Source organism: Collinsella sp. OM06-18AC, assembly GCF_003438785.1.
Classification (GTDB): domain Bacteria; phylum Actinomycetota; class Coriobacteriia; order Coriobacteriales; family Coriobacteriaceae; genus Collinsella.
This window is the reverse complement of sequence record NZ_QSTX01000003.1, coordinates 170,870-217,427: the sequence shown is the minus strand read 5'-3', so window position 1 is coordinate 217,427 and position 46,558 is coordinate 170,870. Positions and strand designations below refer to the sequence as shown.

Here is a 46,558-nt window from a genome sequence, read left to right as displayed (position 1 = left end):
GCGGCCTAGTCGCTATTTAGGGCGTCCAAGATTTGGGACGCAGTTCACTTTCGCGGCTATCGACCGGGCTTTTTGATACCAACGCAAAGAAAGGCCGGCGCACTGCGTTTAACAGCGCGCCGGCCTTATCGGTTTAGCTATCGAAGCGTTCCTGCTATGAACCGAAGTTCGTTTGCAGAATCTACGCTCGAAACGCTACATCTGCTTGCGACGACGATCGCCCAGCGTCACGCCCGCAGCCACGAGCGTAATACCGCCGATAACGAAGACCTCGCCCGCAAGCGCAGAGTCATCACCGGTCTGGGCGAGCGCGGCAGGCGCGGCCTGTTTCTTGGCAACGGGGGCCTTTGCAGCAGCCTGCGCAACCTGAGGCTTGGCCTGCGGCTCAGCCTTGGGATGATACTTGTCGTACTCGGCCTGCGCGGCAGCCAGGGCATCCTTGGCATCGCCGAGCTCGGCAAGCGCGGCGGCATAGGCGTCGTTGGCATCGGACAGCTTGGCATCGGCATCGCTCAGAGCGGCCTTGAGGCCAGCGGCGGCATCGACGGCGGCCTTATAGCGAGCGTAGGCAGCGTTAAGCTTGACCAGCTTATCGTTGCCCGTCGTGCCCGCGGCAAGAGAGGCCTTGTGGTCGACAGCCTCAAGATCGGCCTTGAGTGCCTCGTCGTTGGCAAGCTCAGCCTTGGCCTTGAAGATCTCGAGGTTCGCATCGACGACGGCTTCGTTGGCGGCATCGAGCTGCTTCTGGGCATCGGCGACACCGGCGACGGCAGCGTCATAGGCGGCCTTGGCGTCGTCGACCGCCTTCTGAGCGCCGGCGAAGCGCTCGAAGGCCTTGTTCGCGGTAGCCAGCTCGCCCTCGGCGGCCTTGGCCTTGGCCTGCGCGTCGGACAGGGCCTGCGTCTTGGCGGCAACTGCCTGCTTGGCGTCCGAAAGAGCGGTCGCGGCATGCGCGTCTGCGGCCTGAGCCTTGTCAACGCCAGCTTGGGCAGCACCGTCGGCCTTCTTGGCCTCGCCTAGCGTGCCCTGCTTGTTCGCAAGGTCCGTATTGGCGGCATCGCGCTTGGCGGTAAGGTCCTTGACCGAAGCAGTGGCGTTGTCATACGCCTCATTGGCCTGATCGGACTTTGCCTTGGCGGCATCGCGGGCGCTGCGAGCCTTCGCCTTGTGAGCAGCGGCATCGGCTGCCTTCGTCTTGCTGTCAGCAAGCGCGGCGTTTGCCTTATCGAGAGCTACCTGGGCAGTAGCGGCCTCGCCCTTGGCGGCATCGAGCTTGGCCTGGGGCGTCTTGACGTCAATACCCTTGAGTTTGGCTTCAGCGGCGGTGTAGGCGGACTTGGCGGTAGCGGTGTCGGACTTAGCTTTCTCGTACTCACCCTTGGCGGTGTTCATGTTCACATCTGCTGCAGTGAAAGCGTCCTGGGCAGCATCCTGCCCGTTTACAGCTGCGAAGTAAGCTTCCCTAGTAGTTCCAAAGTTCTTCTGCGCCTCGGCGAGCTTGCCCTGAAGCTCCTTGAGCTGCGCCTTCTGCGCCTGCGTGCCGCCAGCGTTATAGGCAGAGTCGATGTAGTCGTTCACGAGCTTCTTGAACTCGGAGACAGTGAAATCAGCCTGAGTGTCATCAGCGCTGTAATCGAATATGGTTACCTCGGAATCGGTGTTCTTGCCGCTACCGGTCGCGATGCCGATAGCCTTCGTGCCGGCATCGATGATGTTGAGATAGTGCCCACACTCATCGTAGATTTTGACGTCCTTGTTGTAGTGCTGGTAGATATAGTAGGAATCATATCGATGGCTTCCAAGTGCGTCACCATACTGTTCGACGTACTTATCGAATTTCGCTTTCTCCTGGGTGTAGAGACCGGTATAGGGCCAACCGAGTGTATCCTCGGTCTCGCCGCCGGTATATGCGCCGCCTCCGCCGGCAAGATTTTCACCGTTATCCCAGTAGCAGCCTGAGTGTCTCCAGATGTTCGATGAATATGATGCATTAAGGGCGGCTGCCACAGTCATGCGGAGGCTGACGCTGAGCGCCGACTGACCGTTCGCCTTGCGGAGGTTGTTCTGGGTGTCGAGATATGTCAGGGCGTTGCGCATCTGCTCCAGGGAAAGCGGGTTGGTGTCGCGAGACATGTCCTGATCGACGTACTGGTCATACCATTCGGCCTTGTCATCGGCACCGGTCAGCATCGATACGGCGTCCTGGGCGTTCTTCTTCTGCGTGGCTGTGAACTGGCTGCCGTCGCTAATATAGTTCATGAAGCCGAGTATACCTTGGCTGATGACTTCCTGGTCAACGGTCATGTTGGACTTGAGCTCAGCAATCTGCTGCTCAAGAGCCTCAACCTGGACATTAGCAGCGTCATAAGCCTTTTCCGCGGCGTTCGAAGCAGCGCAGGCTGCCTCCCACTCGCTGCGCTTCTGCTTGCGAACTTCGACAAGCTTATCGTACTCCGCCTTCTTGTCGGCCTCGGTCTGCTGGGCCTGCTCGTATGCCGTCTTCGCGGCGTCACGCTTGCTGGCCGCGTCCTTGTACTCCTTGTTTGCCGCATCGTATGCAGACTGGGCAGATGCCACAGCAGCGTTGGCGGCGTTGGCCTTCTCCTGCGCGGCAGCGACGGCAGCCTGGGCGGCCTGCAGATTTGTCTGTGCGGTGGCGTCGGCATCCGTCGCGGCATTGAGCTCCGCCTGCGCGGTCTTGAGCTCACCAGCAGCAGCTTTCTTGGCGGCCTCAAGCGCACTCAGGTCAACACCCGTACCCGAGACGGCAGCATCGAGCGCGGCCTGCGCCTGGTTGAACTTCTGCTGGGCGTTATCGCGCGCGGTGGTTGCGGCTGCGAGAGCAGCGGCAGTCTCCTGCTTCTTGGCCTGGGCAGTCGTCAAAGCCGCCTCGGTATTCTGCTTTTCCTGCTGGGCGCTGGCCTCGGCAGCCTTGGCCTGGTCCAGATTGGCCTGTGCAGTAGTAACGGCCTTATTGGCGTCATCGAGCTTTGCCTGCGCGTCCTCGACGGCCTTCTTGGCGGCCTCGTACTCGTCCATACCCATGGCCTCGAGCTTGGCCTGGGCATCATCGAGGGCCTTCTTGGCCTCATCCTGCTTTGCCTTGGCGTCCTTGAGCGCCTGGATCTTATCCTCGACACTCTTGTTGGCCTGTTCGAGCCGATCGTTCAGGTCGCCCAGCTTCTTCTGCTGCTGCTCGGTCTTTTCGACGGCGGCTTTGAGCTCGTCAATCTTCTCCTGGAGCGCGGCGACTTCTGCTGCGTTCTGCTCGATTTCGTTGTCGCTCACAGCCTGCGAGGCCTGATTCTTTTGCTGCTGTGCCTGCTTTTGAGACTGGCCCGCCGCGTCGGCCTTCTTCTGAGCCGCATCGTAGGCGGCCTGAGCGTCCTTGAGCTGCTTTGCCGACTCCTCTGCCAGCTGAGCAGCCGTCTTTACGACCGCTTGGTTACCGGCGGCAACGGTGTTCTCTACAGAACTACCCCCCCCCTGAACAGAATCGCCGTTATCTGCCGTCGGTGCGGCGATTGCCGCCAGCGGCGACATGAGCGGCTGAGCGATGAGGCCCGCCGTCAAAACGGTTGCGACGGCGCGGTTGGCAACGCCCTTGACGTTGACAGTCTTGGCCCGAGGCTCAAAGTGTTGTGGACTGTAGCTTGCCATGGCTTTCTCCCTTTGACACGGATTTATCCATACGCTTCAAACTGTAGGTGCCGATTTTTGAATTCTGTTGCGCAACATTGGTCACCAGCGGATTTTTGAAACTCGCACTCTCGTGCTTCACAATTTCGTCACATATGTAGGAGCTGGTGCATCATATTCTTGCGGGATCGAATTGAGCCTGTGGTTTGTATTTGCTCCCGCGTCATCCGCCCTATCGGATTCCGCATCAAGCAGGCACCCCGCCCGCCGCGGTGTAGAGTTAAGACAACGGGCGCGTTGCGCGGACCGCGCTGGAACGAGGTGGACATGGAACTCGACAAACAACAGATCAAGCGGCTGCGCGAGCGTCATCATCGTCGTCACGGTATACGCCCTGCACACAGCGAGGCCATGGAGAATGCCACCCGTTTCCTTAAGCAGGCGTTCAACATACGCGAGGGACGCGCGCCCTATCACGTGATTCGCAAGCGCTTTGTAAACGGGGCGCGCCTGACTGGCTCGCACTTATGCATCCTGATCATTGCCATGTTGATCGCGAGCATCGGCCTCGATATCGACTCGGACATTGCCATCGTGGGCGCCATGCTCATCTGTCCGCTCATGGGCTCGGTCCTTGCCATGGCATACGGCATCGCCACGCTCGACCGCGAGATTGCCGTCGAGGCAATTGCCGGCCTCGCGCTGCAGATGGTCTTTTGTCTAATCACGTCCACGCTGTACTTTAAGCTCTCGCCCCTTGGCACCACCACGGCCGCCATAATCGACAACTCAACGCCCACCGTGTGGGACCTCGCTGTCGCGCTCGCCGGCGGCTTTGCGGGCGGGCTGGGCAACTCACGCGACCAGGAGCCCGCAACGCTCATCGCCGGCGTAGCCGTGGCGACCGCGCTCATGCCGCCCCTGTGCGCGGCGGGCTATGGCATCGCCATCGCGAGCGGGTCGCTGTTCCTCTCGGCCCTCTACGAGTTTGGCATCAACGTCGTCTTTATCGCGCTGGCGGCCGAAGCCGTATTGCTTCTTTTGCGTGTACCGCTCAAGCGTGACCTCAACGGCGACGGCATTGTGACCGCCGAGGAAAATGCCGAGGTCGACGAGCTGTCACGCAAAGTGCGCCGCCGCATCATCGTGGGCACGGTGATCTTTGCCATCCCCTGCATTATTATGACGGCGGGGTCTATTGGCTCGGCGCAGGCCGGCGTGCAAGACGGCTACGGCGTCACCGAAACCACGCGCGAACTTGCCGCGGTGCTGCCGAGTTTTAAAGATTACACCGTCGCTGTCGAGACCTCGGCTACCGAGGGCGACGAGGAGGGCGTCGTCGAGCGCGAGATTGTCGCCCATGTGACGACAAGCGAGGCGCTCGGGGAGCACGACCGTCGCGCTGCCCGCAAGCTCATCGACCTCAACGTACCCGAACTCGATCGCGTTGAGTTCGATGTGAAGTGATGCCGGCGCGGGATGAATGCTCGCACGGACGCAAGCTACGACAAGGCACAGACGCGATACGGACACGAGCAAATAGCGGGGTGCAGTTCACACCCGCACCCCGCTCGCTGTTTTATTGCCGTGAATCAACTGGCCGGATCGACATCGCCAGACTCCACCGTAAACGCCGGATCGGTGCTCACAAGATAAAATCGAGTCACCTTAGTATTTCTAATTAGGTAAATCTGCCCCTGATTGCGCCGGCGCGATATATACGCCACGTGGACCGTACCGAATTCTTCACCGTTTTCCTTCTTTAATATCAGGATGTTGGGGTCATCCGTACGCTTAAACTGCCCGTCTGTGCAGATTCCGTCTTGGTCGACCAGCTGCCATCGACAGTTGTCCTCCTCAAGAAAAGCCAGGGTTACCCGACTCGTTTTGTCATCCCGATAGAAACCATCAATGGCAAACCCTTCGGAAGCGCATTCCTGCATATAGGACGTTTCTCGGCTTATAGCAAACAGCCCTGTAGCGCCCAGGAGCACAGCCAGGCAGACCACTGCAAGGGTTATTGAGATAGTGCGGCGGCCCATGCTAGCCCAGCCGATAGTTGCTTAACGGAGCGTGAAACATACCTGGAACCTCCGATATCAGGGGGAACGTCGCCTATGGCCTGCCGGCAATCATATGTTTCCAACATCAAACCATATGGTTACAACTCGTTGGAGATAGGTTCCATGAACGGACGATAATTTGCGGCGAACGGCTACATATGTTCATTATCTCAGGGTTCTGGAGGCAATTTTTGGTGCCACCGAGACGTTGTTTTCGGAAGTATGCGGCAAATTCCGGAGCCCTCGAGCACACCCCGGTTTTTCACCAATAAAACCGCAGGTACAAAGCTTGGGCATATCCAGTGTGCTCGGCCTATTCAAATTTTGCCGCATACTTCCGAAATCCGAGTCCGCTGAAGGCGCCTGCAACGCTATTTACGCAACATATGTGCAATAAAAACGGGTGGCAGCCGGTACGGCTACCACCCGTTTGTCTCATATCCAGCACAAAGCAGGCCAGTTACTTCTTAATGCCGCGTCCCAGGCGCTCGGCGACCGATGCCACGGCCTCCTCGCTGGCCGGCCCGCAGCTCACACAGCCGTCATGAGCACGCATCTGGCCGGTGACCTCGTCCATCGCGAGCGGCGCCACCTTCTCGAGCTTAAAGCCCTTACCGGCGCGCATGTTCTCCTTGGCCACACTGATCATGAGCTTAATGCGGTTGAGCTGGTTGACCTCGGACGCGCCGGGGTCGTAGTCCACCGCGACGATGTTGCTCTCGGGATGCTGGCGGCGCAGCTCCTTGATCACGGCCTTGCCCACCACGTGGTTGGGCAGGCAGGCGAAGGGCTGCGTGCAGATGATGTTAGGCGCGCCATGATCGATCAGGTCGAGCATCTCGGCCGTGAGCAGCCAGCCCTCGCCCATGTTGTTGCACACCGAAAGCACCGTGCGGGCCTTGTCGGCCATGGTGCCGATGCGCTCGGGTGCCTCGAAGCGGCGGGACTTCTCGAGCATCTCCTCCACCGGCGTGCGCATCCAGTCCACAAGCTTGATGAGCGCCTGCATGCCCGCACGCGTCGTTGCAGAGCTACCCAGCTCGTCCTTTTGCAGCTCGGCGTTGCTCATGGAGTAGAGGAAGAAGTCGAGCAGGCCCGGCACCACGGCCTCGCAGCCCTCGCGCTCGATCACGTCGACCACGTGGTTGTTGGCCGTGGGGTGGAACTTGACCAGGATCTCACCGACCACGCCCACGCGCGGCTTGGTGCCCTCGCCCACAAGCGGCATGGTGTCGAACGCGCGGATGGCCTCGCGGCACAGCTTGGTGTAGTTATGCCTGTTGAACTTGGGTGCCAGCTTGCGGGCGCGCGCCATGTACTCCTCGTAGAGTGCGTTCGCCGCACCGGGCGTGGCCTCGTACGGACGGCAGCGGTAGAGCATCTGCATCATCACGTCGCCAAAGAGCACCGCGTAGACTGCCTGCTTAAGCAGCGCCGGCGTAATCTTAAAGCCGGGGTTATCCTCGCCGAGTGCCACGGCCGAAAGCGAGATCACCGGGATCTCGGGGTGGCCGCTCTCGCGCAGGGCCTTGCGGATGAGTGCGATGTAGTTGGTGGCACGGCAGCCGCCGCCGGTCTGGCTGATAACCACGGCCGTCTTGGACAGGTCGTACCGACCGCTCTCGATGGCCTCCATAATCTGGCCCGTCACCAGAATCGACGGGTAGCAGATGTCGTTGTTCACGTAGCGCAGGCCGGCCTCGACGGCATCGTGATCGGTCGAGGGCAGCAGCTCCAAGTTGTAGCCGGCACCGCGGAACACCTCTTTGACCAGGTCAAAGTGGATCGGTGCCATCTGCGGGCACAGAATGGTGTAGCCCTCCTCGCGCATCTGCTCGGTAAAGGGCACCTTGGGCCATGCGGTCGAGGCGCTCTCTCGCTGCGCCTCGAACGTGTACTTGCGGCTCGCGAACGCAGGGGCATCCGTGGAGGGCGCCACCGGCGCGGCATCGCCCTGCTCGTAGGCCTCGCCCGCTGCCGTAGCCTCGGCCAAGCGCTCGGCCTCCTGGTCCTTAAGCGCGGCCATGAGCGAGCGGATGCGGATGCGCGCGGCGCCCAGGTTGGACACCTCGTCGATCTTGAGCACGGTATAGATCTTGCCGCTGGCCTCCAGAATCTCCTGCACCTGGTCGGTGGTCAGAGCATCCAGACCGCAGCCGAAGGAGTTGAGCTGGATCAGGTCCAAGTCGTTGCGCATCGTCACAAAACGGGCGACGGCGTACAGGCGGCTGTGGTACATCCACTGGTCGACGACGCGGATGGGACGCTCGGGCTTCACGAGATGCGCGAGCGAATCCTCGGTAAAGACCGCAAAGCCAAAGCTCGAGATAAGCTCGGGCAGGGCGTGGTTGATCTCGGGGTCGTTGTGGTAGGGGCGGCCGGCGAGCACAATGCCATGGCCACCGTGGTCCTCGACCCACTTAAGGGCCTCCTCGCCCATGGTCTGGATGTCCTCGTGGAAGCGCGCATCGGCCTCAAAGGCAGCGTTGACGGCGGCATCGACCTCGGAGCGCGTGATCTTGGGACCGCGCACACGACCGCGACCGGCTTGCGCATCGGCCACGCGGTCGACGGCGAGCACCTGATACAGGCGGCGCTTGAGCTCGGTCTTGTCGTGATACGGCACAAACGGATACAGGAACTCGATGTTCTGCTCGCGGATCTCGTCGATGTTGAGCGCCAGCGCCGTGGGGTAACTCATGACGATGGGGCAGTTATAGCAGTTGCCGGCGGTCGGATCCTCCTTGCGCTCCCAGCGCACGCACGGCATCCAGATGAAGTCGACATCGCGGTCGATAAGGTTCATCACATGGCCGTGGCTCATCTTGGCCGGATAGCACACGCTCTCTGACGGCATGGACTCGATGCCCGCCTGGTAGGTCTTCTTGCTCGACTGGTCGGACAGCTGCACGCTAAAGCCTAGGCGCGTAAAGAACGCGTGCCAGAAGGGGTAGTTCTCGTACATGTTGAGTGCGCGCGGGATACCCACGGTGCCGCGCGGGGCCTCGTCAGGACTCAGAACCTCGCGGTTAAAGAGCAGCTCGTTTTTCTTTTTGAAGAGGTTGGGGGCCTCGGTCTTTTGCTTTTTGTGGCCGGCACCCTTCTCGCAGCGGTTACCGGTAATGAAGCGCCTGCCGCCGCCAAAGTCGTTGACGGTGAGCTGGCAGTTGTTGGAGCAGCGGCCGCAGCGGACATGCTTTTGCGTCACGGTGAGGTGCGCGATGTCCTCGGCCGAAAGGATGGTCGAGGTGCCGTCGGCGCCGGCGCGATCGCGGGCGAGCAGGGCCGCACCATAGGCGCCCATGCAGCCGGCGATGTCGGGACGCACGGCATGAACGCCGGTGAGCTGCTCAAACGCGCGCAGCGTGGCATCGGACATAAAGGTGCCGCCCTGAACGATCACCTGGCTGCCGATCTCCTTGGGGTCGCGCAGCTTAATGACCTTGAACAGGGCATTCTTGATGACGGAATAGGACAGGCCGGCCGCGATGTCGCCCACCGTGGCACCTTCCTTTTGCGCCTGCTTGACGCGCGAGTTCATAAAGACCGTGCAGCGGCTGCCCAAATCGACCGGGGCCTTGGCATGGATGGCGGCGTTGGCGAACGCGCGCACGTCCATGTTCATAGAGACGGCGAAGCTCTCGATAAAGCTACCGCAACCCGACGAACAGGCCTCGTTGAGCATGATGTGCTCGATCACGCCGTCCTTGACGCGCAGGCACTTCATGTCCTGGCCGCCGATGTCCAGGATAAACTCGACACCGGGCAGGAATGCCTTGGCGCCGCGCAGGTGCGCGACGGTTTCGATCTCGCCGGAGTCGGCCTTGAGGGCCTCGATGAGCAGTGCCTCGCCGTAGCCCGTGGTGGTCACGTGGCCGATGGTGCAGCCCGCGGGAATGTGGTTGTAGAAATCGGCCATGATGACCTTGGCCGTGCCCAGGATGTCGCCGTTGTTGTTGCCGTACCAGGTGTGCAGCAACTGACCGTCCTCGCCCACAAGTGCGGCCTTCATGGTGGTGGAGCCGGCGTCGATGCCGATGAACACGCGGCCGGTGTAGCCGTCGAGCTTGCCCTTGGGGACGACTTCCTTGTCGTGGCGGTTCTTGAACTCAGCAAAGTCCTCGTCGGTGGCAAAGAGCGGATCCAGGCGCTCGACCTCGGCACCCTGTGTGTCACCTAGACTATCGATGGCATCGATGAGCTGCGGGAACGTGCTGAGCTTGTTGGACTCGTGCGCCATGGCGGCGCCGCTCGCCACAAACAGGTGAGCGTTTTGGGGCACGATACGGTGCTCCTCGTCCAGGTTGAGCGTGAGGTAGAAGCGGTGGCGCAGCTCGGAGAGATACTGCAGCGGGCCGCCCAGGAAGGCGACGTTGCCGCGGATGGGGCGGCCGCACGCCAGGCCCGAGATGGTCTGGGTCACGACGGCCTGGAAGATGGAGGCAGCCACGTCCTCGGGGCGGGCACCTTCGTTGAGCAGCGGCTGCACGTCGGTCTTGGCAAAAACGCCGCAGCGGCTGGCGATGGGATAGATGGTGGTGGCGTTGGCCGCGAGCTTGTTGAGGCCGCTCGCGTCGGTGTGCAGCAGGGTTGCCATCTGATCGATGAACGCGCCCGTGCCGCCGGCGCAGGTGCCGTTCATGCGCTGCTCAATGCCGTCGTCGAAGTAGATGATCTTGGCGTCCTCGCCGCCCAGCTCGATGGCGACATCGGTGGCCGGGATAAGGGTCTCGACGGCGCGTTTGCTGGCGATGACCTCCTGGACAAACTCCAGGTCGAGCCACTGGGACAGCAGCAGGCCGCCCGAGCCGGTAATGGCGCAGGTCATCTGGGCCGTCGGTAGCACGGTCGCGGCCCCCTCGAACAGGTCGCGGGCGCAGGCGCGGACGTCGGTGTGATGGCGCTGGTACTTGGCATAGACGATTTGGTTGTCGTCGTTGAGCACGGCGAGCTTGACGGTGGTGGAACCCACGTCTATGCCCAGATGCAGGTTGCCGCGGGCGACCTCGGGGTTGAAGATCGCGCCTTCGGGGGCGTGGGCGGCGGCTACGGGCTCGGCGGCGGCGGGCTCGCTAGCAACGGACGTCTCCCCTGCCGCGTTCTTGGCCTCGGCAACAGCCTCGACAACTTTCTCGGCAGCAGCGGTCGCGGCCTTCTGCGCGGCGTCCGCCACGGCGGGCGCGGCCTCGCGCGCGGCAGCAACTATACGGTCCTTAATGCCTTCGGCGAGTTTGCTCATTGTCTCTCCTCTTAGTTGTTGGACTCGACGGTTGCGGCGGTGTCGGCCGCGTCCTCGAGCTGCAAGTTCAATAGCTTCATGCCGTATTCCGGCACGTTGATATCGATGGGTTGGCCATACAGGTCACCGGGGCGCACAAAGGCGATAACCGTCATGATGCGCGCCATGGCCTCGGGCGATTCGGAAAGGTCACGCTCAAACCAGCGCTGAATCATGCCGACCTCGGCACTCACGACGTAGGTGACGTAGTAGTCAAAGAACGTGCCCAGCGCCAGGCCCAAAATGCCCGTCTGCGCACGCGGCACCACAGCCTCACGCGCGGTGTCGATAATCCTTTTAATGAAGGCCTGGTCGCCGCCCGGACCCAGCAGCGCACCGATCAAGTCGCGGTTGGCCGCAAGATAGCGCAGCAGCTCAACCGAACCGGGCGCCGGCTCGAGCTCATCGATGTTGTGATAGAGATCGGGCAGCTGAGCTGCGGTGATGAGCTCAATGCGCTCACGGATCTCGGCCAGCAAGCCGTCCTCGATTTGATTGATAAAGTCGGGGATATCGCGGTAATGCGAATAGAACGTGCGACGCGTAAGGCCAGCACGCTCGGTGAGCGACGCGACATTAATGCGCGAAAGGTCGCCGCTTTCGGCAAGCTCGCTGGCAAGTGCCTGGCGAAGGGCACGCTGCGAGCGAAGGGACCGGCGATCGCATTTCTCGAGCTGGGACAAGCGTCCTCCTTGTTACTCAGCCTGTGCGCTATTGCACAGTGCGAGTATTATTGCACACCGTGTGCATCAACACGTAAAGGCAATATTTGGAATGTGACGAGGGGGCAGTCCCTTTGTCACATTATTCGATGACGGTGCGGGAGTTTTGCTTGCGCATGGTGGCGAGCATGTGTTTGGGGACGGCATGGACCATGCAGCTGCCGATGGTCACGCTCGCGGCGGCCTTAGCTGCATCGCTTGCGTTTTTGGTCGCGTAGCTGTGGTGGAAACGCTTGAGCATGGCGATGTCGTTGCCGCCGTCTCCATAGACCGCGACCTCGTCCTCGGCAATGCCGTAGTAACCCGCCAGCCAGGCCACGCTCTCGCCCTTGTTGCATGCCGCGTCCGTGATCTCGAACATCACCGGATCGAACGGCGCGTTGACCACACGGTCCGAGCGCTCGGCAAGATACGCCTTAAGGTCGCGCTCCAGCTCGGGAGAGGTCACGCGACAATTGATCTTGCATACATCGTGACGCAAGATATCGCCGATCGACTGGTCGAAATACTGTTCCTCGTGATACCCGCCGCGCGCACGCATGCCGCGCATCACAATACGCTTGATGGGGCTGTCCTTTTTAAAGCCCGCCTGGTGCATCTCGAACGATCCGCTCGAAAACATGCCGTCGGGCGTGGAGCAGTCAAAACAGATATCCGGAAACTCCTTGAGCAGCTCCTCGGTGATCTGCGGATCGATGGTCCAGGTCTTGAGCACCTCGCCATGACTGTCGCGCACGATGGAGCCGTTAGAGCAGCAGGCATCGAGCGCCAGCCCCGTAAAGCCATGCTCGCCGATCGGCAGCGTCGAGCGTCCGGTCGCGGGAACCACATGCAGGCCGGCCTCGGTCAGCTCACGAATGGCACGGCGGATGGTCCCATCTGCCTCGTGCAGGGCGTTCAGCAGCGTTCCGTCTAAGTCACTCGCGAACATCTTGATCATGGGCGTGCCTCTCCTTCGTCTGCACGATATTGTAGACGAAGGAGAGGCATGCCCAAACAATGCCGTCCCGACGCGGCGGGCCACTGTCTCCGCAAATTCACGGTGCCCCAGCGCGTCAAGACAATCGCCGCAAGCGATTTTTCAGACGATAAAACAGCGCCGTCGTCAACGTCAGCACCGCCAACATGGCTGCGAATACAATCGCTGGTGTCCATCGATCATATGCAACCCCGTACGTCAATTGGCCGATAGGTGTTGCGCAGGAAAGGACCATGTAAACGACCGAAAGCACTTTTCCGCAGAGCTCAGTCGGCGCTACCCGCTGAACAAACGCGATGATTTCAACCGACGTAATGCTCGCCCACACCATGACCCATGCCGATCCGACCGCAAACACGGTGAACACGCATACATCTACGCCGAACAGAAGCGTAACAATAATCGGCGCGACTCCAAAACAGATCATCGCAACATATCGACATATGCCATTGAAAGAAAAACGATGCGGCCAAATGCCGACCAAGCCACTGCCAGTAAGACCACCCAAGCCCAGAGCAACCTCAACTATCCCAACGCAGGACGATTGCATGCCGAGATGCTTTGTAACAATAATGGGAGCGCCAATCGTTAGTCCAACCAACGCAAGGTTCAAAACGGCCGCAAGCAAAATCACAGCGACCAATGATGCATTTTGCAACAGATACCGAATCGACTCCCGAAAATCGTTTCGGCATGTCGTGCGAGTCGCGCCGTCTCCCATCGTTTCAGATGAGGCGTTTTGCTTGAGTGCGACCCCAAACAAGAGAGCTGAAATCGCAAACGCCACCGACGCGGTTGTGCAAAGAGCATCGATGCCAAAGCACCCATAGACTGCCGTCCCGACCACAGGACCCAAGATATTGCTCACCATGGTCATCTGCGAAACCAATGCAGTGGCCCGCTCAACCTTCTCTTCACCCGCCATACGCACCGTCTCAATTTGGAGCATTGGCTTTAGCAGCGATTGAACACCATATTGAACACAAAGTATCGCTACTACGACGACCGCAAGAGGCAACGAGCGCTTCATGGGGATAGACAGCAGTGATGCAGTCATCAGAGCAATGCCGAGGGACACGAGGACCTCGCGGTGTCTTCCCCGATCCGCTAAGATCCCACCAGCCGGAGTTGCGAGTACGCCGGGTATGAACGCCGTCGCCACGACGGCGCCATATAACGTTGACGATCCACTGCAATCGAACAAGTAAAGTGGATACGCAAAGCACAGCGCCGACAGCATCGAATACGTGCACAGCTGCGCAACCAGAAGTTCCGCGAGCCTGATTGACCGCACTGTTTTTGATTTCAACGAGACGCCGACGTCTCTCAGCCCAGCCATAAGCCCACCCCCTATACATACCACTAGTATGTATTTAATGACTTGAAAAGGGCAGCCGTGGCTACCCTCACAAATCAATTACATACCGTTGGTATCTATATTACCACCCGGCGCGGTCCCATACGTCCCAAATCTGCGCCGTTGTCTGAAGCACTTCATTACCCAAATCGAGCCCCACCGCGGCAGCCATCTGCGCCAAACATTGTGCGCGAGCGAGCATTCGATCCTTGGGCTCAAGCGGACGGAACAGCGGCAGCAGCCAAAGATTCGCCAACAACGATACGGCCTCCGCCGCTTCGCGCGGGCATTCGCACGCAATGGAGCCGTCGGCGATGCCCTCCTCGATCACTGGCAAGAGACAGCCATCGGCCGACTCGTCAAATGAGCCCTGGTACTGCATCGCCAGTAGGCGCGAGCTTTTTACCGGATCTGCTGCAGGACGCATACGTGCCCATAGCTCAATTTGTGGAACAACGGACTCGGGAGCGTACAGTCGCTTGAGCTTTTGGGCTCCGGTCATATTACCGACGCCAAGCATCGAGCGGCGGTGCTCAACAATCGGAGTCATCGCCCGATCAAACGCGGCGTTGAAAATCTCTTCTTTGCTCTTGAAGTGATGATAGACAGCGCCCTTGGTCATGCCGTCGAGACGGTCAACGATATCTTGAATACTCGTCCCCTCATAACCCTGTGCGCAGAATAGCTCCAGTGCCGCGTCGAGAATCTTCGCGACCGTCTCCTCGGGATATTTATTGCGACCCATAATCCGCCCATCCGCAACGCAAGTCTTGTGCCTCATTGCAGCATTTTAACGTTGCGGATGGCAGACGGTCGATTCTACACCGCGGCCGGGCCGTGTTCGCCGGTGCGAATGCGGATGACTTCTTCGACCGGCTCGACCCAAATCTTGCCGTCGCCGACGGCACCGGTGCGAGCGGCGTTGCAGATAATGTCAACGATACCGTCGACATGCTCGTCGGCGCAGATGAGGGTGAACTGCACCTTGGGGATCGTGTTGACGAGCAGCTCGTTGCCGCGCACGTATTCCTTCCAGCCATGCTGCGCGCCGCAGCCCTGCACCTGGTTGATGGTCATGCCGCGAACATCAGCCGCAAACAGCGCATCTTTGAGAACCTCAAGCTTCTCGGCACGAACAATCGCTGTAATCTTCTTCATAGTGAATTCCTCTCTTCAATAAAAGAAATTGATTTACCTTCACATGGCACGGGTTTTCCAGGTGCCCGAGATTGCCCCGAAAGAGGAGCGCCGCGTACTTCGGTACGCAAGCGACGGTTTGAGGGGCAAGGTCGGGTGCCTGGGAAACCCGTGCCGCTAATCGAGTCCCGAGAAGGAAGGGTATGCGCTCTCGCCGTGCTGACTCGCATCCAGGCCCAGCGCCTCGTCGGCCTCGTCCACACGCAGGCTGCCGTGGAACAGTGCCTTGACCACCGCGGCGATCACCAAGTCGAGCACCAGCACAATAACGACCGTCACCACAATGCCCAGAACCTGCGAGACAAGCAGCGACACGTCGCCCGTGTAGAACAGGCCGCCCTTACCGGTCCACGAGAGCTCCGGCACGCAGAACAGGCCCGTGAGCACACCGCCCAAGATGCCGCCGATACCGTGGCAACCGAACGCGTCGAGCGCATCGTCGTAGCCAAACTTGGTCTTAAGATGGCTGATGGCCAGGTAACAGACGGGCGAGACGATCAGGCCCATGACCAGCGCTGCCCACGGCTCGACAAAGCCCGCACCCGGCGTGACCACCACAAGGCCCGCAACCAGACCGGTGCTGGCACCCACCAGCGTGGGGCGACCGGTGTGCACGCGCTCGACGACAAGCCACGAGACCATGCCCGCCGCGCTGGCCGTCACGGTGTTGAGGATGGCGAGTGCCGCCACGGCGTCGGCCTTAAACTCGCTGCCGCCGTTAAAGCCAAACCAACCAAACCAAAGTAGACCGGCGCCCAGCGCCACAAACGGCACGTTATGCGGACGGTAGCTCACCATGCCAAAGCCGCGACGACGGCCGAGCATTAAGCAGAGAATCAGGCCCGTGAGACCGGACGAAATGTGTACCACGTCGCCGCCGGCAAAGTCGAGCGCGCCGATGATGTCGCCGATAAAGGAACCATCGCCGCCCCAAACCATGTGGGCGAGCGGCGCATAGACCACGAGCAGCCAAATGCCCAGGAAGGCCGTCATGGCACCAAACTTAACGCGGCCTGCCAGACTGCCCGTAACGATAGCGGCGGTGATCATGGCAAACGCCATCTGGAAGGCGATGTTGATGATCTGAGGGTAGACGGCACCATCCGCAGCATTGCCCTCGGCCGCCTGCAGCACCTGGTTGAGCACCGGCAGGCACAGCAACTGGTCAAAGCCGCCAATAAACGGGCTAGAACCGTCGCCACCGTAGGCCAGCGACCAGCCGGCAACAATCCACAGCACACCAACCAGGCCAATGGCGCCAAGGCACATAAGCATGGTGTTGATGACATTTTTGCGCCTGGACAGGCCGCCATAGAAAAACGCCAGACCCGGTGTCATTAAAAACACGAGCATGGTGCAGATGAGCATAAACGTTGTCGATCCCGTATCGTACATTCGCTCCCCCTTGGTCGCATGAACGTTGTCGGCGCTCATGATGCGGCCGAGGGGCAACTGGTGTAGACCAGATACGGCGTTGTTAAACGCTGCGTTGTCGAATGGAAACGGCACCGCAATCTTGGAAACGGCGCGGCAACGGACGCGAAACGAACGGGAAACGTGCGAACGAGAAGGGCTCGCTTGGCTCCGCTCTGGCTAGCGCCGGAACAGCTCGCGGGCTCGGTCGCGGAGGTCGGTAGCTCGAATGACACCCTCGTAACGATTGATGCGCAGACGCGGGAAGGCGTTAAAGAAGCGTAGGTCGCGGCGGCTGAGTGACACGCTCGGTACCGGGCGGCTCATGCGCTTGCCGGCAAGGCGACGACCGAGCGACGGACGCGGCATACTCGGCGCGGCATCGGCCACGCGGCGGGCAGCGAGCGCCAGGCCGCGAGCACCATCCGAGATAAACGTCGGCATCGAAGTCTTCTCGCGCAGGGCATCGAGCGCCGCGTCGCCCAGCTCGGCCAGCCAAGCGTTAACGGCGCGACCGCGGATATGCGTCTGCGCCACCGAGTCAATCGCCGAATCGGGAATACGTTCGAGCATAGAGTCGGAGGCGTCGGCAAGCGACTCATTGATGCGGTCGGCAAGGTCGGCACGCACACGCTCAAGCTGATCGGACAGACGCCGCCAGCTCGCCAACGAGCACACCGCATCGACCATCATCGCGACCGCGACGATAAAGGCGGCCAAGCGCACGATTAGCACCGGCAGATGGCCAAGCAGCCCCAGCAATGCCGGCTCCACTAAACGGCAAATACACAACGCACCCAAGCCAAACGCGCAGGCCCAGTACAGGCAGATGCGTCCGTGCAGGTTAAACGGCAGATGCGAGTAATCCCAAAACCGGGCACCCGTCGTTTTTTCCAACAGCACGCCCACGCTATATTCGATCACGCTGCATACGAGCGCGGCAGCGACAAACTGGCTCGAGGCGTCTGGGATTCCACGCAGCAGCAACCAGCACGCAATGCCGCCCGCACCGTAGATGGGACAGCACGGCCCTAGCAAAAAGCCGCTGTTGGCAAAGCGTCCGTGGTTGAGCATGGCGCAGACTGTCGACTCCCATACCCAGCCGCAAAAACCGTAGAAGGCAAACGAGAGTACCAGCGCCGAGAGCGGACAGGCGGCAAGCGTCGCGCCGTCAAATGCCATGTCGATCGCGGTTCCCACCGTCTACCCACTCCTCTTTTCGTTCGATTCTTTGCCCGAGCCGTCACTCGGGCCCTCGTTCAAATCGTTCGCGCCGCCTTTGCGCGGCAGACGGCCGGCAATCGTCTCGCGCAGTGCGCACCATTTATCCGCCAGGCACACAATCCATGCCTCACGACACGTCGGCGGCACCGGTACCAGCGGAAACATATGCCGTACGATAATATTCCGCTCGCGCGGCGTCAGCTCAAAATCTTCCTCCGCACGCGCCAAGGCAAAAAACGGGTGACGAAAGCCATGCAGTCGATGGCTTGGGTCGGGATCGTGCCAGTCATAGAGAAAGTAATCGTGCAGCAGGGCCCCGCGCAGCAGCGATAAGCGGTCGACGGAGATACCGACGCGGCCCAGGCGCTCGGCAAAGGACAGACTTGCCCGCGCTACCGAGGTCACATGCGTATAGACCGTCACATCGCCATGTTGGATAAACTCATGCATCAGGTCCAAGCGGCCCGCCTGGGCAAGCTGACGGGCGGCATCGTCGACCTCGCGCGCGATTTTCTCGGCACGAACGGTATCGGACATGCGGCCTCCTTCCGGCGGCGCTCGGCGGCAAGCCGCGGCCTGCGCGCAATGAATAAAATCATCATCGAATTTACCAGTATGGCATCGGACAAAACGTTTTGCCCCACCAGTTGGCGAATTACCGCGCCGCCGTCACATATCAAACGCCAAAATGTGCGAGACTGTCTTGTGCAATTGTGCCGGCCGAGGGAGTGCCGGCGCACGATTCGCATGGAGTAACCCACAACGATGCTGCTTACGCAAACGACAACGCCCGAGGACGTCAAGGCTCTCGATCGCGCCGAGCTTCCGCTGCTCTGCGGCGAGATCCGCCACGCCATCCTCGAAAGCTCCGCCGCCGTCGGCGGGCACGTTGCCCCCAACCTGGGCGTCGTTGAGCTTACGGTTGCGCTCCATCGCGTGTTTAACTCCCCCATCGACAAGATTGTCTTTGATGTTTCGCACCAGACCTACGCCCACAAGGCGCTGACTGGGCGCGCGTACACTTATATCGACCCGGCACGCTACGGCGAGGCCTCTGGTTTTGCCAATCCTGACGAGTCCGAGCACGACCTGTTCGCCATGGGCCACACCTCCACGTCGGTGAGTCTGGGCTGCGGCTTGGCGCACGCTCGTGACCTGGCGGGCGATGCGTACAACGTCATCACCATCATTGGCGACGGTTCGCTTTCGGGCGGTCTGGCGTTTGAGGGCTTTAACAATGCCGCCGAGCTCGACAGCAACCTGATCATCATCGTCAACGATAACGACCAGTCCATCGCCGAAAACCACGGTGGCCTGTATCGCAATCTGGCCGAGCTACGCGCCAGCAACGGCACCTGTGAGCGCAACGTTTTCCGCGCGATGGGGCTCGACTACTGCTATCTGGACACCGGCAACGATGTGTTGGCCCTGGTCGACACGCTGCAGGAGCTGCGCGATATCGATCATCCCATCGTGCTGCACGTCTCCACCACAAAGGGCAAGGGCTTTGAGCCAGCCCAGAGCGACCCCGAGCGCTGGCATCATGTGGGTCCGTTTGACATGGCGACTGGGCGCAAGCTCTGCCCGGGCCATCCGAGCGAGCCTGCGCCGCGCACCTATGCCGACATTACGGGCGAGGCGCTCAGCGCCGCCATCGAGCACGATCCGCAGGTCGTGGGCATCACGGCCGCCACGCCCTACATCATGGGCTTTACACCCGAGCTTCGCGCCGCCGCCGGCAAACAGTTCGTCGATGTGGGCATTGCCGAGGAGCACGCCGTGACCTTTGCCACCGCGCTTGCGCGCTCGGGTGCCAAGCCAGTCTTTGGTGTGTACGGCACGTTTTTGCAGCGCGCCTACGACGAGCTGTGGCACGACCTGTGCCTCAACGATGTCCCCGCAACCATCCTGGTGTTTGGCGCATCGATCTTTGGCACCACATCCGAGACGCATCTTTCGTTCTTTGATATTTCTATGCTGGGCGCTCTCCCCAATATGCGTTACCTGGCGCCTTCCTGCATGGAGGAATACCTATCCATGCTGAGCTGGTCGCTCGACCACCGCGAGCATCCCGTGGCGATTCGCGTGCCGGGCATTGGCTTGGTAAGCCGCCCCGATCTTGCGCCTGCCGAGGACGCCGATTACGGCGCCGTTCGTTACAACGTGGTGTGCCAGGGTCGCGACGTGGCCGTGCTCGCGCTTGGCGATTTCTTTGAGCTGGGCGAGCGCGTGGCAAACCGTCTGACTGCCGAGTACGGCATCGAGGCCACGCTCGTCAACCCGCGCTATGCAACCGAGCTCGACCGCGAGTTCCTCGACAGCCTTGCCGCCAAGCATCGCGTTGTCGTCACCCTCGAAGACGGCATCTTGGACGGCGGCTGGGGCGAGCGCGTCGCGTGCTACTTGGCCTGCACGCCCGTGCGCACGCGCACCTTTGGCATCGCCAAGGGCTTCCCCGACCGCTACGACCCCAACGAGTTGCTCGCTCAGAACGGCATGACGGCCGAGAACATGGCCGCCGAAGCCGTTAGGCTACTTAACGAGTAAAAAACCTCCGCAAGGGAAGCACCCCTGCGGAGGTTTTTATTTTCGCGCGCGATTATCTCAATCTGTAACATCTAGGGCCCGAATTCCCGTCTAACTGTTACAGATCTAGACAAACCGTCTTTGCCCCTGACCTTTGTCTCAATCTGTAACAGATAGAGACCTTTTGGCCGTCTAACTGTTACAGATCGAGACATTCGAATTCCCCTGAAGAGAAAATCTCAATCTGTAACAGTTAGAACCCATTTCCTCGTCTACCTGTTACAGATTGAGACAAAGCAGCGAGACAGGCCACCACATCTGCAAGAACCACCACAAAGGTGCCTGTCCCTTTATGGTAGGTAGAATAACCCATAAGGTAAGTATGTTTCTGAGTTATTTCGTGTTGACCCATTTGAGCGGGATAGGGTATAACTCTACTCAACCGCTAGGGATTTTATTGAGAAAGGTGTTCTACCATGAGCAAGAACCTCTCCCAGCAGGTCGTTCTCGACCGCCGCGGCTTCGTTGCCGCCACCTTCGCAACCGTTGCCGGCCTTGGTCTTGCCGGCTGCTCCGACACCAGCGCCGAGGCCGACAAGGGTTCCGCCGTCGGCTCCTCCAAGAGCTCCGAAGATACCGAGGCTTCCACCATACTCGATGCCAAGGCATTCGACAAACTCGTCGACAACGGCCCCAAGGCCGATGACGACGCCATCGCCGCCAGCACCTGGGCCACGGCCGTCAAGGACGCCGGTGTCTTTAAGATCGGTGGCGTTCAGACCTCCACACTTTTCTCCCTCCTCAACGAGAAAGACGGTCAGACCCGCGGCTTCGACGCCGGTATCGCACAGCTCCTGTCCAACTACATTCTGGGCGAGAACAAGGTCGAGATCACCCAGGTGACCTCGGACACGCGCGAGTCCGTCCTGCAGAACGGCCAGGTCGACGCTGTCTTTGCCACCTACACCATCACTGACGAGCGCAAGAAGCTCGTCTCCTTCGCCGGTCCCTACTACTACACCCAGCAGGCTATCCTGGTGCTCGCCGACAACGACGACATCAAGAGCGTCGACGACCTGGCCGACAAGAACGTCGCCGTCCAGTCCGGCTCCAACGGCCCCGCCATCCTGGAGGAGTTCTCCCCCAAGGCCAGCCAACAGGAGTTCAAGACCGACGAGGAGGCCCGCCAGGCACTTCAGCAGGGCCGCGTTGACGCCTACGTCATCGACAACAACATGCAGCAGAGCGCCCTGGTCCGCGAGCCCGGCAAGTACAAGATTGCCGGCAAGCCCTTCGGCAGCAAGGAGCCCTACGGCATCGGCCTGCCGCTCGATTCCGACGGTGTCGCCTTTGTCAACGACTTCCTTAAGAAGATCGAGGACGATGGCACCTGGACCGAGCTGTGGCAGATCTGCATTGGCGACCGTACGGGCGACACCAATTTTCCCGAGCTGCCCGAGATCGGCGCCTAGGCAGCGAGCCTAGTAACGGCCGCTACGAAACCATACGGAAACGCACGATGCGCTTTATTGCGCTAAACTGTTTCCTCACTGAGTTGTCGGGGCTTCCGTACACACGGGAGCCCCTTTCCTTACCGGCGGGAGGTCCGCATGAGTCTCTCCGAGCTCTGGTCGCTCTATGGCCAGAACTATATCGACGCGCTGCTAGCAACCTGGGGCATGACGCTTGAGTCGTTTGCCATCGCCATGGTGCTGGCCGTCGCCGTCACCGTGATGCGCGTGTCGCCGCTCAAGCCGCTGCGCGTCTTTGGCGACCTGTATGTCCAGGTCTTCCGTAACATCCCCGGCATCGCGCTGCTCATTATCGTCGTCTATGCGCTGCCCCCGCTCAAGGTCGTCCTGCCCTACCGCACCTGCGTCATCGTCGCCACAGTGCTCTTGGGTTCTGCCTTTGGCTCCGAGAACTTTATGAGCGGCATCAACACCGTCGGTGTCGGCCAGGTGGAAGCCGCCCGCTCGCTGGGCATGAGCTTCAGCCGTATCCTCGCCAAGATCGTGATTCCGCAGGCGCTGCGCTCGAGCGTGCTGCCCATGACCAACCTCTTTATCGCCGTCATGCTCACCACCGCGCTCGGCAGTCAGGTGCCGCTTAAACCGCAGGAGCTCACCGGCGTGGTGAGCTACATCAACACGCGCTCGCTCGGCGGCGTCGCCGCGTTCTTTATCTCGGCGCTCGGCTACCTGGGCACGGCCTTTGTGGTGAGCCACATTGGCAACTATATCGATAAGAAGGTGAGGATCCTCCGATGAGCAAGCGCTCCACCTCCGCGCTCACCATGCGCGATGCGCTCTACGAGGCTCCCGGCCCCAAGATGCGCGCCAAGATTCGCGTCGGCACCGCCATCTCACTTGTTGCCGTGGCCGCGCTCATCGCTCTGGTACTGCAGCGCTTTTATGTGACCGGCCAGCTTTCGGTCCATTACTGGTACTTCTTTACGCACCTCACCACCTGGAAGTTCCTGCTTGCCGGTTTTGAGGGCACAGTAAAGGTCGCGCTCACCGCCGGCGCCATCGCGCTGGTACTGGGCTTAGCCCTCATGCTCGGCCGTACCAGCGACATCAAGCCGCTGCAGCTGGTCTGCCGCGTGCTCACCGATTTCTTCCGTGGCGTGCCGAGCCTGCTGTTCATCTACTTCTTCTTTTTGGTGCTGCCTCAGTACAAGATTTCACTGCCGTCGTTTTGGATGCTCACGCTTCCCGTCGCGCTCGCTGCAGCCGGCGTACTTGCCGAGATCTTCCGCGCCGGCGTCAACGCCGTGCCGCGTGGTCAGGTCGAGGCAGCCCAGGCGCTCGGTCTCTCCAAGGCCAAAATCACCTTTAAAATCGTATTGCCCCAGGCGATTCGGTTTATCATTCCGTCGTTGATTTCGCAGCTCGTGGTCGTAGTCAAAGACACCACCGTCGCCTATGTGGTGAGCTACCCCGACCTCATGCAAAATGCCCGCGTGCTCATCACCAACTACGACGCGCTCGTATCGGTCTATCTGGTGATCGCGGTCATCTACATCCTCATCAACGTCGCGATCAACAAGGCCGCTGTCTACGTTTCGCACAAGACCGGCGCGACCATCATCCGCTAACGCTTTACCATTTCCAGTCATAAGGAGCCGAGCACCATGGCACAGAGCACTTCTACTTCTGGCAACCAGCCGCTTATCGAGCTCAAGCACGTCGATAAGCACTATGGCGATCTGCACGTCCTCAACGACATCAATCTCTCGGTCGACCGCGGCGAAGTCGTCGTCGTGATCGGCCCCTCGGGCTCGGGCAAGTCGACCATGTGCCGAACCATCAACCGCCTGGAAACCATCGACTCGGGCGAGATCCTCATCGAGGGCGAGCCTCTGCCGCAGGAAGGCAAGGATCTTGCCCGCATGCGCGCCGAGCTGGGCATGGTGTTTCAGCAGTTCAACCTGTTCGCGCATATGACGGTGCTGCAGAACGTCATGCTGGGGCCGGTCGACGTGCTGGGCGTGTCCAAGGAGGAAGCTCGTGAGCGCGCCATGGACCTGCTGAGCCGCGTGGGCGTTGCCGAACAGGCCGACAAGGTGCCCGCTCAGCTCTCGGGCGGCCAGCAGCAGCGCGTGGCCATTGCCCGCTCGCTCGCCATGCAGCCCAAGGCCATGCTCTTCGACGAGCCCACGAGTGCCCTTGACCCCGAGATGATCAACGAGGTGCTCGAGGTCATGGTCCGCCTGGCCCAGCAGGGCATGACGATGATCGTCATTACGCACGAGATGAACTTCGCCCGCCGCGTTGCCGACCGCGTCGTGTTCATGGCCGACGGCCAGATCGTGGAAACCGGCGCGCCCGACGAGTTCTTCGACCATCCCCAGACCAAGCGCGCCCAAGACTTCCTCAACTCCATCAAGGGCCACTAGCCCAATTGCCATATCCGCTCGCCATGACCATCCAAACTCGAAAGCAACACCTATGATCGGAACTCGCACTTCATCGTCATACACCCCGCACGTCAACGTCGACCCCGCCGACCGTCCGCTCATCCTGGTGGCGCCGCGCTGGGAAGAGGCAAAGCCGTTTTTAAGCGAGACACTCTCCCCCAACGAGGAAATCGCAAGTGTCTTTGTCGATGCCATTCTTGCTGCCGGCGGCCTGCCGCTGCAGATGTCCATCACCGAGGACATTGAGGTCATCCGTCATTACGTCGACATCGCCGACGGCATCGCCATCCCCGGCGGCCCCGATGTCAATCCCAAACGTTGGGGCGATGATCGACCCTACGACCCCACCCTCTGCTGCGAAATCCGCGATAGTTTTGAGTTTAAGCTGGTCGACGAGGTACTCCGCGCCAAAAAGCCGCTCTTTACCACCTGCCGCGGCACGCAGCTGCTCAACGTCGCCACCGGCGGCACCCTGTGCATGGACGTGCCGAGCCTGGGCGCGCGCGAGGGCCGCACGCAGTGGCGCCATACCCACGTGCTCAACGACCCTGTGCATCCTGTCGAGGTCGTGCCGGGCTCGCTGCTGGAGCGCGCGGTTGGCGGGCACAGGCTGATCCAGACCAACTCCGCACACCACTGCTGCGTCGATCGTCTGGGTAAAAGCACGCGCTTGGTCGCCAAGGCAACCGACGGCGTGCCCGAGTGCATCGAAGTCGAAGGCCAGCCGTTCTGCCTGGGCGTGCAATGGCACCCTGAGTACACGTGGAAGACGCTCGAGACCGACTTTGACCTGTGGAAGTCGTTTGTCGAGGCAGCGGCCAAGGTTAAGCGGGCTCGCTAGCTCGCGAATCACACAGGCTTAAACCTTCCATGCCAGGGGGGGCGGACACCAGCTACGGTGCCCGCCCCCCCTGTATTTGATATGCTCGGTATGATTATCCCTCACAAACAATCAGAGAAATCTCGACCGCAATCGGTCGACAGTAAAGCAAATGGCAACAACGCTTGCTACGTTTATGAGACAGTCAATTAAAATCGAAATGCATTGACCATTCCCCAACGGGGTCACGCCGCAAATCCACATGAGCATCGAGGCTGGAAGCGGAAGCATGGAATTGGCCCCGATCTGTATGTAGATCGCTACGACGTTGACAAGCAGCAGCATGCCAATCGGACCGAAGCCGGCCCCAAAATAGGAAACAGCGATCACGCAAGAGACCACATATGCAAGACAGACGGCACTCGCCAGAAGAAGTCGATAGCAAAATACATGCAGGTTGAAATACTGCTGAGCATCCGAAACGATTGCGCAGTTAAGACAGTACAAAACGACACTCGACAGGACAAACGCGCCCAAAAGGGCAAAAGAAGATAGCACCACTCGCGCAACGATAGCGCACACACGCTTCCCTCCCCGAGCCTCCGACAACCCCCACGGTTCCTCGACAAAGCCCGAACTGACAAAGCGCGGCACAATGCAAGCCGCGATGAACGGAAAGAACAATGCATGGGCCAACGGGGCTACGTTGAACAGCAGACCGCGAAAAACCTCTGCATTGCCAAATAGAAGGACATCCTCCGCCGATAGCCGAAGCGTCGGGTCTGGGAAAAAACCCAAGAAACTGTTCTCACGGAGGCTACAGAACCACATCGGGAAAGAATTAAGCTGCAATATCACCATGTACGCATAAATTACCAGGATTAAGGCGTACGCCCATTTGCTCACATGCTTCAATTCTGACTGGAGAAGTCTTTTAATCTGACGAGCCATTGAGCACACCCCCAGCGCGAAAGCTCAAGAGAGCGTAAATCAATACCGATAGACAGCTGGCTGCCACGCCATATCCCAGAAGCGTCAGCTGCCCCATATCGCTATACCCAAGGGCACATCCGACTCCAAGGTACGGCCCCGGAAGGAAGAAGATCCATCGCAAGGATGGTATAGGTGCCTGAAGGAAGGCTCCGTAGAGCGTCAAGCTCATGACAAATCCGACTATCACCACGGCCCCACTCAATACAGCGCTGCCCGTTATCCGATAGATGGTCACCGTCTCCAGCGCAACCGATATCACCAATACGGCGTTGACTATCATTGCAGGCAAAAATACAGTTAGTATGTTGTGCGAGTAGTTATGCCCTCCACGTATTATGGCTATTGCAAAAAGAAGAAGGCAAAGCGCGCTATACGCTGCGCCAATTATTAAAGCAGACGAAAATGCATGGGCTAGAGCCCCATAAAAGCGGTTGAGACCTCTTGCCGAAGAAATTCGGTGCCCCTCTTTATAGCCATGCTCCTGTAAAAGCACCAAACAAACGATGAGTGGAACGAACAGGGATGTACCGGCAAAAGCGCTGCGCGCAAGGGACTCATCAGGCGCAGAAGGATCGATTGCATTCCAGAGGAAACCAATATCCTCCCCACAAACGCCATAGCCAAAGGCGAGCAACGTTGTTCCGTTTTTTAGAAAGATGCCGAAGAGAAGGCCGAACGCCAGCATAAGCGCAAGACCAAACTTCGCCGGAAATATCCTGTGCAAACGCATCATATCTGCCTTTATGGGATGGATCGCCCGCTTCATAGCGAGACCGCCTTCATCAAGCGCCTGTAATACTCTTTTAGGGATGGCGCCTCATCCCTTATGACGTCCATCGATTCCTTTTTTAGCAGTTCACCGTCATGAAGAAACAGGCAGCTTGTTGCAACCGATGCCAGCTCATCCAAGTCGTGGCTAGAGATAAGCATGGTTTTGCCCTGCTCCCGATTCAATCGACCGATAAGGGCCCATATACTCTCGATGCCCAACGGATCCAATCCATTTGCCGGCTCATCGAAAATTAGTACGTCGGTGTCGCCCAATAAAGCCGTAGCTATATCCAGTCGCCGTTTCATTCCCAGAGAAAAACTGCTCACGCTCTTTTTCTCATCGACGTCCAGCCCGACTAGGCCCAAGACGCGAGGAACCTCACGTTTCTCATCGAGTCCCCATTCCGCACATCGGATCCGAAGATTCTCAGCCGCACTGAGGGATTGGTATGCTCCGCAGGAATCTGGCACATAGCCGACACGCGTCCGCATCAAGCTCAGCTCTTTTTTCGACTTGCCTCCAAAGAGCTCCACGCTCCCCGACGATGGCTCACAGAGGCCCAGCACTATTTTAATAAGCGTGCTTTTGCCCGCCCCGTTTGCACCAACAAGGGCGCAAAGCTCAGACTGATCCACCTCGAAGGAAACGTCATGCAAAACGCGGCGCCTCCCATAGCGCTTTGACACCCTTGATAGCCTTATCGTCGATGCGTTCATTGGCCTCCCGTTCCGCTTGATAGCAAAACCGCTCATATCGTTCCTTCTTTACTTTATCGTTTTCCATAGTTGTTATTGTTTTTCGATAACTCATATTTGCCAAGATAATCTAAAAGAAAGAACCCGTGTTAGACACGGGTCCCTTCACGCTGATATTTCGTTTTAGTTGTTCGCCTTAAGCTACTCGTCGCTCAAATCGACAGCAAAGACTGATGTCGGAAGCGACGCCTCATTGCCTCCGCCGTCCCGCATCTGCCTCACAACGTTTTTTGCACGCTCAACAATAAGCTCCTCAAGCTCTTTCTCACTCACGCGCTGAATAATATCTCCCGGTTGACAATCAAGCTCATCACAGATATCGAGGAGCGTCTTTAGGCGAATAGCTTTTATCTTTCCGTTTCTAAGCTTTGAAATATTAGCCGGAGTATGCCCCGTCGCCCGAATCAGATCAGCACTGGTCTTTCCGGTCTTAAGCAGCTGCGTCTCAAGCTCGATGATGAGATAGCTCATGTTTCCTCCTACACAAGCTCGTCAGACTGCTCTTGGAGCAGCGAGGCATAACTCCAGATCGCCGAGATAAATAAACAGACAACTGCGCCGATAAACGACCCCGCATCAAAGGTAGCGCCTTGGCAAATCTCAATAACGAAGGAATGAGGCACGATGTAAAGCTCCAGTCCGCCAATGGTGAGATTGACCGATCCATAGGCACCAACAAGCGAAACCGCGGCGTTAACAGCAAAGGCAAGCGCGAGAACACGGATAAGCCGCACATGCGTCTTGGTAAAGGGCGAGACGCCTCGCGAGATGTTACGGCTGATCCCGCACAGAACGACAAGCGAAATACCCATAACAAGCGCCATGCACAGTCCGCTTGGGATAACGATGCACCCGCCATCGAGAAGCGTCACGACACCGAAAGAATCGACAGAAGCAACGTTTGCAACCGCATACCAGATCACGTAAACAACCAACGCGGCAAAAGCGACGAGCATCCCTGCAAAAACGGCTGCCATGCAAAAACCGAGCTTCCTGATATTTTCGCCCGCCTTGGCCATACGCTGAACGCTGTTGGACATACACTCACCCTCATCGACTCTATCGTTATTCGAACGGTTTATCGAACAACGATATGGATTGCATGCGGAAAGCCCCGACAGTGTGCATAGGCAATTCACTAATCAGAAGAGGTGAGCGTGGATTTTTGGACACGTATCGAACGAGCGTGGATAATCTCCCACTTTGAGGCCGCCACCGGGCCTAAAACGGGAGATTATCCACGCTCATAGTCATCAAGGCTCACAGCCTCTTACTCGGCCGCCTCGCGCAGAGCCGACATCGTAGCCGCATATTGCTGCTGCAACGCATGCATCCCCTCGCGGGCGCCGTCAACGGCATCAGCGCCGCGCAGCGCTTCGGTTACCACGACCGCCGGCTCGTACAGATTATCGAATCCCAGGTTCTGGCTCACGCCCTTGAGCGTGTGCGCTGCCATAAACGCACTCTCGGCGTCTCCTGCCGCCATGGCAGCCTCCAGCTTGTCCATGCTCTCGTCATCCAAAAACTTGAGGGCAAAGCGGGCAAGCATTTCCCCGCCCATCAGCCGAGCGCACGCGTCGTCATAATTAGCGCCGATCTTCTCATACGCCTCACGCATGGAAATCATGGATTAAAAACTCCTTTGGTCAAACTAAATCGTGGGAAACGCGACGACGTCGGCGGGGCGTGCCAACGTCTCGGCAATTTGGTCTTGCACCTCGAGCAGGCAATCGAGCAGCAGCGGGTTAAAGGTGCCGCACTTACCGTCCAGGATCATCTGGATCGCCTCCTCGTGCGGGATAGCGTCCTTGTACACGCGCACGCTCGTCAGTGCATCGTACACGTCAGCCACCGAAACCACCTGCGCGGCGATGGGAATTTCGTCGCCCTTAAGGCCATCGGGATAACCCTTGCCGTCCCAGCGCTCGTGATGCCAACGCGCAATCTGGTACGCATATTCCATAAGCGCATTGCCGGCGTGATGGCTGCCCAGCTCGAGCAGCATGTTGGCGCCAATCGTGGTATGCGTCTTCATAATCTCGAATTCCTCGGGCGTGAGGCGCCCGGGCTTGTTGAGGATCGCATCGTCAATCGACATCTTGCCGATATCGTGCAGCGCCGAAGCCAGGGCGATCGTGGAGCGTTCCTCATTGTCGAGGGAGATCGTGCCGCTACGCTGGACCAGATAGCCAAGCAGCAGCTCGGTCAGCTTTTCGATGTTCGTAACGTGCCTACCGCTCTCGCCGTTGCGAAGCTCCATGACGCCGGCCATGATGTCGATGAGCATGCGACTGTTCTTGACGCGCTCGTTGTACTGTTGGGACAGCAGGTTCGTCAGGCGGCGCTGTTTGGCGTACAGGCGGATGGTGTTGCTTACGCGGCGGCGCACGACACGGGAGTCAAACGGGCGGTTGATATAGTCCGAGGCGCCCAGCTCGTACGCGCGCAGAACCGCATCATCGGAATCTTCGCTCGAAATCATGATGACAGGCAGATTATCGATACCCGATCGGCGCGACAGATCGGCCAGCACCTCAAAGCCGCTTATGCCCGGCATCACAATGTCCAGCAGCACGAGCGACAACTCATCGCCATAGCGGTCGACCATGTCGAGCGCCGCACGACCGTTATCGGCCTCGAGGATGCAATGCTCGTCCTTGAGCATCTCGCTGAGAATGGCTCGGTTCATCTCGGAGTCATCGGCGATAAGCACCAAAGGCTTTTCGCTTTGGAAGGCCTCGATGGAATCGGCATCGGTCACGACCGTACCGGCTTTTGCCTTAGCGCGGCTCAGTAACTGAGCAGCGCGGCCAACGCCCTCATCGACCGTCTCGCCATGAATGCGAACGCCACCAACACATGCCGTCAAGCTCACGTACTCATGGCCCGGAATAATCGTGGAATGAACGGCATCGGACACCTGATGCAGGCGACGGGTGAAGTCATCGGAGGGAATATTGGGCATGACAACCACAAACTTGTCGCAGCCATAGCGCACAAGCTCGTCAGTCGAACGGATTCCGCTGCGTATGGCTGTCGCCACAGCACCGAGCGCAAGGTCGCCGGCATGACGGCCACACGTATCGTTGAAGACCCTAAAATCATCAAGGTCGATCACCGCAACGCCGGCATTCACGCGGGTGCTACGGAGCTTTTCCTCGTAATATCGGCGATTGCGCACATTCGTCAGCACGTCGGTGTAGACAAGGTCCTCTTCTGCGGCCTCTTGCTCATCGATCGGACGCACCATCAGCAAGACGTGAGGCTCGCCCTCGACCTTCAAAGGGCGTAGACGGGCGCGGTACTCAGTGCCATCATTGAGCAGTTGCTCCGACACCTCATCGGAGTCTGCCAAAGCCTCAAGACTTGACTGACGCAGACAAGGACACCGATCACCGGCGAGCAGGCAGTTAGGCTCACTCTTAATCTGATCGGCCGACAGCAAACGCACCATGGGGTAGGTCTTCGCGACACGGGCGACCTCGGCGGCAGCCTCCTCGTCGGTTAGATTGACCTCGTGATTATTGAGCATATGGGGCCCTTTCGATAGTTTCGCATGGTAGCGGTGGGTTCCAAGTGTTACAAGGGCAACACCTTGCCGATGCAGGTAAGCACGTGAATGCTGCCACATTCTTATGAGTTGGCAGACGGCGCGATTGAAGCCGCAGACGCGAGGTTTTGAGCACGTTTGTTAATACGGCCGAAACGTTTGCGGATGAAGCCTGCTTTGGCTATTGCGGATGCTAGAGCCCCAGGATGCCACGGACAGCCCGGGCAGCCGCTGCCGGGCGATCGCGCAGACCGTTATGCGCGCCCGGGATCGTCACGAGAGGGCAATCGAGATATTCGGCAGCCGCTCGCGTGCCAGCCTCGCGGGGCGTGCCAATCGAGAGCTCGCCTAGGAGCACGGCGGCCACCGTTTTCGACGCGCGAACGCTATCCCAATCGGGAACGCAGGTCATAGTAATCCCGTATTCGTTTGCCATGAAACTGCGGCCGTTGCGCAGGGCATGCTTGGCTTCTGCCTCGGTCGTTCCAGGAGCCTCGGGGTCCAAGTCGCCGAGGGCTCCCAAGAAAAGCCGGAGCGCCCTTGAAACCTTTCCAGCCGCAATCATATCGAGCAAAACCGGAGCTGCGCCCATGCCGACGCCTTCGGCCGACACAGCCGGCTCATGCAGAATCGCACGGGCGACGAGATGGGGTTCAGTGCGAAGAAGCTCCAGCGCCACCAACGTACCGGCGCTGTGCGCAAGCACATTTGTCGGAGCGCCAACGTGTTCGATCACGGCCTGCAGGTCGGCGGCCTGAGCGGCAAGATCATAGCTGCCGTCTGCCGCTTCGCTGCTGCCACCACAGCCGCGGCGGTCGTAGGCAATGACGCGGTAGTCACAGGCGAGCTCGCGGGCGATACCGTCAAAAAAGACGCCGTCAACACAAGCGCCGTGCACGCACACCAAGGCAGGAGTATCAGGCGACACATCCGGGCCGGCATATTCGCGACAGGCAATCGTGGTGCCCGCATTCTCGACCGTAAAATCCATGTTGTGCCCCCATCATCAATGCTCATCCAGTTGCACGTCAGCACGGTTGGATGGACCCGCATTGCTTTACGCCTTGTTAACAGATTAACTGTACCCGACCCGAGGCTTTTCATGGCACGGCATCATGAGCGACGTGAAAAAACGAAACTTGTAAAGCAAGAGCCCACACCTTGCTTTGGAGCCGATGCTATGCTTAGGCACAATTGTCTTGAGGAGCATATGCCTATGTCTACGTTTTTGAATGCCAGCCCCATCTTTGGGCCCGTTCGCAGCCGTCGCCTTGGTCTCTCGCTCGGCGTCAACATGATGCCGGCCAGCGGCAAAATCTGCACGTTCGACTGCATCTACTGCGAGAACGGCCTCAACGCCGAGCGCCCCTGCCATGAGCCGTATAACACGGCTGCCGTGGTACTCGAAGCGCTCGAGGCAAAGCTGCGCGAGATGGCAGCCGAGGGCGAGCCCCCCGATGTAATCACCTTCGCAGGCAACGGCGAGCCCACCGCCGCACCGGAGTTTCCACAGGCCATCGCCGGCGCCGTCGCGCTGCGCGATCAGCTAGCCCCCAACACCAAGATTGCCGTGCTTTCCAACGGCACGCGCGCCGACCAGCCCGCTGTGCACGATGCGCTCATGATGGTCGACGACAACATTCTTAAGCTCGATACCGTCGACCCGGCGTTTATCCAGCTGCTCGACCAGCCCGTTGGCCCCTATGACGTCGAGCACCAGATCGAGACGTTCGCAGGCTTTAACGGTCATGTCATTATCCAGACGATGTTTTTGAGCGGTGAGTACCGGGGCAAGTCTCTCGATAACACCGGCGAGGAGTACGTCGGCCCTTGGCTCGCGGCGCTCGAGCGCATTCGTCCGCAGGAGGCGACCATCTACACGGTCGCGCGCGAGACACCAGTCGCCGGCCTTGCCAAAGCAGCGCCCGAGGTGCTCGACGCCATTGCCGCGCGCGTGCGCGCCCTCGGTATTCCCTGCCAGGTGAGCTACTAGCGCGGCCGCCCGCCAGCAGCTAAATTAGCCCCATCCCAAATGAGCTGGTCTGCGGGTGGGCTATACTAGCTGCGGATGAAAGGAAGTTAGCCATGTATGACAAAGGACCCGTGCCCGGCCGCAACGACGCTTGCTGGTGCGGCAGCGGCAAGAAATACAAGAAATGCCATAGCGCCTTTGATGAGCGCCTCGAGCGCTTGTGGGAAGAAGGCTGGGAGGTTCTGCCTCGCACGCTCTACAAGACTCCCGCCGATATCGAGGGCATCAAGCGCTCGGCAGCCATCAACGTGGGCGTGCTCGATTATGTGGGCGAGCATATCGCCGCAGGCATGACCACCAACCAGATCGACCAGATGATCTACGACTACACCGTCGAGCACGGTGGCACGCCGGCCGACCTCAACTACGAGGGCTACCCCAAGAGCGTGTGCACCTCGATCAATGATGTGGTCTGCCACGGCATTCCCTGCGATACGGACGTGCTGCACGAGGGCGACATCATCAACGTGGACTGTTCCACGATCCTAGACGGCTACTTTAGCGACTCGAGCCGCATGTTCTGCATCGGCGAGGTCTCGGCCGAGCGCCAGCGCCTGGTCGATGTCACCCGCGCCAGCGTGGAAGCGGGTCTGGCGGCCGTCAAGCCATGGCTGCCACTGTCCGTTATGGCCGAGGCCGTGCAAAAGACCGTCGAGGACGCCGGTTTTAGCGTGGTGCGCGAGTACGGCGGACACGGCATCGGTAAGGAGTTCCACGAAGACCCATTTGTGGGCTTTACCACCGAGGCGCCCGATGTGGATACCATCATGGCCCCGGGCATGGTCTTTACCATCGAGCCTATGGTCAATGCCGGAGCGCCCGACATCAAGATTAGCAAGGGCGACGGCTGGTGCGTGCGCACCAAGGACGGCAGCGATTCGGCCCAGTGCGAGGTACAGCTCGTGGTGACCGAGGACGGCTACGAACTGCTCAGCTGGTAGCCGTGGATGCGCCGGGCTACGCGATGGATATGTTAACCATCACGAAGCCCGGCGTTTTTTAGCGTTTTACCTGGTAAAACCTGCCAAAATAAACCTGTCCCTTTTTGGCAGGTCGAGCGGAGAGGACTGTTTGTGAACATCCTGGTTTTGCTGCCCGTCAATGACCGCCATCGCGCAATTCTTGAGTCGAGCGCTCCGGGCGAGGACTTTATCTACACGAGCGCCGACGCCATCACGCGCGAGCAGGTCGCCGACGCCGACGTGATCTTGGGCAACATCGACTCTGACATGCTCACGGCATGCGAGCATCTCCAGCTGCTGCAATTGCAGACCGCCGGCTATGACGACTACCTTGCCGCCGGCACCGTGCCGGCCGACGCCAAACTGTCTTGCTCGGTGGGCGCCTACGGTCAGGCTGTGAGCGAGCACATGTTTGCCATGGTCCTTTCCATGATGAAGCGCCTGCCCGGCTATCACGACTTGCAGCGCGAGCATCGCTGGGAGGATTTGGGGCCGGTCACCTCGCTCAAAAACGCCAATGTGCTGGTGCTGGGCGCGGGCGATGTCGGTGGCCACTTCGCCACGCTCTGCCGCAGCATGGGCGCGCACGTCCGCGGCATCAAGCGCCATCCGCTCGTCTACCCCATTGTGTTTGAGGACATGGACGGCATGGATGCCCTGCCCGAGCGCCTGGCCGAGGCTGACATCGTTGCATCCTTTATGCCGAGCACACCCGAGACCCGCGGCCTGGCGAACGCCGAGTTCTTCGCCGCGATGAAACCGGGTGCCTTCTTTGCCAACGGCGGCCGCGGCGATCTTGTGGTCGCCGACGACTTGGTTGCCGCTCTGGAATCGGGACATCTCGCCGGCGCCGCGGTCGACGTCACCGACCCCGAGCCGCTGCCTGAGACAAGCCCCCTGTGGGATGCGCCCAACATGCTCATCACGCCGCACGTCTCGGGCTGGTTCCACCTAGCCGCCACGCTCAACAACGTCGTCGACATCGCCGCGGAGAACCTGCGTCATCTGCAAGCCGGCGAGACCCTGCGCTGCTGGATCGAACATTAGATTGTTCCGGCGTTTTACCAAACGCCGGAACCCCTCGACGCTGCGACCCCGCCGTTTGGCCAATCTGCCGTTCAATTTCAAAGGCGCGACCAGAAGGTCAGCGCCTTTTCATTTCACGGCACCTTGGCGCAAACGGCGGGCTCTCGCTGACTTTTGTTCGACCTGCGGGATCTTCAAATTGCTAGAGCGTTGCTAAGTAATTCTTTGCGTCTTCTACACTCATTGCTGCGACGGGAGCATGCGAACAGAGCTTGACATCGTTGGTGACCAGTAAATCTGCTTGAGCGCGTATCGCTGCCGCAATGATTAAATCGTCTTCGTAATCGCTATGGAGCTCACGCTGTCTGCTCGCCATCCAGATGTCGCTCAGGTCACAGGGCACTGGCGTGGCAAGCTGCGACAGCACGCTAAGACAATCCCATGCAAGCGAAGTCGCTACCGTAGCGGCATACTGGGAAAGCGAACCGTGCTCTCGCCGATACCATGCCTTATGTTCACTTGAAATCAAATAGAACAGGTCTTTGGACGATGTCGCCGCGTACAGCAAATCAACCTGTGCCGTGCATGCATCGCGTAAAAACTCAATCGCCACCGAACGACCACGTCGTGAGGGAATGAAGTAATCGAGCCACACGTTGGCGTCAACCAAGATGCGCTTTGGAGTCTCACTCATAGAGCCAGCTCATCTCCTCGCCATAGCGATCCGCATAGGCATTCCGTTTGAGCTCTTCGTCGTCCGATGGCTGAGCCTTGACCATATCGATTCCCGACTCACAGCAAGCGGCAGCGAACAGCTTCGACCCCTGATCCATGAGCTCGAGCTTACGTTTGGCGGCCTTTTCGCGCTCGCGCTGTTCCGCCCGGGCACGACTGGGCAGCAGGATATCCTCGAGCGCACCGGGGCGATCGGCCAGCGACGCTGCAAGCTGCCAGAGCGCTCGCACCGCTTGGCTCGGCGTCATACCGGCCTTGGAGAGAGCAGCGTCGCCGCTCCTTTTAAGATCGGCATCGAGACGCACGTTGATCTGAGCGGCCGTTGTAGTCATGATCCCTCCTTACCACTCCAAAATCATCATAAAACACTATGTTAAATACGTAAAGCATGTATAGCATTTTGAAGCATAGCCGTATCCTGCGCACCAAAAGCCGCCGAGGCGCACTGCACCTCGGCGGCTACGCATCACCGATGTAGTTCGGTTTTACCCTTTGCATTTGCCCAGATAAAACCTGCCAAAATTAACATCCCTTTTTGGTAGGTTTTAGAGCTCAACGCTTTCGGCGCCGTTGATGTTCAGGTCACGCTCGTAGAAGGCCGTGAGGGCGCGGATGGCGTATACCACGTCGCGCACGCCACCGGTCTCGTAGCTAGAATGCATGGCCAGCTGAGGCAGGCCCACGTCCACGGCATGCATGCTCGCCTGCATATTGGACAGATTGCCGAGCGTGGAGCCGCCGGCCATGTCGCTCTTGTTGGCGAAGGCCTGCGTGGGCACGTCGGCGTCATCGCAGATGGCCTGGAACACCGCGCGGCTAAAGGCATCGGTGCAGTAGTGCTGGTTGGCGGCTTCCTTGATGACGATGCCGCCGTTGAGCACAACCTGGTTGCGGGCGTCGCACTTCTCGGCGTGGTTGGGGTGCACGGCATGCGCGTTGTCGCAGCTCACGAGCATCGAAGCGGCAAGCGCACGGTGGTACGACTCATCGTCAAAGCCCAGCGATCCGTTGATGCGGCGCAGCGCGTCGGCCAAGAACGTCGACATGGCGCCCTGCTTGGTCTCGGAGCCAACCTCCTCGTTATCGAAGCAGCAGAAGACCGAAACGTCGTGCGCATTCTCGGCACCCAAAAATGCCTGCAGCGAGGTGTAGGTGCAGGCCAGGTCGTCGAGCTTGGGCGTCGAGATAAACTCGTCGGCCCAGCCCCAAATGCGCGCATCCTGACGATTGACCAGGAACAGATCGCGGCCCAGAATCTGCTCGGGCTCAACGTCCAGCTCTTCGGCGATCAGGGCATCGAAGTCACCCTGCTTAAGCTCGCCGGCGCTGATGAGCGGGCACAGGTCGACAGCTCGGTTGGGCGCAAAGCCCTCGTTAACGCCACGATTCATATGGATGGCAAGGCTCGGGATAATGGCAACTTCGCGCTCGGTAGCGAGCAAGCGGCTCTCGATACGGTCGCCCTCGCGCACCAGCACGCGGCCCGCAAGTGCCAGCGGGCGATCGAACCAGGTGTAGTCGATCATGCCGCCGTAGGCCTCGGTGTTCAGGCGCAGCGTCTCGCCCGCGCCGTCGAACTCGGGCACGGCCTTAACCTTAAACGTCGGCGAATCGCTGTGTGACGCCGTGAGTTGAAAATGATAGTCGCCGGCAACGCCGTCCTCGCCCCACGTCGCGGCCAGGTCCTCGCCCACCTTAAAGGCAACGACGCTCGAGGTGTTGCGCTGCGTGTAATAACGCCCGCCCGGTTCGATATCCCACGCCGCATTCTCGGGCAGGTAGGTAAAGCCCGCCTCGTCGAGCTCGGCCATAATGGTCGCCGCCGTATGGAACATGCTGGGGCATGCCTCGATAAAGTCGATAAGGTCGTTGGCGGCCTCGATATCGTCGGCCGTCACATGCGCGCGCTCGGGCGTTTCCTGATCCGTCATGCTCTCCCCTTTCGCTGGGTTGATGGTCCCCTCCAGCATACCCCGCCACGCCAGTGCCGCACTCTTCATTCCGTGCTTAATTCCGCACCGCTCACCAAGTTGAGCCATCATGCCCGCGCTCCTTTTGCGACAATTGCGCTAACAGGACGAGAGGAGCCGTCATGAAGCCACGTAACATTGCCATCACCTGCGGTGTTGCAGGAACCGCCGTCGGCCTTGCCGCTGCCGCCGGCATCGTTTACCGCAAGCAAATCAAGTCCGCCGCGTCGCTCAAACGCTTGACCGGCTACGCGGATGGCTATGACCTGTACGCAATCGACATTGCCTACGACTACGATCTTGATCGCATCATCGCCGCTGGCGTGCGCGATGACCAGGCATACATCGATGCCGTGGTGGCACAGGTGCTGCCCGGTGTGCCGGCACATGTCCAGGCACCCCAGTTTGCCTGCAGCGCCTTTGTCGCCGTAGATGCCGAAGGCCGCGTGCGCACCGGTCGCAATTACGACTTTAAGGACGACACCTCGGCGCTGCTGGTGCGCAATCACCCACGCGGCAGCTATGCCTCCATCGGGTTTGCCGCCCTTAACAACCTGGGCGATAACACTCCGCTTGACTCCGTCGGCGGACGCGCTGCGGCGTTGATGGGCCCGTTTGCCCAGCTCGACGGCGTCAACGAATGTGGCGTGTCCATTGCCGTGCTCACCCTGGATTCCAAACCCTGTGACCAGGACACGCAGCGCCCCGTCATCAACACTTCGCTCGCCATCCGCCTGGTACTCGACCGCGCGGCTACCACGCAGGAGGCCGTCGACCTGCTTTCTGCCTACGACATGCACGCCATGGCCGGACGCGACTACCACTTCTTTATCAACGACGCCGCCGGTGACGCGCGCGTAGTAGAGTGGGATCCGCGCGATCCGGACCGCGCTTTCAAAGCGACTCCTGTACGCCAGGTTACGAACTTCTACGCCTGCTATGGCGACGAAGTGCTGCCCAACCAAAAGAATGGCGAGCTGGGCCATGGTAAAGAGCGCGCCGTCGCAATCGCCGATGTCCTCGACACCCATGCCGGCGCCCAAGACGAGGCAGTCGCTTGGAAGGCCCTACGCGCTGCAGCGCAAGAGCCCAATCCGGAAGACATCACCAGCAACACGCAGTGGTCGGTCGTCTTTGACAACACCGAGCCCGCTGCCGCCATCACGCTGCGCCGCCATTGGGGCGACGTCGACGCCTTCGCGTTGTAAGGAGCCAGGCCCGTCGTCCTTACGCTCGCCTGACGCTGCTTACATTTCTATACATTTGAGCTAACACGTTTTACCCCTGTATCAACAGTGTGCGGGGGTAAACTTATGCGCATGTTATAACTTGCCCGGAAGGATTCACCATGCTTAGGATCGGTCTTCTTACTAGTGGCGGCGACTGCCAGGCGCTCAACGCCACCATGCGCGGCATTGTCAAAACGCTTATGACCAATAGCGAAGAGCCTATTGAGATCTATGGTTTTGAGGACGGCTACCAGGGCCTTATCTACAGCAGGTTCCGCGTCATGACGCCCGCCGATTTTAGCGGCATCCTCACCCGCGGCGGCACCATCCTGGGCACGAGCCGCACGCCGTTCAAGCGCCTGGACATTCCCGAGGCCGACGGCGTCGAGAAGGTGCCCGCAATGGTCCACACCTATCATAAGCTGCAGCTCGACTGCCTGTTTATGCTGGGCGGTAACGGCTCCACCAAGACCGCCAACCGCCTGCGCGAAGAGGGCCTCAACGTTATCGCCCTGCCCAAGACCATCGATAACGACACCTGGGGCACCGAGCTGACGTTTGGCTTTACGAGCGCCATCGACGTCGCCACCAAGTGCATCGACGACATCCACACCACTGCCTCGAGTCACGGCCGCGTGTTTGTCATCGAGATCATGGGCCACAAGGTCGGTTGGATTCCGCTGTATGCCGGCGTCGCGGGCGGCGCGGACGTCATCCTGATTCCCGAGATCCCCTACGACATGGACAACGTCATCAAGACCATCGAGCATCGCATGGAGACCGGCAGCCGCTTTACCATCGTAGCCGTCGCCGAGGGCGCTATCTCCAAGGAGGACGCGGCGCTGTCCAAGAAGGAGTACAAGAAGAAGCTTGCCGAGCGCACGAGCCCGTCGATCGTGTACGACATCGCCAAGGAGATCGAGGCCAAGACCGGCCGCGAGACCCGCGTCGCCATCCCCGGCCATACGCAGCGCGGCGGTCAGCCCGACGCCCAGGACCGCATCTTTGCGACCCAGTGCGGCGTCGAGGCGGCACTCGGCTGCCTGCGCGGCGAGTTTGGCTACATGATCGCCCTGCGCGACGGCAAGATGTGCCACATGCCGCTCGAGGATGTCGCTGGCAAGCTCAAATATGTCGACCCCCAGAGCGATCTGGTGCGCGAGGCCAAGGCGCTGGGCATCAGCTTCGGCGACGAATAACCTCGGCTGGAACCGCCCCCATCGGAGACCCCAGGGCTTACCTCCCAAATCGTCCTCGGACATGTCAGGACCCCGCCGTGCGCTTCGCGCGGCGGGGTCCTTCCGTCCTGCGGAAAGATTTGGGAGGTAAGCCCTGGGGCCTCCTGCGGTAACTAGGGAGGCCGAGGCTATTCGTCTTCTTGCTGCAAGTGCGTGGGCTGAGATTTTGGGATGTTGCAAGCTCTTAGCTGAGAGTAGCACTGACATTTGTCCTGAAATGGCTGGTCGTTAGGGGTTGCTACCGGTAGTTGCGGTAGGGTCGGAGCAGATTCTAACTAGAAATGGTGGTCGCCACCGGTTGTTCTCGGCATACTCGGCTCATTCGATTACGATCACCACATGAAAGGAACTGCTATGGATCTTGCGATGGCACAGCGGCTCGTTGATCGCCGCAAGGCTGCCGGGCTTTCTCAGGAGGCGCTTGCCGCCCAGCTGGGCGTGAGTCGTCAGGCTGTCAGTAAATGGGAGCGCAGCGAATCTTCGCCCGATACCGATAACCTTATTGCGCTCGCCGCGCTGTATGACGTGTCGTTGGACGAGCTGTTATATGGGGAGGCGGCCAACGATGCCGACGACCTGAAGGACGGTAGCGCCGACACCGAGACGGCGGATGTGGCTGACGAGGCTGAAGATTCTGCCGAGCACGCCGATTGCGGCGACAAACCACTTGTCGATATTTCCCTCGCGCGCGGTATCCACGTCATTGATCCCAATAAAGGCGAGGAAGTCCATGTTGGCTGGAGCGGCATCCATGTGACCAACGAGCGCAAGGGCGAAGAGGTGCATGTGGGGCCGGACGGCGTGCATATCGATACGCTTGAGGACGATGGACATAGCGTACGCACCAATGACGACGGCACCGTCACCATCGACGGCGAGACGTTTTCCAGCTGGAAGGAAGCACACGACAAGCTCGACCATCATGGCAAGCATTTCCACACCAAGGTCGGACGTGCATGGAACAAATTCCCCTTCCCCGCACTTGTTACTCTCGCCTATCTGGTGCTCGGCATTGTCTACGGCACATGGGGCATGGGGCTTTTCCTCGTCTTTCTGGTTCCCGTCTACTACGCGATTGGTGACTTCATCGATCGGCGCCACCTGTCTAAGCTGATCGAGGCCATCTACCCGGCAGCCGCCATCGCTTGGTTCCTCTACATGTGGCTCTGTTTGGGACAGCCCCATCCTGCATGGATCATCCTCATCACGATTCCCGTCATAAAGGCGCTCATGCGCTGGTGCCGCAAACAATGGAAGCACCGCAAACAGGCCTAACACGCTCCGACCCACCAGCACCCAACCGCCCCCGCCCTTCTCCTAAGTTGCGGTGAGATAGGGACTGTTTTGAAGCTCCAAAGCGCCAAACAGTCCGTATATCACCGCAACTTACAAACAACTGGGTCAGTTCCGGCACGGAGATTAGCATTGAGCTGACCGCGCGCCAAGAAAAGGGCCTATTTACTACGTTTAACTCGAGAGGGCCGACCATACCCGCCTTTTCCGAAAACTGGCAAGCCATCTACCTGCGGTTTTAATTTCATAATCTTTGTCACGGTCGAGGGTGTGGTAGCAAACGTAGTAGATAGGCCCATTTTGTGGCATACGACCCATACAAGCCCAATCTCGAAGGCCAAAGAGAGCCTCTCATCCACGCCTGCGAGCGAAAACCAAATAGAATGAAAGGCAAATGGAAAGCCCGTTTGACGGGGCAAACGCCGGGCCACCTAATGGTTGTCCGGCGTTTGCCCAGATAAAACCTGCCAAAATAAACCTGTCCCTTTTTGGCAGGTTACTCGGCGCTCTTGAGGGCGCCGACCATGTCGATCTTGTTGAGGGTACGGTTGGTGGCGAGGTTGACGATAAACGTAAAGCCGAAGGAAAGCACCACGGCGAGCACGTAGCTTAGCGGCTCGACCTCGACGTCAAAGTACAGCGACGGCATCTGCAAAATGTACGTAAAACTCTCGGCCAGCAAGCCGCCCAGCGGTACGCCCAGCGCGGCACCAATCGCCGTGAGGATCAACGTCTCCTTGTTGACGTAGTGGTGCACCTCGCCACGGCGGAAGCCCAGCACCTTAATGGTCGCCAGCTCGCGCTCGCGCTCGGAGATATTCGTATTGGACAGCGTAAACACCACCACAAACGACAGGCACGCCGCCATAAAGGTCACGAGCACCACGACCGAATTGATAATCGTAAAGTTCGCCTCATAGTTTTCCCAATGCTCGGCCGTACTCGAAATCGTAAGCCAACCGTCACTCTTAAGATTCTTGCTAAACGCAATCTGGTCGGCCGACGAACCCTTAAGCAGCACAAAGACGCCGTTAAGGCGTGCACTTCGACCGAACGCGCGCTCATAGGTGCCCTGCGTCATGTAAAGCGTGTTGCCCAGATAGTTGAGCGAGATGTCGCTGACTTTGACCTTGGCAACATTGAGCGACGAATCCTGGACGTGTGCCGTATCGCCCGGCTTGATCCCCAGCACCAGCTGAGAGCTCTTGCTCAAATACACATCCCCGTCACGCAGGGCGAGCGGTTCTTTGGACTCGTCCTCTAGGCGCACGTAGTCATCCAGGTCGTTCGTGCGGTCATCGGGCACCACGATCAGCTGCACGGTCTCGCTCTTTCCGCCGAATGTAAAGGTAACGTTGTCGGTCATAATCGGCAGCGTCGAAGTCACGGTCACGTTGGAATCCTTGGCTGCACTGCGCTCATCCAACGCCGCGCACGTCTGCGAAAAATCATCGGGATTGGCGACCGCCAGCAAATCGTAGCGTGTGATGTGCCCGTACTGCTTGGGCGACAGCGCGACCGACGTATCACGGATGCCCATACCGCAAATCACAAGCGCCGTGCAGCCCGCAATGCCAAAGATGGTCATAAAGGCGCGCTTTTTGTAGCGGAACAGGTTGCGTGCAGCGACCTTGTTCAAAAAGCCCATGCGGTGCCAGATAAAGCCAATGCGCTCGAGCAGAATGCGCGAGCCGGCGCGCGGAGCCTTGGGGCGCATGAGCGAGGCAGGGGTCTCGGCCATCTCGTGGCGGCAGGCGATAATCGTGGCTCCCACCACGCCCACGGCAAACAGCGCCACCGAAACGATCGAGGACACGATGTCGTACGAAAGCAGCATCTGGGGCAGCGAGTACATGTCGTCGAACACCGTAAACAAGAACAGCGGCAGACCCACAAATCCGATGATATTGCCGAGCACGCCACCGATCAGACACGCCCACAGCGAGTAGTCCACATATTTGGACAGGATGCGCCCGCGTGAATAGCCGAGCGCCTTGTACAGGCCAATAAGCGTGCGCTCCTCCTCGACCATGCGGGTGGCGGTGGTGAGACTGATAAGCACGGCGACGATAAAGAAGATGAACGGGAACACCGTGGCGATGGCCTCGATCGAAGAACTATCGCTCTCGACGCTCGAGTAGCTTGCGATATTGCCGCGGTCCTGGATGTACCAGGTGCATTCGCCCAGGTCAGAGAGCTCGGCGCGGGCATCGGCAAACTGCTGGTCGGCGGCGGCACGGCGCTGGTCCAGGTCGGCTTGCGCCTGCGCACGCTCGTCGCTGCCCTCGGCCATGCGATTGATGTTGTCCTGCTCGATCCCAAAGACCATATTCGCCTGACGCTCAGCTGCGTCCAAGCTCGCCGGTGTGTCGACCGTCAGCTCCTGGGCGCGCGCCTTCTCACGCTCCTCGCGGATCTTCTCGATATTGCCCTTGACCTCATTGATCTTTGCCGAGTAGGCATCCGAATAGGAGTTGAGGCTCTTGGCTCCCTCGACGACCACGTGGACAGCGGAGTAGGAAGAAGATGTCGCGGCATCCTCGCTCACGTAGAACTTGTAGTCCGCAGTCGAAGCAGCGCGAAAGGCGTTGACTGTCGAGTCGGAGCTCACGTCGGTAGGATCGAGAACCTCGGCCGTGATGGTGTAGTCCCCATCGGCAAACTGGTCCTTGGCGCTTTGGTTCGACGAGCTCGCATCGTTGGCGGCAAAGCTCACCGTATCGCCGATTTTCTTGCCCGAAGCCTTCAAAAAACGTGAGGTCACTGCCACTTCGCCCGAAGTCTCGGGCAGCTCGCCGCGCACTAGCACCGGTTGGTCAATATTCTCTTTGGAGAGGCTCTGTACGACGACACGCTCGCGCGTCGTACCCACGGCGGTATAGGCGGTCTCGGTATAGATGCCCTCGGCCGTCTCGACGCCATCGACCTCTTGGATCGCGGCAATATCGTCATCGGTCAGACCATAGGTCGACTGCACGTTGATGTCATAGACATTCTGCTGGTCAAAATAGGCGTCGACCGAATCACACAGGTCCTCGCAGCCCGCCTTAAGGCCGCACATCACGCTCACGCCAAGCGCGGTGATCACAACGATAGACAAGAAGCGTTTGAGGCTGCCGCGAATCGTGCGGTAGATGCCACGGCGAAAAACCGTCGGCACCATATCGTTTGAGCTTTGGGCGGTACGGTAGGTCGTAAAATCCTGCTCGCGCTCCGTGTTCTGCGCGTCGCGGCGTTGACTGTTTTGGCGGTCCTGATTCATGGGCGCTACCACTCGATCGTCTCGATAGGCACAGGATTTTGCTGGATCGTCTCGCTCTCCACGCGGCCGCTCTTAAAGCGGATCAGGCGATCGGCCATGGGCGCCAGCGCAGAGTTGTGGGTGATGATGATGACCGTAATGCCTTGCTTGCGGCAAGTGTCCTGTAGCAGCTGCAAGATCTGCTTGCCGGTTTTGTAGTCGAGTGCACCCGTAGGCTCGTCGCACAAAAGCAGCTTGGGGTTCTTAGCCAGCGCGCGGGCGATGGATACGCGCTGCTGCTCGCCGCCCGAAAGCTGCGCCGGAAAGTTAGCGAGGCGGTCGCCCAGGCCAACCTGGCGAAGCGTTTGCTCGGCATCGAGCGAATCGGGGCAGATCTGCGCCGCGAGTTCGACGTTCTCAAGCGCCGTCAGGTTAGGGACCAGATTGTAGAACTGAAAGACAAAGCCAACATCGGCGCGACGGTATTCCACAAGCTGAGCCTCGTTGGCAGAGCTCACGTCACGCCCGTCCACCGTCACGGTGCCAGAAGTTGCCGTGTCCATGCCGCCCAGAATGTTGAGGGCCGTGGTCTTGCCGGCACCCGAAGCACCCAAAATGATGGCGAGCTCGCCGCGCTCGACCGTAAAGCTCGCGCCGTCGAGCGCGTGGATGCGGGCATCGCCCTCGCCGTATGCCTTGATGACGTCTTTGAATTCGATATAGGCCATCGATTAATTCCCATCTGGTCGGATAACTCTTTAGTATTACCCATTTCCCACCTACCAAAAAGGGACAGGTTTATTTTGGCAGGTTTTATATGGGGAAACGGCAGCTATAGATAGGGCGCCGGGGAGGCCGAGAAATCATCAACGGGGTCAGGCCGACCGCCAAACACAACGCACGCATCTCAATCTGTCAGCCAAATCATTCGAACAGCTGTTCGTTTCTATGATATGATTCAACTATCTAAGCAGGCCAATACGCAGAAAGGCGGCCAACATGGCGTTCGACTTTAAGAAGGAATGCAAGGAGCTCTACAAACCTGCAAGCAAGCCGAGCATCGTAACAGTCCCGCCTATGAGCTACGTTGCCGTTCGCGGAAAGGGCGACCCAAATACCGAAGGTGGCGAGTATCAAAACGCCCTGCCGCTACTTTACGGCATCGCCTATACCGTCAAGATGTCGAAGAAAGGCTCAAGGAGTATCGAGGGCTATTTCGACTTTGTGGTACCGCCGCTCGAGGGTTTCTGGTGGCAAGAGTCCCCGAGCGGCGGCATCGATTATGTACGCAAGGACAATTTCAACTTTATCTCGTGCATCCGCCTGCCCGATTTCGTCACCCGAGATGACTTTGACTGGGCAGTCGCGGAAGCCACGACCAAAAAGAAACTGGACTTTTCCGCCGTCGAACTGCTTAAAGTTGACGAGGGTCTCTGCGTTCAATGCATGCACACCGGGCCCTACGACAACGAACCGGCGACCGTAGACGCTATGCATGAATACACGACCGAGCTGGGCTATGTTCCCGACTTCTCAGACACCCGTTTACATCACGAAATCTATCTCTCCGATCCACGCAAATGCGCACCGGAGAAACTTAAGACCGTGGTTCGTCATCCTAT

General features: G+C 59.4%; 38 protein-coding genes (1 of these 38 only partly in view). 14 read left to right on the top strand and 24 right to left on the bottom strand.

Annotation, left to right across the window (positions count from 1 at the left end; translation table 11 throughout):
- Positions 1 to 195: 195 nt before the first annotated feature.
- A complete protein-coding gene (locus DXB86_RS03385) occupies positions 196 to 3,660 on the bottom strand; it encodes a CAP domain-containing protein (protein ID WP_117736141.1) in 3,465 nt (1,154 codons plus the stop codon).
- Between the two features lie 306 nt (positions 3,661 to 3,966).
- Between DXB86_RS03385 and DXB86_RS03380 the strand changes: the two genes are divergently transcribed.
- The gene (locus tag DXB86_RS03380; RefSeq protein WP_117736140.1) at positions 3,967 to 5,106 is read left to right on the top strand and encodes a DUF389 domain-containing protein; all 1,140 of its coding nucleotides are present in this window, start codon (positions 3,967 to 3,969) and stop codon (positions 5,104 to 5,106) included.
- 125 nt (positions 5,107 to 5,231) lie between these two features.
- On the opposite strand, the gene DXB86_RS03375 is transcribed toward DXB86_RS03380, so the two are convergent.
- From DXB86_RS03375 to DXB86_RS03330, 10 genes are all read right to left on the bottom strand, one after another.
- On the bottom strand, positions 5,232 to 5,681 hold the full coding sequence (locus DXB86_RS03375; RefSeq protein ID WP_117736139.1) for a hypothetical protein: 450 nt from the start codon (positions 5,679 to 5,681) through the stop codon (positions 5,232 to 5,234).
- 481 nt (positions 5,682 to 6,162) lie between these two features.
- Positions 6,163 to 10,941 carry a 2-hydroxyacyl-CoA dehydratase gene (locus tag DXB86_RS03370; RefSeq protein ID WP_117736138.1) on the bottom strand — a complete coding sequence of 1,593 codons (4,779 nt, stop codon included), beginning with the start codon at positions 10,939 to 10,941 and terminating at the stop codon, positions 6,163 to 6,165.
- 11 nt (positions 10,942 to 10,952) lie between these two features.
- Positions 10,953 to 11,663, bottom strand: a complete 711-nt coding sequence (locus DXB86_RS03365; protein WP_117736137.1) for a TetR/AcrR family transcriptional regulator — start codon at positions 11,661 to 11,663, stop codon at positions 10,953 to 10,955.
- Positions 11,664 to 11,784: 121 nt separating this feature from the next.
- A complete protein-coding gene (locus DXB86_RS03360; protein ID WP_117736136.1) occupies positions 11,785 to 12,642 on the bottom strand; it encodes an HAD-IIB family hydrolase in 858 nt (285 codons plus the stop codon).
- Positions 12,643 to 12,757: 115 nt separating this feature from the next.
- Positions 12,758 to 14,020 carry an MFS transporter gene (locus DXB86_RS03355; protein ID WP_117736135.1) on the bottom strand — a complete coding sequence of 421 codons (1,263 nt, stop codon included), beginning with the start codon at positions 14,018 to 14,020 and terminating at the stop codon, positions 12,758 to 12,760.
- A 100-nt stretch (positions 14,021 to 14,120) separates the two neighbouring features.
- Complete coding sequence (locus DXB86_RS03350; RefSeq protein WP_158555270.1) at positions 14,121 to 14,783, bottom strand: TetR/AcrR family transcriptional regulator; 663 nt, start codon at positions 14,781 to 14,783, stop codon at positions 14,121 to 14,123.
- Between the two features lie 74 nt (positions 14,784 to 14,857).
- A complete protein-coding gene (locus DXB86_RS03345; RefSeq protein ID WP_117629936.1) occupies positions 14,858 to 15,196 on the bottom strand; it encodes a P-II family nitrogen regulator in 339 nt (112 codons plus the stop codon).
- A 156-nt stretch (positions 15,197 to 15,352) separates the two neighbouring features.
- Complete coding sequence (locus DXB86_RS03340) at positions 15,353 to 16,630, bottom strand: ammonium transporter (protein ID WP_117736133.1); 1,278 nt, start codon at positions 16,628 to 16,630, stop codon at positions 15,353 to 15,355.
- 198 nt (positions 16,631 to 16,828) lie between these two features.
- The gene (locus tag DXB86_RS03335; RefSeq protein WP_233502699.1) at positions 16,829 to 17,848 is read right to left on the bottom strand and encodes a putative ABC transporter permease; all 1,020 of its coding nucleotides are present in this window, start codon (positions 17,846 to 17,848) and stop codon (positions 16,829 to 16,831) included.
- A gap of 3 nt (positions 17,849 to 17,851) precedes the next feature.
- Positions 17,852 to 18,409 carry an HD domain-containing protein gene (locus tag DXB86_RS03330; protein ID WP_117736132.1) on the bottom strand — a complete coding sequence of 186 codons (558 nt, stop codon included), beginning with the start codon at positions 18,407 to 18,409 and terminating at the stop codon, positions 17,852 to 17,854.
- Positions 18,410 to 18,637: 228 nt separating this feature from the next.
- On the opposite strand from DXB86_RS03330, the gene DXB86_RS03325 reads away from it, so the two are divergent.
- From DXB86_RS03325 to DXB86_RS03300, 6 genes are all read left to right on the top strand, one after another.
- Positions 18,638 to 20,419 carry a 1-deoxy-D-xylulose-5-phosphate synthase gene (locus DXB86_RS03325; RefSeq protein WP_117637643.1) on the top strand — a complete coding sequence of 594 codons (1,782 nt, stop codon included), beginning with the start codon at positions 18,638 to 18,640 and terminating at the stop codon, positions 20,417 to 20,419.
- 455 nt (positions 20,420 to 20,874) lie between these two features.
- A complete protein-coding gene (locus tag DXB86_RS03320) occupies positions 20,875 to 21,870 on the top strand; it encodes a glutamate ABC transporter substrate-binding protein (protein ID WP_117736131.1) in 996 nt (331 codons plus the stop codon).
- A 138-nt stretch (positions 21,871 to 22,008) separates the two neighbouring features.
- On the top strand, positions 22,009 to 22,668 hold the full coding sequence (locus DXB86_RS03315; RefSeq protein ID WP_022094657.1) for an amino acid ABC transporter permease: 660 nt from the start codon (positions 22,009 to 22,011) through the stop codon (positions 22,666 to 22,668).
- Positions 22,665 to 23,498, top strand: a complete 834-nt coding sequence (locus DXB86_RS03310; RefSeq protein ID WP_117637641.1) for an amino acid ABC transporter permease — start codon at positions 22,665 to 22,667, stop codon at positions 23,496 to 23,498. The genes DXB86_RS03315 and DXB86_RS03310 overlap by 4 nt, the downstream gene beginning before the upstream one ends.
- A 36-nt stretch (positions 23,499 to 23,534) precedes the next feature.
- Positions 23,535 to 24,299 (top strand): amino acid ABC transporter ATP-binding protein, encoded by a 765-nt coding sequence (locus DXB86_RS03305; RefSeq protein WP_117736130.1) that lies wholly within the window; start codon positions 23,535 to 23,537, stop codon positions 24,297 to 24,299.
- Between the two features lie 52 nt (positions 24,300 to 24,351).
- A complete protein-coding gene (locus tag DXB86_RS03300; RefSeq protein ID WP_117637640.1) occupies positions 24,352 to 25,161 on the top strand; it encodes a gamma-glutamyl-gamma-aminobutyrate hydrolase family protein in 810 nt (269 codons plus the stop codon).
- A gap of 111 nt (positions 25,162 to 25,272) precedes the next feature.
- On the opposite strand, the gene DXB86_RS03295 is transcribed toward DXB86_RS03300, so the two are convergent.
- From DXB86_RS03295 to DXB86_RS03260, 8 genes are all read right to left on the bottom strand, one after another.
- Positions 25,273 to 26,091 (bottom strand): hypothetical protein, encoded by an 819-nt coding sequence (locus tag DXB86_RS03295; protein WP_117637639.1) that lies wholly within the window; start codon positions 26,089 to 26,091, stop codon positions 25,273 to 25,275.
- The gene (locus DXB86_RS03290; protein WP_117584142.1) at positions 26,075 to 26,899 is read right to left on the bottom strand and encodes a hypothetical protein; all 825 of its coding nucleotides are present in this window, start codon (positions 26,897 to 26,899) and stop codon (positions 26,075 to 26,077) included. Before DXB86_RS03290 ends, DXB86_RS03295 begins: the two co-directional genes overlap by 17 nt.
- Positions 26,896 to 27,657, bottom strand: a complete 762-nt coding sequence (locus tag DXB86_RS03285) for an ABC transporter ATP-binding protein (RefSeq protein ID WP_117584143.1) — start codon at positions 27,655 to 27,657, stop codon at positions 26,896 to 26,898. Before DXB86_RS03285 ends, DXB86_RS03290 begins: the two co-directional genes overlap by 4 nt.
- 144 nt (positions 27,658 to 27,801) lie before the next feature.
- The gene (locus tag DXB86_RS03280) at positions 27,802 to 28,131 is read right to left on the bottom strand and encodes a helix-turn-helix transcriptional regulator (protein WP_089572320.1); all 330 of its coding nucleotides are present in this window, start codon (positions 28,129 to 28,131) and stop codon (positions 27,802 to 27,804) included.
- Positions 28,132 to 28,139: 8 nt separating this feature from the next.
- Positions 28,140 to 28,679, bottom strand: a complete 540-nt coding sequence (locus tag DXB86_RS03275) for a hypothetical protein (RefSeq protein WP_147327752.1) — start codon at positions 28,677 to 28,679, stop codon at positions 28,140 to 28,142.
- A 251-nt stretch (positions 28,680 to 28,930) separates the two neighbouring features.
- Complete coding sequence (locus DXB86_RS03270; RefSeq protein WP_117584145.1) at positions 28,931 to 29,287, bottom strand: Hpt domain-containing protein; 357 nt, start codon at positions 29,285 to 29,287, stop codon at positions 28,931 to 28,933.
- Positions 29,288 to 29,311: 24 nt separating this feature from the next.
- Positions 29,312 to 31,192 (bottom strand): diguanylate cyclase, encoded by a 1,881-nt coding sequence (locus tag DXB86_RS03265; protein ID WP_158555269.1) that lies wholly within the window; start codon positions 31,190 to 31,192, stop codon positions 29,312 to 29,314.
- 211 nt (positions 31,193 to 31,403) lie between these two features.
- Positions 31,404 to 32,201, bottom strand: a complete 798-nt coding sequence (locus DXB86_RS03260; protein WP_117637637.1) for an alpha/beta fold hydrolase — start codon at positions 32,199 to 32,201, stop codon at positions 31,404 to 31,406.
- A 225-nt stretch (positions 32,202 to 32,426) separates the two neighbouring features.
- Here DXB86_RS03260 and DXB86_RS03255 point away from each other — a divergent pair, with 225 nt between their 5' ends.
- The 3 genes from DXB86_RS03255 (at position 32,427) to DXB86_RS03245 (ending at position 35,251) form a co-directional block, all read left to right on the top strand.
- Positions 32,427 to 33,203 (top strand): radical SAM protein, encoded by a 777-nt coding sequence (locus DXB86_RS03255; RefSeq protein WP_117637636.1) that lies wholly within the window; start codon positions 32,427 to 32,429, stop codon positions 33,201 to 33,203.
- A gap of 92 nt (positions 33,204 to 33,295) precedes the next feature.
- Positions 33,296 to 34,183 carry a type I methionyl aminopeptidase gene (gene map / locus DXB86_RS03250; RefSeq protein ID WP_055286839.1) on the top strand — a complete coding sequence of 296 codons (888 nt, stop codon included), beginning with the start codon at positions 33,296 to 33,298 and terminating at the stop codon, positions 34,181 to 34,183.
- A 132-nt stretch (positions 34,184 to 34,315) separates the two neighbouring features.
- Complete coding sequence (locus DXB86_RS03245; protein ID WP_117736128.1) at positions 34,316 to 35,251, top strand: D-2-hydroxyacid dehydrogenase; 936 nt, start codon at positions 34,316 to 34,318, stop codon at positions 35,249 to 35,251.
- Positions 35,252 to 35,432: 181 nt separating this feature from the next.
- On the opposite strand, the gene DXB86_RS03240 is transcribed toward DXB86_RS03245, so the two are convergent.
- From DXB86_RS03240 to DXB86_RS03230, 3 genes are all read right to left on the bottom strand, one after another.
- Entirely contained in the window at positions 35,433 to 35,924 is a 492-nt protein-coding gene (locus tag DXB86_RS03240; RefSeq protein ID WP_117736127.1) for a PIN domain-containing protein, read from the bottom strand.
- Positions 35,917 to 36,297 carry a translation repressor RelB gene (locus tag DXB86_RS03235; RefSeq protein WP_117584152.1) on the bottom strand — a complete coding sequence of 127 codons (381 nt, stop codon included), beginning with the start codon at positions 36,295 to 36,297 and terminating at the stop codon, positions 35,917 to 35,919. Before DXB86_RS03235 ends, DXB86_RS03240 begins: the two co-directional genes overlap by 8 nt.
- A gap of 213 nt (positions 36,298 to 36,510) precedes the next feature.
- Positions 36,511 to 37,896, bottom strand: coding sequence for a M18 family aminopeptidase (locus tag DXB86_RS03230; RefSeq protein ID WP_233504130.1), 1,386 nt, complete (start codon positions 37,894 to 37,896; stop codon positions 36,511 to 36,513).
- A gap of 161 nt (positions 37,897 to 38,057) precedes the next feature.
- Between DXB86_RS03230 and DXB86_RS03225 the strand changes: the two genes are divergently transcribed.
- The 3 genes from DXB86_RS03225 (at position 38,058) to DXB86_RS03215 (ending at position 41,677) form a co-directional block, all read left to right on the top strand.
- Entirely contained in the window at positions 38,058 to 39,143 is a 1,086-nt protein-coding gene (locus tag DXB86_RS03225) for a carcinine hydrolase/isopenicillin-N N-acyltransferase family protein (RefSeq protein WP_117736126.1), read from the top strand.
- Positions 39,144 to 39,283: 140 nt separating this feature from the next.
- Positions 39,284 to 40,363 carry a 6-phosphofructokinase gene (locus DXB86_RS03220; protein ID WP_117736125.1) on the top strand — a complete coding sequence of 360 codons (1,080 nt, stop codon included), beginning with the start codon at positions 39,284 to 39,286 and terminating at the stop codon, positions 40,361 to 40,363.
- A gap of 393 nt (positions 40,364 to 40,756) precedes the next feature.
- Positions 40,757 to 41,677: a helix-turn-helix domain-containing protein gene (locus DXB86_RS03215; protein WP_117736124.1), complete on the top strand. Its 921-nt coding sequence runs from the start codon at positions 40,757 to 40,759 to the stop codon at positions 41,675 to 41,677.
- Positions 41,678 to 42,191: 514 nt separating this feature from the next.
- On the opposite strand, the gene DXB86_RS03210 is transcribed toward DXB86_RS03215, so the two are convergent.
- Complete coding sequence (locus tag DXB86_RS03210; protein WP_233504129.1) at positions 42,192 to 44,957, bottom strand: FtsX-like permease family protein; 2,766 nt, start codon at positions 44,955 to 44,957, stop codon at positions 42,192 to 42,194.
- A 5-nt stretch (positions 44,958 to 44,962) separates the two neighbouring features.
- Positions 44,963 to 45,664, bottom strand: a complete 702-nt coding sequence (locus DXB86_RS03205) for an ABC transporter ATP-binding protein (protein WP_117629924.1) — start codon at positions 45,662 to 45,664, stop codon at positions 44,963 to 44,965.
- Positions 45,665 to 45,935: 271 nt separating this feature from the next.
- Between DXB86_RS03205 and DXB86_RS03200 the strand changes: the two genes are divergently transcribed.
- A protein-coding gene (locus tag DXB86_RS03200) for a GyrI-like domain-containing protein (RefSeq protein ID WP_117654964.1) crosses the window boundary here: on the top strand, positions 45,936 to 46,558 show its 5' portion. Its footprint extends 16 nt past the window's final position; the window shows 623 of its 639 coding nt (coding positions 1-623); the start codon lies at positions 45,936 to 45,938; its stop codon lies off the right edge, out of view.

What these genes read in the sequence shown, in the direction of transcription:
- DXB86_RS03220 (WP_117736125.1), top strand. Translation starts at nt 39,284, where the DNA reads ATGCTTAGGATCGGTCTTCTTACTAGTGGCGGCGACTGCCAGGCGCTC.
- DXB86_RS03285 (WP_117584143.1), bottom strand. Translation starts at nt 27,657, where the DNA reads ATGAGCGGTTTTGCTATCAAGCGGAACGGGAGGCCAATGAACGCATCG.
- DXB86_RS03370 (WP_117736138.1), bottom strand. Translation starts at nt 10,941, where the DNA reads ATGAGCAAACTCGCCGAAGGCATTAAGGACCGTATAGTTGCTGCCGCG.
- DXB86_RS03375 (WP_117736139.1), bottom strand. Translation starts at nt 5,681, where the DNA reads ATGGGCCGCCGCACTATCTCAATAACCCTTGCAGTGGTCTGCCTGGCT.
- DXB86_RS03325 (WP_117637643.1), top strand. Translation starts at nt 18,638, where the DNA reads ATGCTGCTTACGCAAACGACAACGCCCGAGGACGTCAAGGCTCTCGAT.
- DXB86_RS03235 (WP_117584152.1), bottom strand. Translation starts at nt 36,297, where the DNA reads ATGACTACAACGGCCGCTCAGATCAACGTGCGTCTCGATGCCGATCTT.
- DXB86_RS03345 (WP_117629936.1), bottom strand. Translation starts at nt 15,196, where the DNA reads ATGAAGAAGATTACAGCGATTGTTCGTGCCGAGAAGCTTGAGGTTCTC.
- DXB86_RS03215 (WP_117736124.1), top strand. Translation starts at nt 40,757, where the DNA reads ATGGATCTTGCGATGGCACAGCGGCTCGTTGATCGCCGCAAGGCTGCC.
- DXB86_RS03225 (WP_117736126.1), top strand. Translation starts at nt 38,058, where the DNA reads ATGAAGCCACGTAACATTGCCATCACCTGCGGTGTTGCAGGAACCGCC.
- DXB86_RS03355 (WP_117736135.1), bottom strand. Translation starts at nt 14,020, where the DNA reads ATGGCTGGGCTGAGAGACGTCGGCGTCTCGTTGAAATCAAAAACAGTG.
- DXB86_RS03290 (WP_117584142.1), bottom strand. Translation starts at nt 26,899, where the DNA reads ATGAAGCGGGCGATCCATCCCATAAAGGCAGATATGATGCGTTTGCAC.
- DXB86_RS03380 (WP_117736140.1), top strand. Translation starts at nt 3,967, where the DNA reads ATGGAACTCGACAAACAACAGATCAAGCGGCTGCGCGAGCGTCATCAT.
- DXB86_RS03295 (WP_117637639.1), bottom strand. Translation starts at nt 26,091, where the DNA reads ATGGCTCGTCAGATTAAAAGACTTCTCCAGTCAGAATTGAAGCATGTG.
- map (WP_055286839.1), top strand. Translation starts at nt 33,296, where the DNA reads ATGTATGACAAAGGACCCGTGCCCGGCCGCAACGACGCTTGCTGGTGC.
- DXB86_RS03255 (WP_117637636.1), top strand. Translation starts at nt 32,427, where the DNA reads ATGTCTACGTTTTTGAATGCCAGCCCCATCTTTGGGCCCGTTCGCAGC.
- DXB86_RS03230 (WP_233504130.1), bottom strand. Translation starts at nt 37,896, where the DNA reads ATGACGGATCAGGAAACGCCCGAGCGCGCGCATGTGACGGCCGACGAT.
- DXB86_RS03340 (WP_117736133.1), bottom strand. Translation starts at nt 16,630, where the DNA reads ATGTACGATACGGGATCGACAACGTTTATGCTCATCTGCACCATGCTC.
- DXB86_RS03280 (WP_089572320.1), bottom strand. Translation starts at nt 28,131, where the DNA reads ATGAGCTATCTCATCATCGAGCTTGAGACGCAGCTGCTTAAGACCGGA.
- DXB86_RS03260 (WP_117637637.1), bottom strand. Translation starts at nt 32,201, where the DNA reads ATGGATTTTACGGTCGAGAATGCGGGCACCACGATTGCCTGTCGCGAA.
- DXB86_RS03310 (WP_117637641.1), top strand. Translation starts at nt 22,665, where the DNA reads ATGAGCAAGCGCTCCACCTCCGCGCTCACCATGCGCGATGCGCTCTAC.
- DXB86_RS03320 (WP_117736131.1), top strand. Translation starts at nt 20,875, where the DNA reads ATGAGCAAGAACCTCTCCCAGCAGGTCGTTCTCGACCGCCGCGGCTTC.
- DXB86_RS03240 (WP_117736127.1), bottom strand. Translation starts at nt 35,924, where the DNA reads ATGAGTGAGACTCCAAAGCGCATCTTGGTTGACGCCAACGTGTGGCTC.
- DXB86_RS03315 (WP_022094657.1), top strand. Translation starts at nt 22,009, where the DNA reads ATGAGTCTCTCCGAGCTCTGGTCGCTCTATGGCCAGAACTATATCGAC.
- DXB86_RS03265 (WP_158555269.1), bottom strand. Translation starts at nt 31,192, where the DNA reads ATGCTCAATAATCACGAGGTCAATCTAACCGACGAGGAGGCTGCCGCC.
- DXB86_RS03210 (WP_233504129.1), bottom strand. Translation starts at nt 44,957, where the DNA reads ATGAATCAGGACCGCCAAAACAGTCAACGCCGCGACGCGCAGAACACG.
- DXB86_RS03205 (WP_117629924.1), bottom strand. Translation starts at nt 45,664, where the DNA reads ATGGCCTATATCGAATTCAAAGACGTCATCAAGGCATACGGCGAGGGC.
- DXB86_RS03330 (WP_117736132.1), bottom strand. Translation starts at nt 18,409, where the DNA reads ATGTCCGATACCGTTCGTGCCGAGAAAATCGCGCGCGAGGTCGACGAT.
- DXB86_RS03385 (WP_117736141.1), bottom strand. Translation starts at nt 3,660, where the DNA reads ATGGCAAGCTACAGTCCACAACACTTTGAGCCTCGGGCCAAGACTGTC.
- DXB86_RS03270 (WP_117584145.1), bottom strand. Translation starts at nt 29,287, where the DNA reads ATGATTTCCATGCGTGAGGCGTATGAGAAGATCGGCGCTAATTATGAC.
- DXB86_RS03360 (WP_117736136.1), bottom strand. Translation starts at nt 12,642, where the DNA reads ATGATCAAGATGTTCGCGAGTGACTTAGACGGAACGCTGCTGAACGCC.
- DXB86_RS03275 (WP_147327752.1), bottom strand. Translation starts at nt 28,679, where the DNA reads ATGGCCAAGGCGGGCGAAAATATCAGGAAGCTCGGTTTTTGCATGGCA.
- DXB86_RS03300 (WP_117637640.1), top strand. Translation starts at nt 24,352, where the DNA reads ATGATCGGAACTCGCACTTCATCGTCATACACCCCGCACGTCAACGTC.
- DXB86_RS03350 (WP_158555270.1), bottom strand. Translation starts at nt 14,783, where the DNA reads ATGGGTCGCAATAAATATCCCGAGGAGACGGTCGCGAAGATTCTCGAC.
- DXB86_RS03305 (WP_117736130.1), top strand. Translation starts at nt 23,535, where the DNA reads ATGGCACAGAGCACTTCTACTTCTGGCAACCAGCCGCTTATCGAGCTC.